We start from the raw sequence: 56,808 nt of genomic DNA, 5'->3' as shown, positions 1-56,808 counted from the left end.
GCGGCGCCCATCGACGAACCAGTCGATGCGATCCTCGCGCCATTCGAAGGCGTAGTCATGCATCCCTTCCGAGGCGTCGAAGCCGAGGTCGATGCGGTGGTCGGTCAGCGCCCCGTCGACGAACCAGGCGATGTTGAGCTGCGTGGTGTCCCGCCCGAGGATCTCGATGTCGATCTCGTCGTGGCGCGTTCCGTAAGACTCGCCGGTATAGGTGAAGAAGCCAGTGATCACGCCCTCGCCGCGGGCCGCCTGGAACCGCGCCTCGTAGCGGCCGTAATGCGTCGGCTCGTCGCGCTTGATCGAGGCGCCGGCATAGGCGTTTGGGCACCTGGGATGCGGATCGAGGCTAAGCGTCAGGCCGTCGTCGATCGACACCTGCCAGGACCGCCAGTCGGTGGCGAAAGTGGTGGAGTTGAAGTCGTAGTTGCTGACCGACCAGCCCCGCATGTGCATGGATTCGAAAGACGTTTCGAAGGCCTCGCTCGCGGCGGCGGCGGACGGAATCGCAAAGGGCAGCGCGGCCAGTGCCGCAATGATCCCCAAGGGTTTCATGTCAATCTCTCCTGCCGCCCGGCATAGGCGGCACTGCTAGAAGCCAATCGTGGTTTTCAGGGCAGCCCAGGCGGCTGCCGCGACGCACCTAGCATCGAGGAGGAATGGATCGGTGTTTTAACTGCATTTATGGTAATGCCCCCGTTAACGGGGGCATCCATCCTGGCGGGGCATGGCGCGGCGACGCAGGTCGCCTGTCTCCTCCGCGAGAGGGCCGTCAGGCCAGGCTGCCCAGCGCCAGCCAGCCGATGTAGAGGCCGTAGGCCGCCAGAAGCACCGCCCCCTCGCCCCGCGTCGCGCGCCAGCCGCTCACGCAGACCGCCACCAGCGCCACTGTCGCCGCCAGCATCACCCAGATGTCGAGGGCCGCGATCTGCGGCGGCACCGGGATCGGCCGGACGAGAGCCGTGATCCCGAGGATGCCGAGGATGTTGTAGAGGTTCGATCCGACGACGTTGCCGAAGGCGATCTCGCCCTGGCGGCGCAGGGCGGCGACGACAGTGGTCACCAGCTCCGGCAGGGAGGTGCCGATGGCGACCACGGTCAGCCCGATCACCTCGTCCGGTACGCCCCAGAGCGCGGCCAGCGTGATCGAGGCATCGACCAGCAGGCGCGCGCCCAGCACGGTCAGCGCGATCCCTCCGACAGCCCAGAGCGCGGCGATGGACAGCCGCATGGCCGGTTGCTCGGGCGCCGCCTCGGCCGCAGAAAGACCCCGCTCCGAGCGGTAGGCATAGAGAAGGTAGAGGATCAGCCCTACCACCAGCACCGCGCCCGCGGGCCGCGACAACGCCCCCCAGAGCACCACCCCGAGGCAGGCCAGCGTGGCCAGGGCCAGCGCCGGCCCGTCGCGCAGGAAGGCGCGCCGTTCGACCGCGAAGGGGCTGAGCAGCGCCGCAAGCCCCAGGATCAGCAGGATGTTGGCGGTGTTGGAGCCGATGACATTGCCGAAGGCGATGCCGGGGCTACCCGACAGGGCGGCCTGCAGCGAGGTGACGAGTTCGGGGGTCGAGGTGCCGAAGCCGACGACGGTCAGCCCGACGAGCAGCGGCGAGACGCCGAGGCGCGAAGCGAGCGCGGAGGCACCGCGCACGAGGGCCTCGCCCCCCGCGACGAGCAGGACGAGGCCTGCCGCAAGAGCGATCCAGAGCATGAAAAGGGGTCCAGGGCCGACGAATGGAGACAGAGACGCCGACATCGCGAGGCGGTCGGCGCGCTCGCCAGAGGGGCCCGGAGCCGGATTGCAAATAGGCGCCCGGGCCGGCGCCGCAAGAGCTGCCCGGCACCGGATGGCAAAGTTTTCGCAGGCAAAAGATCCGCGTCAGTGCGCGGCGGCGTAAATCCCGTCGATCACCCGCGCCAGCACCGTCAGCCGCTCGGTGTCGGGGTCGAAACCCTCGCCTTCGGCCAGCCGCCGCGCCCAGTCCACCGCCGCGCGACCGCCCCAGTCGTCGGGCGGCGAGACGAGCGGGCGTGCCGCCGTCCCCTCGAACCGCGAGGCGGAGAAGTTGTAGAAGGACCCCGCCTCGTTGCGCACCTCGGCGCCGGCCTTCGTGCCGTAAAGTTGCGCCTCGATCACCGCCTCGCGCCCGGCGGGCAACGTCCAGGAGCAGGCGATGCGGATCGCCGTGCCGGACGGCGCGCGCAGGCTGGCGACGCAGTAATCCTCGACGCCATCGGGCCCGACAGGTCCGCCGCCGGAGAACAGGCTTGCCGAGGTGCAGGTCAGGTCGTCCGCGCCCAGCAGCCAGAGCGCCTGATCGACGAGGTGAACGCCCAGATCGATCAGGCAGCCGCCGCCCGACTGCGCCTTGTCGTAGAACCACGGCTTGTCCGGGCCATAGGCGTTGTGGAAGGTGAAGTCGGCGGCGAAGACATCGCCCAGCGCGCCCTCCTCCACCTGCGCCATGAGTGCGCCAAAGGCGGCGGTGTGGCGGTAGGACAGGTCAGCCGCCAGCAGGAGGTCCGCCCGGCGCGCGGCCTCGACCGCCTGCGCCGCCTCGGCGGCATTGCGGCCCAGCGGCTTCTGGCAGAAGACCGCCGCCCCCGCCTCCAGCGCCTGAAGCACCTGCGGCACGTGCAGGGCCGAGGGGGTGGCGATCACCACGCCATCGGGGCGGGCGGCAAGCACATCCTCCATCGTCGCGCCCCGCGCGGCATCGGGCGCAAGCTCCGCCGCCGTCTCCACCGCCTCGGGCGAGGGGTCGGCAAGGGCGACGATCTCGGCATGGCCGCTCTCGGCGATGGCCTGCATCCGGTGCCGGCCGATCCAGCCGAGCCCGAGGAAACCGATGCGCGGGCGGGTCATCGGGCCTCTCCTTCAACGCCGCCAAAGCGGATCAGCGCCTTGACGAAGCCCTCGGGCTTGTCGCGGGTGGCATCGAGCGCCGCGTCCAGCTGCTCGGGCGCGAAATCGTGGGTGAAGAGCGGCGCGGGGTCGATCCGCCCCTCGGCCCAGGCCGTCACGGCATCCTCCATGCCCTGCCGCACCACCGCCGGGTCGCGCTCATGCGCGTTGACCGCGTCGAAGCCGCGCCAGTTCCACAGCTGCATGTTCACCTGCCGCGGGCCGTCCTGGTGGTAGCCGGCGATCACCAGCCGCCCGCCTTCCGCCGTCAGCTCTGCCGCGAGATCGAGCGGCCACTGCTTGCCCACCGCCTCGATCACCACATCGGCAAAGCGGCCATCCGTCAGGCCGCGCAGCGCCTCGATGATCTCCCAGTGGTCGTGCATCGGCACGGTCTCGGCGGCGCCCATCCGGCGGGCGAGGGCAAGGCTTTCCTCGCGGCGCGATATGGCGATCACCCGCGCCCCGGCCTGCGCGCAAAGCTGCGTCAGCAGCGCGCCGAGAAAGCCGATGCCGATGATCACGACGGTCTGGCCCGGCCGCACCTGCGCCCGGCGGAAGATGTTCATCGCGCAGCCCAGCGGCTCTGCCGGCACCGGCTGCCCGGCCAGTGCCTCGGGCAGGGCCACCGTCAGCGCCGGATCGGCGATGTCGTGACTGGCGAAGCTATGCATGCCCTGAAAGGCGACGCGGCTGCCGACGGGGAAACCCTCTGCCCCCTCGCCCAGCGCCTCGACGATACCCCAGCCCTCATGGCCCAGCGCGCCCGGCTCCAGCGGGAACTGCTGCCATTCGGGCCCCGACCATGGCCCGAGGTTCGAGGCGCAGACGCCGCAGCCCTCAAGGCGCACGCGCATCTGGCCGGGGCCGGGCCGCGGCAGATCAGCCTCGATCAGCCGCACCGCTCCGGGCGCGGTGACCTCCACGGCGGTCATGGCGCCTTGGGGCGCAGTCGCATCGGGTCCGGGCATCGCGGCTTCCTTCTGTTCCGTCTGTCGACGCGGCGGAAGATGAAGCACGCGCCGCCGGCTGCAAGCCCCGCAAGCCGCGCACCCCGGCCCGCCCCGACGGAAAGCGGCCATACATCCGGAGGAAGCGGACGAATACGTACCCTCGCCCGGAGCGGGATCAGCAGCGGGAACCTATTGCAACTTCAACCTGTTCGACCTGTGGATGATCCTGACAGATTGGAAGACGGCGTTCATGCCGACGACACTCATCACAGGCGGCGCGGGCTTCATTGGCCGCTACGTGGCGGAAGAGCTTTTGGCCGCTGGACACAACGTTCGCATTCTCGACAGTCTCATCGACCAGGTCCACGGCGGCCATGAGCCTGCTCTGCCCGAGGGGGCGGTGCTGGTGCGCGGCGACATCTGCGACAAGGATGCCGTGGCAGAGGCCCTTGAGGGCTGCGACGGCGTCGTCCATCTGGCCGCCGAGGTCGGGGTCGGGCAATCGATGTACGAGATCGCCCGCTACGTCGGCACCAACGATCTGGGCACCGCCGTCCTTCTGGAGGCGATCGCGCAGCACCCCGTGAAGCGCATCGTCGTCGCCAGCTCCATGAGCGTCTATGGCGAGGGGCTGTACCGCGCCGCCGACGGCAGCTTGCGGGAAAAGGTGCGCCGCAGTCCCGCCGCGATCCGCGCCGCCGACTGGCAACCCAAGGATGCGCAGGGCACCCCGCTGGAGCCCATCGCGACGACCGAGGACAAGCGCGTCGACCTCGCCTCGATCTACGCGTTGACCAAGTACCAGCAGGAGCAGGCCGTCCTGATCTTCGGCGAGGCCTATGACATCCCCGCCGTCGCGCTGCGGTTGTGGAACGTCTACGGCGCGGGGCAAGCCCTTTCGAACCCCTATACCGGGGTTCTGGCGAACTTCGCCTCGCGCATCGCGAACGACCAGCGGCCGACGATCTTCGAGGACGGTGAGCAGAAGCGGGACTTCGTCCATGTGCGCGACGTCGCCGCCGCCTTCCGCCTTGCGATGGAGTCGGATCGCGCTGCCGGATCGGTCATCAACATCGGCTCGGGCCACGTCTATACCGTCACGCAGGTCGCGACGCTGCTGACCGAAGCCATGGGCCGCCCGGACCTGACGCCCGAGATCCTGAACAAGGCGCGGACCGGCGACATCCGCAACAACTTCCCCGATATCAGCCGCGCGCGCGATCTGCTGGGCTACGCCCCGCAGCACCGGCTGGAGGACTCGCTCGGCCCCTTCGTCGCCTGGGTCGCGGGGCAGGCCCATACCGACAAGGGCGACGAGATGCGCCGCCAGCTAGAGGCACGGGGACTGGTATCGTGACCACCCCCTTCGGCTTCGTCGAATGGTTCCGCCCCGGCGAATACGAGCGGGTCAAGCGCGAAATCCCGAAGCTCAAGGCCAGCGGCGCCGCATGGGTCCGCACGCACCTGAGCTGGGCCGAATACCTCGCCCCCGGCGGTCCGGAGTGGAACGACTGGCTGTTTCCGAAGCTGGCCGAGCATTTCGAGGTCCTACCTTGCGTGCACTACACGCCGCCCTCGCTATCGCGGACGGGCCGGACCTCCGGCGCGCCGAAGGTCCTCAAGGACTACGCCGATTTTATCGATCTCGTGCTGACCCGGCACGGCGAACATTTCAAATTCGTCGAGCTTTGGAACGAACCCAACAACCTGCTGGACTGGGACTGGCGCGAGGACACCGGCTTCGAGCTGTTCTGCGAGATGATCACCAATGCTGCGCATTGGGCAGACCAGCGCGGCTGGCGCCCGGTGCTGGGCGGCCCCGCGCCCTTCGACGCCTACTGGCTGAACCTGATGGGCGAGCGCGGGCTGCTTCAACTTATGCATGCCGTGGGGTTTCACGGCTTTCCCGGCACATGGGACAGCGAAGAAGGCAGCTGGAAGGGCTGGGACGCCCATCTGGCCGAGATGCGCGAGATCCTGGATCGCCACGCGCCGAAGGCCGAGATCTGGATCACCGAGACCGGCTATTCCACCTGGCGCCACGACGGGATCGAGCAGGCGCGACGCTTTGCCCAGGCGCTCGATGCGTCGGCGGAGCGGATGTACTGGTACGGCTGGCAGGACCTGACGCAGGACACCGCCGTGCAGGAAGGCCCGCTCTTTGACCTCCGGCACTATCACCTTGGCGCCACGACGGCGGAGGGCCAGCCCAAGCTGCTGGCCCGGCTTCTGGCGGACGGCGGGCCCGAGCGGGTGCGCGAGGTCACGGGTCTTGCCGCGCCCCGGATCGGCGACGCGACCAAGCCCGTCGCGATCACCGGCGGCGCGGGCTTCATCGGCTCCAACCTTGCCGAGAGCTTTCTTGCCGAGGGGCGCGAGGTCGTGATCATCGACAACCTCTCGCGCTCGGGCGTGGAAGAAAACCTCGAATGGCTGATCGAGCGGCATGGCAGCCGCGTCCATCCCGCGCCCGTGGACATGCGGGACGCCTCGACACTCTCGGCCGCTGTCGCCGATGCCGAGGCGGTGGTGCATCTTGCCGCGCAGACCGCCGTGACCACCAGCCTGACCGCGCCCCTAGAGGATTTCGAGGTCAACGCCCGCGGCACGCTCAACCTGCTCGAGGCGCTGCGCGCCACTGGGCGGCAGGTGCCGCTGATCTTCGCCAGCACGAACAAGGTCTATGGCAGCCTCGCCGACCTGACGGTCGAGGACACCGCCGAGGGCTGCGCCCCGCATGACAATGCATTGGCCGCGCATGGCGTCGACGAAAGCCGCCCGCTGGATTTCGCCACGCCCTACGGATGCTCCAAGGGTGTCGCGGATCAATACGTGCTGGATTACGCGAAAAGCTACGGCCTGCCGACGGCGGTGCTGCGCATGTCCTGCATCTACGGCCCCCGCCAGTTCGGGACCGAGGATCAGGGCTGGGTCGCGCATTTCCTGATCCGCGCGCTGAAGGGCGAGGCGATCACCCTCTACGGCAGCGGCCATCAGGTGCGCGACGTGCTCGAGGTTTCGGACGCCGTCGCCGCCTATCGCGCGGTGCTGGGCGACATCGACCGGCTGAAGGGCCGCGCCTTCAACCTTGGCGGCGGCCCGGCCAATGCCGTCAGCCTGCGCGGCGTCCTGAAAGAGATCGGGCGCGTCACGTACCGCGAGGTGGACGTGCGCTACGACACCTGGCGGCAGGGCGATCAGCCTTGGTTTGTCGCCGATACCCGCCTTCTGCAGGCCGAGACCGGCTGGCAGCCGCAGGTCGGCTGGAAGGACGGGCTGCACCGGCTGGCGGCATGGCTGGCGGAGCACCGGGTCCCGCAGGCCCACGGCGCAAGGCTTTCGGCATGACACGGGTACTGATGACCCTCGACGCCGTGGGCGGCGTCTGGCGCTACGCGCTGGACCTTGCGCAGGGCCTGCGGGCCGAGGGGCTGGAGATCGCCTTCGCCGGTCTCGGCCCCGCGCCGTCGCCCGCGCAGGCCGAGGCGGCGCGGCGGATCGGCACGCTCGACTGGGGCGAGGCGCCGCTGGACTGGCTGGCCAAGGGCCCCGAGGCGCTGGCGCCCGTCGGGCCCTGGCTTTCGGCGCTGGCGGAGCGTCGCGGCGCGGATCTCGTGCATCTGAACTACCCCAGCCAGGGCGCGGAGCTGGAGGTCGCGATGCCGGTCGTCGCCGCCTCGCACTCCTGCCTCGCCACATGGTTCGCCGCCGTGCGCGGCAGCGCCGTGCCGGATGACATGGCCTGGCAGGCCGAGTTGACGGGCGCCGGGCTGCGCGCCGCCGATGCCGCACTCGTCCCCTCTGCCGCCCATGCAAAGGCGATGGGCGCGGTGTACGAGGGCCTGCCGCGCATAGCCGTCGTGCATAACGCCAGCCTTGCGCCTGAGGGCGGCGGAACGGGCGAGGATTACGTCTTTGCCGCCGCGCGCTGGTGGGATGCGGGCAAGAATGCCGCCGTCCTCGATGCCGCCGCCGAGGACAGCCTCTGGCCGGTGACCATGGCGGGCGCAACGGAAGGCCCCGACGGCAGCCATGCCGCGATCCATTACGCCGGTGCCCCCGGCCCGCTGGAACACGGGCAGGCGATGGGGCTGCTGCGGCAGGCGGGCCTTTTCGTCTCTCCCTCGCTCTACGAGCCCTTCGGTCTTGCCGCGCTCGAGGCGGCGCGGGCGCAGCGGCCGCTCCTGCTGGCGGACATCCCGACCTACCGGGAACTTTGGGACGGCGCCGCCGCCTTCTTCGATCCCGTCGATCCCCCGGCCCTGCGCGGGGCGATCAACGCGCTGGCCGCCGATGCCCCGCGCCGCGCCGCCCTTGGCCGCGCCGCGCGCGAGCGGGCGCGACGCTATTCGTTGCAGGCGCAGGTGGCGGCGGTGCTCGATCTGTACCGGACCCTCGGGGTCAGGGCGGGACAGGCCGCGGCATGATAATCGTCTTCTACACCCATTCGCTGGTCTCAGACTGGAACCACGGCAACGCGCATTTCCTGCGCGGCGTGATGCGCGATCTGGTGCGGCGCGGGCACGAGGTGCTGGCGCTGGAGCCCGCGCAAAGCTGGAGCCGTGAGAACCTGATCGCGGATCGCGGCCCGCAGGCGATCGACGCCTTCGCCGCCGTCTATCCCGAGCTGCGCTGGCAGATTTACCCCGAGGATTTCGACCACGAGGCGGCGCTCGACGATGCGGATCTCGTGGTGGTTCACGAATGGACCGACCCCGCCCTCGTCGCGCGCCTTGGCCGGGCGCGGGCGCGGGGCGCGCCCTTCCAGCTGCTGTTCCACGACACCCATCACCGCGCCGTCAGCGCCAGCGACGAGATCGCCGGTTTCGATCTGTCGGGCTACGACGGTGTTCTGGCCTTCGGCGAGGCGCTGCGCGAACGCTACCTCGACGCCGGCTGGGCGGGTCAGGTCTTTACCTGGCACGAGGCCGCGGACGAGACGGTGTTCCACCCCCTGCCCGATGTCGCGACGACCGGCGATCTGGTCTGGATCGGCAACTGGGGCGACGGCGAGCGCAGCGAGGAGCTGATGCAGTTCCTCGTGGAGCCGGTGCAGCACCTTGGCCTGACGGCCGAGATCCACGGCGTGCGCTACCCCGATCACGCCCTGGATCGCCTCGCCCGCGCGGGCATCGCCTACCGCGGCTCCATCGCCAATACGGACGCGCCCGCCGCCTTCGCCCGGCACCGGGTGACGGTGCATGTCCCGCGCCGGCCCTACGTCGAGGCGCTGCCCGGCATCCCCACCATCCGCCCCTTCGAGGCGCTGGCCTGCGGCATCCCGCTGGTCTCCGCCCCCTGGGACGATGCCGAGGGGCTGTTCCGGCCCGGCGTGGATTTCCTCTTTGCCCGCGACGGGGCCGAGATGGAGCAGCGCCTGCGCGATGTGCTGTCGGACGAGGGGCTGCGCGGCAGCCTGATCGCCCATGGCCGCGAGACGATCCTGGCGCGGCACACCTGCCGGCACCGGGTCGACGAGCTTCTGGCAATCAGCGCCGCCCTGCGCGGCGAGACGAGAGAGGCCGCCGAATGACCAGTATCGCCTTTTACGGATCGAGCCTGCTGTCCTCCTACTGGAACGGCGCGGCGACCTATTACCGGGGCATGCTGCGCGCGCTCGCCGGGCATGGCTACGACATCACCTTCTACGAGCCCGACGTGCACGACCGCGGCGCCAACCGCGACATGGAGGTGCCCGACTGGGCCCGCGTCGTGGTCTGGGAGGGCACGCATGACGCCCTGCGCTGTGTCGCGGCAGAGGCCGGAAAGGCCGACATCGTCGTCAAGGCCAGCGGCGTCGGCTACGAGGACGACATGATCCTCGACGAGGTGATGAAGGCCGCGCGCCCCGGTGCGCTGCGCCTGTTCTGGGACGTCGATGCCCCCGCCACGCTGGCCGAGATGCAGGCCGATCCCGACAGCCCCCTGCGCGCCGCCTTGCCCGATCTCGACATGGTGCTGACCTACGGCGGCGGCGATCCTGTGGTGCAGGCCTATACCGCCCTCGGCGCGCGGACCTGCGTTCCGATCTACAACGCCTGTGATCCCGACACGCATCACCCCGTCCCCGCCGAAGCCCGCTTCGCCGGGGATCTGGGGTTCCTCGGCAATCGCTTGCCAGACCGCGAGGCGCGGGTGGAGGAGTTCTTCTTCGGCCCCGCCCGGATGCTGCCTGACATGCGCTTTTTGATCGGCGGCTCGGGCTGGGATCACGTGCCCAGGAACGTCACCCGCCTGGGCCATGTCGGCACGCGCGACCACAACGCCTTCAACCGCAGCCCGCGCATGGTGCTGAACATCGCCCGCGACAGCATGGCGGCGACCGGCTTTTCCCCCGCCACCCGCGTCTTCGAGGCGGCGGGCGCCGGCGCCTGCCTGATCACCGACTACTGGGAGGGGATCGAGCAGTTCCTCGAGCCGGGGGAGGAAGTGCTGGTCGCCCGCAGCGGCGCCGAGGTGGCGCAGCTTCTGCGCGAAATTCGGCCCGAGCAGGCCGAGGCCATCGGCCAGGCCGCCCGCAAGCGCATTCTCGCCGGGCATACCTACGACAAGCGGGCCGAGCAGGTAGATGCCCTCTTCCGCGCGCATATGGCGAAGGAAACGGCATGAGCGGCGAGATCGTCATCCTCGGCCTCTCGCTCTCCTCCTCCTGGGGAAACGGCCATGCCACGACTTTCCGCGCGCTGATCCGCGGGCTGGCGGCAGAGGGGCAGCGGGTGCTGTTCCTGGAACGCGACGTGCCCTGGTATGCCAGCCAGCGCGACCTGCCCGATCCCGACTTCTGCGAGCTGCGGCTGTACCACAGCCTCGACGAGGTCTTCGGGACCTACGGCGAGAGGCTTCGCGACGCGGCGGCGGTGATCGTCGGCAGCTACGTCCCCGAGGGGCAGGCGCTGATCGACCGGCTGCACGAGGCGGCGCAGGCGGGCCGCATCGCCCAGCCCTTCTGCTTTTACGACATCGACACGCCCGTCACGCTCGAGCATCTGCGCGCGGGGCGCGAGGATCACCTCGCGCGGCGGCAGGTGCCCTTCTTCGACACCTATTTCTCCTTTTCCGGCGGGCGCGTGCTGGATGTGCTGCGGCGCGACTTCGGCGCCCGCGATCCGCGCCCGCTTTACTGCGCCGTGGACGAGGCGCGCTATGCGCCGATGGACCTGCCCGCGACATGGGACCTCGGTTACCTCGGCACCTATTCGCCCGACCGCCAGCCGCCGCTGGAGCAGCTGCTGATCGAGCCTGCGCGACGCCTGCCGCAGATGCGCTTCGTCGTCGCCGGGCCGCAGTACCCCGATGACATCGACTGGCCCGAGAATGTCGAGCGGATCGACCACCTGCCGCCCAGCGAGCACGCGGCCTTCTACGGCGCCCAGCGCTTCACGCTCAACGTCACCCGCTCCGCGATGAAGGCGCTCGGCTGGTCGCCCTCCGTCCGCCTGTTCGAGGCCGCGGCCTGCGGCACGCCCATCGTCTCGGACCGCTGGGAGGGGCTGGGCGAGGTGCTGCCCGAGGGCGAGGCCATCCTCGTGGCGGACAGCACCGAGGATGTCGTCACCGCCCTGACCACGATGACGCCCCCGCAGCGGCAGCGGCAGGCCGATGCCGCCCGCGCCCGCGTGCAGGCGGCTCATACGGGCCGCGCCCGCGCGCGGCAGCTGATCGCCGATCTCGCCGAAGCGCCGGCGCACCGGCTGCAAGGAACAGGCTCATGACCCCCACCCTCCCCCTGCGGACCGTGCTCGTCGCGGGCGGCGCCGGCTTCATCGGCAGCCACCTCTGCGAGGCGCTTCTGGCCGGCGGGGCGCGGGTGATCTGCCTCGACAGCTTCCTGACCGGACGGCGCGAGACGGTGCAGCCCCTGCTCAACAACCGCGGCTTCTCGGTGGTGCAGGCCGAGGTGACAGAGCCTCTTCCCGACCTCGGGCGGCTCGACGAGATCTACAACCTCGCGAGCCCCGCCAGCCCGCCGCGCTACCAGGCCGATCCGGTGCATACGATGATGACCAATGTGATCGGCACCCGGAACCTGCTGGCGCTGGCCCGCGCGCAGGGCGCGCGTTACCTGCAGGCCTCGACCAGCGAGGTCTACGGCGACCCCGAGCAGCACCCACAGCCCGAGGACTACTGGGGCCACGTCAACTGCACCGGCCCCCGCGCCTGCTACGACGAGGGCAAGCGCGCCGCCGAGGCCCTGTGCTGGGATCATGCCCGCATGGGCACCGATGTCCGCGTCGCGCGCATCTTCAACACCTATGGCCCGCAGATGGACCCCGAGGACGGGCGCATCGTGTCGAACCTGATCGTCCAGGCGCTGACGGGGCGTCCGCTGACGATCTATGGCAGCGGCACGCAGACCCGCAGCTTCTGCTACGTCACCGACATGGTGGCGGGGCTGATGGCGCTGATGGCCGTGGATCCGCGCCCCGAGGGGCCGGTGAACCTCGGCAATCCCTTCGAGTTCACGATCCTCGAGCTGGCCGAGCAGGTGCAGGCCCTGATCCCCGGCGCCCTGCCGCACCAGACGCTGCCCCTGCCGCAGGACGATCCCAAGATGCGGCGCCCCGACATCGCCCGGGCGCAGGCGCTGCTGGGCTGGTCGCCCGAGGTGCCGCTGGCCCAAGGCCTCAAGGCGACCGCGGACTGGTTCGCCCGGCATCTCGGCATCGAGCCCGCCGAGGCGGCGAAAGGACGGATATGACTTCGGATAACGACACCCTTGCCCGCCGCATCGCGGATCTGGGCCCCTGGTTTCACAACCTGCGCATCGGCGGGCAGCAGACCGCGCCGGAGCACTTCCTCGGCGACTACCCGCAGTTCAAGTGGGAGGGCTTCGCCCACGTCGTGCCTGCGGATCTGTCCGGCAAGACGGTCCTCGACATCGGCTGCAACGCCGGCTTCTACGCGATGGAGATGGCGCGCCGCGGCGCCGCCCGCGTGGTCGGCATCGACAGCGACCCGCATTACCTCGCGCAGGCGCGTTTCGCCGCCCAGACCGAGGGGCTCGAGATCGAGTTCCGCGAGCTCGACGTCTACCATGTCGCCGAACTGGGCGAGCGCTTCGATCTCGTGATCTTCATGGGGGTGCTCTACCACCTGCGCCACCCGCTTCTGGCGCTCGACCTGCTGCACGAGCATGTCGTGGGCGAGCATCTGCTGTTCCAGTCGATGCAGCGCGGCTCGGCCGAGGATTACGAGACGCGGGCCGATTACGACTTCGACGATCAGGCGATCTTCGACGATGCCGCCTGGCCCCGGCTGCATTTCATCGAAAAGCGCTACTCCAAGGATCCGACGAACTGGTTCGTGCCGAACCGCGCGGCCATGGACGCGATGCTGCGCAGCGCCGGCTTCGTGATCGAGGCGCATCCAGAGCGCGAGGTCTACCTCTGCCGCCGCGGCCCCCGCGGCGAGGCCGTGTCGCCGCCGCCCCGCATCGCGCGCTAAGCACCCCCCGGCAGGAAGGCGCCCGCTCCCGCGAGATGCCGCCGAGCGCGCGAAGGCCCCGGGAACAGCGCCGGGCCGACACTCGTTATAGGTGCAATGGCCGCGGGGCGCCGCGCGGGACCGTTAGGCGGCCCGCAGCCCCCCTCCATCTCACGTCGCACAAGGAAAGGAGACGCCGCATGGCCCTCTTCACCAAAGACATCCAGACGATGGACGACCTCTATACCCACGCGCTGCAGGACATCTACTACGCCGAGCAGCAGATCGTGAAAGCGCTGCCGAAGATGATCGGCAAGACCACCAGCCCGGCGCTTAAGACGGCCTTCGAAAGCCACCTCGAGGAATCGAAGACCCATGTCAGCCGGCTCGAGCAGGCCTTCGAGCTGCTGGGCCAGAAAGCGAAGGGCGCAACCTGCCCCGCGATCGACGGCATCATCAAGGAAGCGAACGAGGTCGCGGGCGATATCGGCGATCCCAAGGTCCTCGACGCCGCTCTCGCCTTCGCCGCCCAGGGCGTAGAGCACTACGAGATCACCCGCTACGGCAGCCTGATCGCCTGGAGTCGCGAGCTGAACCATCCCGAGGTCGCCGCCCTCCTCCAGCAGACCCTGGCCGAAGAGAAGGCCGCGGATCAGAAGCTGACCGACCTCGCCGAGAACGGCCTCAACAAGGCCGCCTGATCTCTCGACCCGCACTACAAAAAGGGCCCGGCGCTGCGCCGGGCCCTTTCCCTAGTCCCCCGAGATGCGCCGCACCGCCTCGGCCAGCAGGCGCCGTTCCTCTGCTGCGGCGCCCTCGATGGCGAAAGCCGGGCCGGGGTCCAGCCCCGGATCCTCGGCGCCCGTCTGCACCGGCACCTCCAGCCGCTCGAGGATGGCCTCGCGCCCCTCTCCGGCGATGACCAGCGCGAGGGCCTGGCGCAGCGCGATCAGCCGGCCTTCCACCGTCTCGTCCATGATGCGCCCCCTCCTGCTTCTTCTCTTTGAAAATATCCCCGCCGGAGGCCCCCGCTTGTCCCGCGCGGGCCGCCCGGCGGAAGGCGCCTATTGGTCCATGTAGACGTGGCGCTCGGCGGTGGCGCCCGGGTGGGTCACCGCGCCCTTGCGGGCCGAGCCCACCAGCTGGCTGTACTTCCACAGCGCGCCGGACTGGTACTCGGTCTCGCGCGGGCCGGGCCATGCGGCGCGGCGGGCGTCCATCTCCTCGGGGGTGACATCGACGCTGATCTCGCCCTTCACCGCGTCGATGGTGATGACGTCGCCCGTCTTCACCAGCGCGATCGGCCCGCCATGCGCGGCCTCGGGGCCGACATGGCCGACGCAGAAGCCGCGGGTGGCGCCGGAGAAGCGGCCGTCGGTGATCAGCGCGACCTTCTTGCCCATGCCCTGCCCCGACAGGGCGGCGGTGGTCGAGAGCATCTCGCGCATGCCGGGGCCGCCGGCGGGACCCTCGTTGCGGATCACGATGACCTCGCCTTCCTCGTAGCCGCGCTTCTGCACCGCCTCGAAGGCCTCTTCCTCGCATTCGAAGACGCGGGCGGGGCCGGTGAAGACACGCTCTTCCTCGGCCATGCCGGCGACCTTCACGATGGCGCCGTCGGGGGCGAGGTTGCCCTGCAGGCCGACGACGCCGCCGGTGGCGGAGATCGGGTTGGCGACGGTGTGGATCACGCGGCCATCGGCCTCGCGCTCGATGCGGTCCAGCTCCTCGCCCAGGCTCATGCTGCTGGCGGTCATGCAGTTCTCGTGCAGCAGGCCCGCCTTGCGCAGTTCCTTCATCACGACGGGCACGCCGCCGGCCTCGTGCAGGTCCTTGGCGACATATTCGCCGCCCGGACGCAGGTTCACGAAATAGGGCGTGTCGTGGAAGATCGCGCAGACGTCGAGCAGGTCGAAATCGATCCCCGCCTCATGCGCGATGGCCGGCAGGTGCAGGCCGGCATTGGTCGATCCGCCGGTGCAGGCCACGACCCGCGCCGCGTTCTCGAGGCTTTGCCGCGTGACGACGTCGCGGGCGCGGATGTTCTTCTCGATCAGCGTCATCACGGCCTGCCCCGAGAAATCGCCGTACTGGTCGCGGCTCTCGTAGGGCGCCGGCGCGCCGGAGGAGTTCAGCAGCGCCAGACCGATCGCCTCGGAGACGCAGGCCATGGTGTTCGCGGTGTACTGGCCGCCGCAGGCGCCCGCCGACGGGCAGGCGACGCGCTCGAGAATCGCGAGCTCGGCGTCGGACATGTTGCCGGCGGCATGCTGGCCCACCGCCTCGAAGACGTCCTGCACGACGACGTCCCTGCCGTTCAGCTTGCCCGGCAGGATCGAGCCGCCGTAGATGAAGACGGAAGGCACGTTCAGCCGCACCATCGCCATCATCATGCCCGGCAGCGACTTGTCGCAGCCGGCAAGGCCGACGAGCGCATCGTAGCAATGCCCGCGCATCGTCAGCTCGACCGTGTCGGCGATGGCATCGCGGCTGGCGAGAGAAGAGCGCATGCCCTCGTGGCCCATCGCGATGCCGTCGGTGACGGTGATGGTCGTGAACTCGCGCGGGGTGCCGCCGCCCTTCTTGACGCCCATCTTCGCCGATTGCGCCTGACGGCTCAGGGCGATGTTGCAGGGCGCGGCCTCGTTCCAGCAGGTGGCGACGCCGACGAAGGGCTGGTGGATCTCCTCCTCCGAGATGCCCATCGCGTAGTAGTAGCTGCGGTGCGGCGCCCGCGACGGCCCTTCGGTGACGTGGCGGCTGGGCAGTTTTGTCTTGTCGAAGCGGGTGTTCTGCACGGGCTGGCTCTCCTCGGGGTCTTGGCTGATCCGTCCTAGGCCCGCGCTGCCGCATGGGCAAGAGCGGCGGGCGGTGCCCCATTGCGTTGCGTTTCGCACGCGCGCAGCCTATCTCGGGGGCTGTCTCGCGACCCCATAGATCGGAACGGCCGCCGCCATGAACTGGATCACGAATTACGTCCGCCCGCGCATCACCTCGATGTTCGCCCGCCGCGACGTGCCCGAGAACCTGTGGACCAAGTGCGACGAGTGCGGAACCATGCTGTTCCACCGCGAGCTGGCCGAGAACCTGAACGTCTGCTCGAACTGCGGGCATCACATGTATATCGCGCCGCGCGCGCGCTTCACCTCGCTCTTCGACGGCGGCACCTTCACAGAGGTCAAGGTGCCCGAGCCGGTGGTCGATCCGCTGAGCTTCCGCGACACGAAGAAATACTCCGACCGCATCCGCGACGCCCGCAAGAAGACCGGCGAGAAGGAGGCGATGCTCGTCGCCACCGGAGAGCTGGGGCGCATGCCGCTGGTCGCCGCCGCGCAGGACTTCAACTTCATGGCCGGCTCGATGGGCATGTACGTCGGCAATGCCATCGTCGCCGCCGCGGAGACGGCGGTAAAGCGCAAGGCGCCGCTGGTGCTGTTTTCCGCCGCGGGCGGCGCGCGCATGCAGGAAGGCATCCTGAGCCTGATGCAGATGCCGCGCACCACCGTCGCGGTCGAGATGCTGCGCGAGGCGGGCCTGCCCTATATCGTCGTGCTGACGCATCCGACGACGGGCGGCGTCACCGCCTCCTACGCGATGCTGGGCGACGTGCAGATCGCCGAGCCGAACGCCCTGATCTGCTTTGCCGGGCCGCGCGTGATCGAGCAGACCATCCACGAAAAGCTACCCGAGGGGTTCCAGCGCGCCGAGTACCTGCTGGATCACGGCATGCTCGACCGGGTGACGCCGCGCGGCAAGCAGCGGGACGAGCTGATCGACATCCTGCGGATGCTCATGGGCCTGCCGCCGGCGATCAAGGCCGACCTGCCGCCCCCCGCCACGCCCGAGCCGCAGGGCGATCCGGTGACGTTGAGCGAGCCCGCCGCCGAGGAAACCGCCGGCCTGCCCGCCGAGGCGCCGAAGCCCGCCGAACCGGCCCCTGCCGAAGCCCCGGCCAAGGCGGCGGAGACGCCTGCCAAGCCCGCCGCCAAGGAGGCTGACAAGGACGCCGGCAAGACCAGGGCACCGTCCAAGAAATGACGGCCCCGGCGCCCGCAGCGCCCGCCTCCTCGGACAGGCTCTCGTCGGACAGGGTCCTGACGCGCCTGATGGGCCTGCACCCCAAGGTCATCGACCTCGTGCTGGACCGCGTCTGGCACCTGCTGGACCGTCTGGACCACCCCGAGCGGCGGCTGCCGCCGGTGATCCACATCGCCGGCACCAACGGCAAGGGCAGCACGCAGGCGATGATCCGCGCCGGGCTCGAGGCGCAGGGCGGTCGGGTCCATGCCTATACCTCGCCGCACCTCGCGCGGTTTCACGAACGCATCCGCCTTGCCGGTCGCCTGATCGACGAGGGCGCGCTCTCGGCACTGCTGGAGCGCTGCGAGGCCGCGAATGGCGGCGCGCCGATCACCTATTTCGAGATCACGACCTGCGCCGCCCTTCTCGCCTTTGCCGAGACGCCGGCAGACTGGTGCCTGCTCGAGGTGGGGCTGGGCGGGCGGCTCGACGCGACCAACGTGGTAGAGAGGCCGGCGCTGACGGTGATCACGCCCGTCGACCTCGACCACCAGCAGTACCTTGGCGAGACGCTGGCCGAGATCGCGGGCGAGAAGGCCGGCATCCTCAAGCGCGGGGTGCCCTGCGTCGTCGGCCCGCAGCACGAGGACGCGCTCGCCGTGATCGAGGCGCGGGCCGAACGGCTGGGCGCGCCGCTTCTGGCCCGTGGCCAGCACTGGCACGCCTGGGAAGAGCGCGGGCGCCTTGTCTTTCAAGACGAGCGCGGGCTGCTGGATCTGCCGCTGCCCGTGCTGCCCGGACCGCACCAGATCCTGAACGCCGGGGCCGCGCTGGCCGCGCTGCGCCACCTCGGGGCGGGGGAAGAGGCCTGCGAGGCCGCGGTCACCCGCGCCGAATGGCCCGCCCGGATGCAGCGCCTGCGCTTGGGCCCGCTGGCCGAGGCCGCGCCGCGCGCCGAGCTCTGGCTCGACGGTGGGCACAATCCGGCGGCGGGCGCGGCGCTGGCCCGCACGCTCGAGGCCCTGCCCCCGCGCGAGACGCATCTTGTCTGCGGCATGCTGAACACCAAGGATATCGCCGGCTACCTGCGCCCGCTCGCGAGCCAGGCGCACAGCCTGACCGCGGTGTCGATCCCCGGCGAGGCCAATACCATCCCCGCCGCCGAAACCGCCGGGGCCGCCCGCGGCGTCGGGCTGCCAGCGCAGGAGGCCGAGACCGTGGCAGAAGCCGTCGAGAGCATCGTCCGCCAGACGCCCGAGGCGCGCATCCTGATCTGTGGATCGCTCTACCTTGCGGGCGCCATCCTGCGGGAGGGCAACGCATGAGGGCCCTGATCGCCGCCCTCACGCTCGCCGCCGCGCCCGCGCAGGCCGAGAGGCTGCATTTCTGCTGGGTGGGCGAGGCCGGCTTCACGATGACCGGCAGCATGGTGGTGCCGGACGATCGCCTTGATGGCGGCATCGTCACCGAAGAGGACGTCACCGCCTTCGCCATCGTCGGCTACCGGGACGGACGGCAGGTCGGCAAGTGGAGCCTGCGGGAGATGGAGCCTGAGACCAGCTGGGTGCTGACCTTCGACAGCGAGGCCATGGAGTTCGTCATGCCGGGCACCAGCGAATCGCAGGCCTGGAACGCCAACGGCGCGGTGAACGACTGCGGCAATCCCGGCTTCGGCTTCAACGCCGGCAACGGCGGGCAGGATGTCTGCGTCGACGGGGTCTTCGAATACGACAGCACGATCGAGCCGACCACGCCGCTCCCGGCCTCGCGCGCGGCGGTCGATCCGCTGTGCTGCGGGCGCGAGTTGATCGGCTAGCCGCCCCAGCCTTCGCCCTGCATCTCGCGCAGGCGCGAGGCGGTGCGGGCGAACTCGAAGGCACCCTCGCCCTCCTTGTAGAGCGAATCGGGCACATCGGCGGCCGAGAGGATCAGCCGCGTCTTCGCCTCGTAAAGCGTGTCGATCAGCGTCACGAAGCGCTTCGCCTCGTTGAAGTTGTCGCGGCTGAGGCGCGGCACGTTCTCGAGGATCAGCACCCGCACCGCCTCGGCCAGCGCGAGGTAATCCGCGGCCCCCAAGGGCCGGCCGCAGAGATCCCAGAAATCCGCCCGCGCCACCCCGGCGGCCAGACCGGGCAAGGGAACGGCGCGGGTGCCGACCTTGAGCACCGCGGGCTCCATCGCCGCGCCGCCCGTCAGCTCGTCCCAGAGCTTCGCGATGGCGGCGCGCGCCTCGGCATTGGCGGGGGTGAAGTAGCGGCCCGACTGCGCCAGCACGCCGCTGCGCCAATCCTCGTCCGAGGCAAGCTCCAGCACCTGAAGCCGCTCCTCGATCCTGGCGATGAAGGGGGTGAAGAGCTGCCGGTTCAGACCGTCCTCGTAGAGATCCTGCGGCGGCCGGTTCGAGGTGGTGACAACGGTCACGCCCAGATCGTGCAGCTTGTCGAAGAGGCGGCCCAGAATCATCGCATCCGCGATATCGGTCACCTGCATCTCGTCGAAGGCCAGAAGGCGCAGCCCCTCGCCCATCTCTTCGGCCACCGGGGTCAGCGCATCGTCGAGGCCCTTCTCGCGCGCCGCCGTCAGGCCTTTCTGCACCGCCTGCATGAAGGCGTGGAAATGCCAGCGCTGCTTCGGCGCCTCGACCGAGGCGACGAGCATGTCCATCAGCATCGACTTGCCGCGCCCGACCCCGCCCCAAAGGTAAAGACCCTGCGCGGCCTCGGGCTTGCGCCGGCCCAGAAACCCGCGCCTCACCGGCTGCTCCAGCGCCGCGCGCACCCGCTCGAGCGCCGGCAGCACCGATTCCTGCGCCGGATCGCGCGTCAGCCGGCCATCGGCCACCCGCGCCTCGTAGTCTTGCTGTATCGTCATCCGCCCGGCTTAGCCGCGCCGGGACGTGGCGCCAAGCGGCTAGCCGTGGTCCCGCGCGCCGAAGATGGCAGAGCCGACGCGGACATGGGTGGCGCCGTGCGCCACTGCCGTCTCGAAGTCCCCGCTCATGCCCATCGACAGGCCATCCAGCCCGTTGCGCGCGGCAATCTCGGCCAGCATGGCGAAATGCGGCGCCGGGTCTTCCTCTGCCGGGGGGATGCACATGAGGCCGACGACGGGCAGGTCCATGCCGCGACAGTCGCCGATGAATGCGTCGGTATCCTCCGGCAGCACGCCGGCCTTCTGCGGCTCTGCCCCGGTGTTGACCTGCACGAAGAGGTCGGGCGACTGCCCCCGCTCCTGAGCCAGCCGGGCCAGTGCCGTGGCCAGCTTCGGCCGGTCGAGCGAATGGATGGCCGCGGCCATCTCGACCGCGGCGCGGGCCTTGTTGGTCTGCAGCGGGCCGATCAGGTGAAGCGCCACGTCCGGATAGCGCGGCAGGAGGGGGGACCAGCGATCCTGCGCCTCCTGAACCCGATTCTCGCCAAAGAGGCGATGCCCCTGCTCCAGCACGCCCAGGACCCGCTCCTCTGGTTGCACCTTGGAGACCGCGATCAGGGCGACGGCATCCTCGGGGCGTCCGGCAGCCCGTGTCGCGGCAGCCAGACGTTCACTTATGTCGTTCAAGGGCATTGGATTTTTTCCAAATGGACAATGGATCGGGGCGCCGAGGGGGCTGTGTGTCCATGCTGCATCATTTCATCGCGGCTCCGGTTCCACGGGGCCAAATAACTTGTGCGTGCGTACCTCGGCAGGCGATGAACCTGCCAATGCTAGCGCGCCTGGCATACGTGGGAATGCAAACACGAGGGAACCAACATGAAACGCATCCTCCTCGCTTCGGCTTCGATCGTCGCCTTCGCCGGCGCCGCCGCTGCTGAAGTCGACATCTCCGGTTCGGCCGCCATCGGCTGGAACGACGATTTCAAAGAAATCGACACCGGCGAAGAAGGGTTCTACAACGACTTCGACTTCGACTTCAACTTCACCCAGGAGCTGGACAACGGCCTGACCGCCGCCGTCCGCATCGGCTTCGAGTACGTCGACTCCGACACCGGCACGATCGACAACGGCCACGACGACTTCGGCTCGTTCACCGACGACAACTTCCTGCTGTCGCTGACCGCCGACATGGGCGCCATGTACTTCGGCGACACCTCCTTCGCCGCCGAGACCTACTGGAACGGCGTCACCAACATGGCCGCCGATGACTTCTCCGAAGCGGACGGCGAAGTCGTTCTGCGCGGTGAGTTCACCTGGAACGACATCACCTTCGGCACCAGCTGGCTGATCCACAACGACCAGGTTGCCGGCGAGAGCGCCACCGGCGTTGGCCTCGGCACCGGCAACATCGACCAGGGCTCCATCGGTGCCCAGGGCGAATTCGGTGGCTTCACCTTCTCGGCCGCCTACCAGGAAGAAGCTGACGAGAGCTACGGCGCCGGCTACAACGGCGACTTCGTCGAAGACGAAGTCTTCGGTCTGGCCGTCGGCACCACCTTCCGCGGCTTCGACGTGACCCTGGCCTATGCCGATCACGACGGCGAAGGCTCCTCCACCGGCCTCGAGGCGACCTTCCCGGTCGGCCCCGTGTCGCTGACCGCCTTCTACGTCCTGAACGACGAAGACGGCGCCGCTGACTACGACGACAACTACGGTCTCGAAGTTGCCTACGCCTCCGGTCCGTTCGCTCTCTCCGCTCGCTACCACGACGGTGCCGACGAAGAGATGGGCGTCGAGGGTTCCTACACCATCGGCAACGGCCTGATGGCCTACGCCGGCTACGTCGACGAAGGCGATGCCGCCGACGGCAGCGACCAGTCGTCCTACTACTACGTCGCCGGTGAGCTGGACCTCGGCAACGGCGCCTCGCTGCTGCTGTCCTACGCCGACGTCGACGACGTCGCGACCGCCGACACCGACCTCGACGAGATCGGCGTCAACGACTACCTGCTCGGCACCACCCTGCAGGTCTCCTTCGACTTCTAAGTCGAGGCGGATTGCACGATCCATGCGAGGGGGCGGCCATTGGCCGCCCCCTTTGCTTTGCGGCAGGGGCACCTTGTGACGCGCCCGCCCCTTCGCTACAGATCGGGCGCGATTTCACGCCGAAAGGGGCCTACATGCCGTCGATGCCGCGCAGCCTGCGCCTGACCGCCATCCTTGCGCTGTGCCTAGGTCTTGCCGCCTGCGGCGGGCGCAATCCGGCAGGCGGCCCCTCTGCCGAAGCCGTCGCCGTTAACCGCTACCTCTGGACGGCCTCGCTGGATGTGCTGGACTTCCTGCCGGTGCAAAACGTCGATCCCTTCACCGGGGTGATCACCACCGGCTACGGCACCCCGCCGGGCGGCAGCCAGCCCTACCGCGCCGTGATCCACGTCAGCGACCCGGCGCTCGATGCCCGCGCGCTCAGCGTCGCGCTGGCCACGCCCGCGGGCCCCGTCGCCCGCGACACGCAGATCGCGGTCGAGAACGCGATCCTGTCGCGCGCGCGGCAGCTTCGCATCGCCGACGGCTACTGAACCGCCGGGCCGGGCCACCTGCCGGTGGCCCTTGCCTCACCTGTGAAGTAGGACCCCATCCGGGCCGCCCCGCCAGGCCGGTCGGCCCGCAGCCGCAGCCGGGAGACCCACGCATGTCGCGTTACGACGCCGCCACCATCGAAGCGAAATGGCAGACCGCCTGGGACGAGGCCGGGCTGTTCCGCGCCGCCCGCGGCGAGAGCAAGCCGAAGTACTACGTCCTCGAGATGTTTCCCTACCCCTCGGGGCGCATCCACATGGGCCACGTGCGCAACTACACGATGGGCGACGTCATCGCCCGGCACAAGCTGGCCACAGGCCATGCCGTGCTGCACCCGATGGGCTGGGACGCCTTCGGGATGCCGGCCGAGAATGCGGCCATGGCCAATGGTGGCCACCCCAAGGACTGGACCTATTCCAACATCGACCAGATGCGCGCGCAGATGAAGCCGCTGGGCTGGTCGCTGGACTGGAGCCGCGAATTCGCGACCTGCGATCCCGAGTACTACGGCCAGCAGCAGGCGCTGTTCCTCGACATGCTCGAGAAGGGCCTGGTCTACCGCAAGAACGCGGTGGTGAACTGGGATCCCGTCGACATGACCGTCCTCGCCAACGAGCAGGTCGAGAACGGGCGCGGCTGGCGCTCCGGCGCGGAGGTCGAGCGGCGGGAGCTGACGCAGTGGTTCTTCCGCATCAGCGCCATGGCCGAGGACCTGCTGGAGTCGCTGGACGGCCTCGACGACTGGCCGGCCAAGGTCAAGCTTATGCAGGCGAACTGGATCGGCCGGTCGCGCGGGCTCGAGATGGCCTTCGAGGTCATCGACCCGCCCGCGGGGCACGAGCGGATCGAGGTCTATACCACCCGGCCCGACACGCTGATGGGCGCCAGCTTCGTCGCCATCTCGCCCGATCACCCGCTGGCCCGCCAGCTTGAGGCGGGCAATGCGGAGGTGGCCGCCTTCTGCGCCGAGGCGCGGCGCGGCGGCACCACCGAAGAGGCGCTGGAGACCGGCGAGAAGCTGGGCTTCGATACCGGGCTGACGGTCAAGCACCCGCTAGACGCGGGCTGGGACCTGCCGGTCTGGATCGCGAACTTCGTCTTGATGGACTACGGCACCGGCGCCATCTTCGGCTGCCCGGCGCATGACCCGCGCGATCTGGAGTTCGCGCGCAAGTACGAGCTGCCCGTCACCTCGACCTTCGCGCCCGCCCATGCCGAAGAGCATCAGCCCCCCGAGGAGGGCGGGCCCGCCTACGTCCCGCCCAAGACCGAGGAGGTGCGCTACCTGCGCGCCTATGCGGGCGCCGAGGCGCAGACCGGCGCCGACGCCATCGACGCCGCCATCGCCTATTGCGAGAGCCACGGCATCGGCACCGGCGTCACCCGCTTTCGCCTGCGGGACTGGGGCCTGTCGCGGCAGCGCTACTGGGGCTGCCCGATCCCCGTCGTCCATTGCGAGGCCTGCGGCACGGTCCCGGAAAAGAAAGAGAACCTGCCCGTCCGCCTGCCGGACGACGTCTCCTTCGACGTGCCGGGCAACCCGCTGGACCGGCACCCGACCTGGCGCGACGTGCCCTGCCCCGCCTGCGGCAAGCCCGCCAAGCGCGAGACGGACACGATGGACACCTTCGTCGATTCGTCTTGGTACTTCGCCCGCTTCACCGCGCCGCGCGCCACGACCCCGACCGAGGCGGAGGACATCGATTACTGGATGAACGTCGATCAATACATCGGCGGCATCGAGCATGCGATCCTGCACCTGCTCTACTCGCGCTACTTCATGCGGGCGATGAACGAGACCGGCCATGTCCCCGCCAGCGCGCGCGAGCCCTTCGATGCGCTCTTCACGCAGGGCATGGTGACGCATGCGATCTACCAGACCCGGCGGACGCAGGATGGCCGGATCCAGTACCACTATCCCGAGGAGGTGGAGCTGCGCGAGGGCCGGGCCTTCCTCAAGGACGGCGGGCAAGAGATCGAGATCGTCCCCTCGGCCAAGATGTCAAAGTCGAAGAACAACGTCGTCGATCCCAATGCCATCGTGCAGCAGTTCGGCGCCGATGCCGCGCGCTGGTTCGTGCTGTCCGACAGCCCGCCCGAGCGTGACGTGGAATGGACCGCCGCGGGCGCCGAGGCCGCGGCCCGTCACCTCGCCCGCGTCTGGCGCATTGCCGAAGAGGCCGCCGAGGCCACCGGCGAGGGCAGCAAGGACGAGGACGAGGCGCTGATGCGCGCCCTGCACCGCACCATCCGCGACGTGACGCTGGGCGTGGAAAGCTTCGGCTTCAACGCGGCCATCGCCCGGCTCTATGCCTTTACCGGCCAGCTGCAGAAGTCCGGCGCGGGCGCCGAGGCGCGGCGCGAGGCCGCGCGCGTGCTGGCGCAGCTCATGGCGCCGATGACGCCGCACCTGTCGGAAGAGATCTGGCATATGCTGGACGGCAAGGGCTTTGTCACCACCGCCGCCTGGCCGGTGGCGCAGGAGGAATGGCTGGTCGAGGACAGCGTGACCCTGCCGATCCAGATCAACGGCAAGCGCAAGTCCGAGATCACCGTGCCCAAGGACATGGCGAAGGACGCGATCGAGGCGCTGGTTCTGGAAGAGCCCGCCGTGCAGAAGGCGCTGGACGGCGGCAGCCCGAAGAAGCTGATCGTCGTGCCCGGCCGTATCGTCAATGTCGTCGTCTAGGGCGCTGATCCTCGCCGCGGCGCTGGTCGCGGGCTGCGGCTTTCAGCCGGTGCTGGCCCCCGGCGGGGCCGGCGCCGCGCTGCGCGGGCAGACCACGGTCGAAGTGCCGGCGGATGTGCTCGGCTACCGGCTGCGGCAGCACATGCTGGACCGGCTGGGCCGGGGCGAGGCGGCGCGTTTCGCACTGTCCATCGACAGCCGCAGCACGATCGAAAGCGGCGCCGTGACAGGGGACAACGCAACCACGCGCTACCGCCTTGTCGGCACCGCCGACTATGTCCTGCGCGATGCCGCCGGCGCGGTGCTGGCGCAGGGCAACGTGGAAAGCTTCACCGGCTATTCCGCCACCGGCAGCACGGTGGCCTCTGCCGCCGCCCGCACGGATGCCGAATCGCGGCTGGCGGTGGCGCTGGCGGACCTGATCCTCGCCCGCCTCTATGCAGCGGCGCCCGCGTCATGAAGCTGTCGACCCGCGATGCCGCCGCCTGGATCAAGCGGCCCGATGCCAAGGCCGCCGGCGCGCTGCTGTACGGCGGCGACGCGATGCGCGTCTCGGACAAGCGGCGCGCGCTCGTGCTGGCGATGACCGGCCCCGAGGCCGAGGCCGAGATGCGGCTGACCCGGCTGACGGCGGCGGACCTGCGCAGCGATCCCTCGCAACTCGAGGATGCGATGCGGGCGCAGGGCTTCTTCCCCGGCCCGCGCGCCGTCACGGTCGACGGTGCGACGGACGGTCTCGCCGATCTGATCGGCAGCGCGCTTTCGGGCTGGCAGCCCGGCGACGCGCAGCTGGTGGTGACCGCCGGCAGCCTTCCCGCCCGCTCGGCCCTGCGCAAGCTGTTCGAGGGGCAGCGCGCCGCTGTCGCCATCGCGCTTTACGACGACCCGCCCAGCGGCGAGGAGATCGGCGAGATGCTTCAGGCCGCGGGGCTGAACAGCATCGCCTCCGAGGCGCGGGCGGCCCTGGGCGGGCTGTCGAAGTCGCTCGATCCGGGGGATTTCCGGCAGACCATCGAGAAGCTGGGCCTCTACATGCATGGCGAGGCCGCGCCCGTCACGCCAGAGGACATCGCCGCCGTCGCCCCCCGCTCGGCCGAGGCCGAGATGGACGACCTTTTGACCACGGTGGCCGATTCGCAGGTCGACGGCATCGCACCGCTGCTGGCCCGCCTTTACGCGCAGGGCGTGCAGCCGGTGACGTTGTGCATCATGGCGCTGCGCCACTTCCGCGCGCTGCATGCCGCGGCCAGCGATCCCGGCGGCGCTGCCTCGGGCGTGGCCAAGCTGCGGCCGCCGGTCTTCGGGCCAAGGCGCGACGTGATGATTCGGCAGGCCGGGCGCTGGCGGCGCGAGCGGCTGGAGCAGGCCATCGCCGTGCTGCTGGACACCGACCTGTCGCTGCGCATGGCGCGCCCGGTGCCGCCGCAGGCGCTGGTTGAACGCGCCCTGATCCGCCTCGCGATGCTGCAGCGCGGCCCCGCCCGCTAAGGCAGCCGGCCTCCCCACAGGTCCGATCGAACGAGATCCTGCCAGCAGGCGCAGGCGCCGCGTCATGCTCGCCGAGCACGGCCCGCGGGACGCAAACCGCTGGCCGGAAACGAAAAAGGGCGACCCCGAGGGGCCGCCCTTTCCGCGTCAAAGACGCCGAGAGACTTACGCGTCGTCTTCTTCGGTGTCGGTGTCGTCGTCGTTGTCGTCCGACGAAGCGGCCAGAGCGACCAGACCGGCAACGGCGACGAGCGGAACGATGTAGCTCCAGCTGGAACGCTGCACGGGGGCGGCGGGCTCGGCCACGACGACCGGGGGCTCGACGACTTCAACGGCCAGGCCGCCGGCCATGGCGGAGGTGCCGATGAGCGAGGTGGCCAGAGCGGCCGAAATCAGAGTCTTCGTGAGGCGCATGTCTCTACTCCAGTTGATAACAAAGCGTTACAGGGGTCATAGCGCGGGTCCCAAGGGCAGACAAGCCGCATGGTTGACCGCCCCCCCGGCTTGGGCACTTCACGGCCGGGTGCTACGCAAATATGCAACAGTCGGCGTGACGTACTGGCGCGATGTCAGGATGGTTCCGTCCTGATCCAGCCAATAGAGGTTCTGGAAGGCGACGCTCTCGCCCTCGCAGCTTTCGCTGAACTTGCGCGCGGTGACCGTCCGGCCCAGCAATTCCACCGCCTCGTTGCCAGCAGGGGCGATGACGCAGTCGAACTCGGCCCGGATGATCTGGTCCAGATCGCTCAGCCGGTCGTGCACGCGCAGCGCGCGTCCGCCGCCGGCGTTCAGCGCGGCGCGCACCTGCCCGGTATCGGCGCCCATCAGATCATCCAGAAGGCCGCGCGTCGCGACGAGGATCCCGTCCTCGTATGCGAGGGAATAGCCCGACTGGCCGATGAATGTTTCCCGGTCGCCGTTGTCCTGCACCTTCACGGCCGCCTCGACGATGCCGAGCGTCCGCGCCTCGACCGCGAGAAGCGATTCGGGATCGGGAGCCTGCCCCTCGGGCACGCCCGGAAGGGTGGCGGCCGCCTCGCCGGAGGCGACCTCGAGCGGGCCTCGCCCGACGAGCAGCGGGCCGACCCGCCCGGCGATCTGTCCGAACAGGCCCGGCGCTTCGCCCTGGCCGCAGGCCGCGAGGGTGGTCAGGGCCAGCAGGGCGGGAATCGTGATACGCGTCATCATCATCTCCAGAACCGGCCCATGCCGTCGTTCAGATCGGACAGGTGCCCGTCGCGGACCTCGTCGTAGAGACGCCCGTCGATTCGCACACGAGAGCCGCCGTCCCGCGTCAGCGAGGCGAAGCTGGTGTCCACTTCGCGCCGGCTCGGCGTGCCGATGACCCAGTCGAGCGGGATCGTCAGGCGCAGGCCCTTGTCGAAGGAGCCTTCGCCGAACTGCTCGGCCGAGATGTCGGTGCGGGTGACATAGCCGCCCAGGCGCCAGCCGTTCTCGAACTCGCGCTCGACGGTGAAGGTCGCGCCCCAGTCCCCGGCGAGGTAGCGGCCCGCATCGACCTGCGTGTAGAAGCCATTGCCGATGTCGTAGTAGGCCGAGGCATGGCCGGTCACGACGTCGTAGTCGCGGAAGGCAAGGCCGCCGTCGAATTCTCGCTGGCGGGCGTAGTTCACCTCGAGCCCGAGGCCGAGCCGGCTGTCGACCGGCTTCCACAGGATCTCGCCCGAGACGCCGCCGTACATCCGCTCGAAGTAGCCGATCGTCGCGCGGCTGTAGAGGTTGCGGCCGGGGCGGCCGTAATGGGCCAGCGTCAGCTCGGTGATCGCGGTGGTGCCGCGGTCGGAATAGACAGCCGTATCGGTGCGCACCGGGTAGACCGGGGCGCTGTCGACATCGACCCCGCCGACCTCACCGTCGCTGTCGTTGCTGGTGTAAAGGCGCTGGCGCAGTTCGAAGGAGGCGAAGAGATTGGGCGTGAACTCGTAGCTTGCCGTCAGCTTCAGGCCCGCCGACAGCTTCACCGGGTTCGTCGCGTCGAAGAAGCTGAGGCCGGTGTAGGGGCTGATCCCCCAGTCGAAGCGGTCGTCGGTGCGCGGCAGCTGCGTCAGCCCGGCGGCAGTCCCCGCGTCCCGCAGGTGGAGCCGCTCTGCGATCGCCTGCGTCGCGCCGGCCTCGTTCTCCAGCGCCTCGATGTCGCTGCGGCTGAGGGTGACGGCGGAGAGCGGGATGCCAAGGCGCATCGGCTCGAGCGTGAAGGTCTCGACCGACGGCGGCAGGCCCTGCGTCAGCAGCCGGGCGATGCGGCCCATGGCCTGCGCTTCGGCCCGGTAGCGCTGGTTGGTGTAGCGTAGCCGCACGCTGCGCTCGGTCAGCTGGATGGAGTCGAGGTCGACGCCTTCGGTGCGCAGGGCACGCTGCAGCGTCTCGCCGATCTCGACCTCGCTGATGGTCGCGCCGGACCAGCTGCGCGCGGCATCGGCATCGGCGCCGCGCACCGCGACCGGCGTCGGCGCCGGGTCGAGGCCGCCGTCGAAGGGGCGGTTGGTCGGGTTCAGCGTCACCGCGCCGCGCAGCGCCAGCTCACTGCCGTAAAGGTAGGAGGCGCTGAGGTGGATGGTCGGCACCGGGCGATAGGTCACGCCGAAGTTGAAGGGAGAGGATCGGTCGATCAGCCCCAGCGCCGTCTCCTGCTCGTAGGCGTCCGAGGAATACTCCAACTTGAACACCAGCTTCTCGGTCGGAACGTATTCCACCCCGCCGAAGAGAGCCGCATCGCCGTGGAAGTACTGGTCGAAGTCCAGGCTGCCACCCTCGCCGAAGTCGATGATGTCGCGCTCGTCGAAGTCGTCGCTGATCAGGCCCAGCGGGTTGTCGAAGCCGCCGTCGCTGCCGAAGCGCCCCCAGCCCAGGCCCACCGTGGCGCGGATGGAATCGCCGAAGGTCTTGGTCGCCGTGACGTATTCCGCCCCGTAGGCGCCAGTGCCAAGGAAATCCTGCAGGCCGACGGCGATCGCCGGCATCACGTCGCCCTCGTCGGTGATCCGGTAGCGCAGGTCGAAACTGCGGTCGTAATAGGTGCCTGAGCCGGGCGCCGGCTGGCCCGGCAGGTTGTACCCCTCGAGCCGCGAGTAGCGGAAGGTCGCGGAGAAGCGCTCCGTCGCCTGGAAGGTCAGTTGGTTGCGTTGCTGACCGTCGAACCAGGACACGATCGCCGCGATCTCGCCCTCGTCGGCGCTGATCGCGCTGGGCATCTCGATCAGGCCGGGCGTGCCGTACTGGCTATAGGTCACGGCGCGGTCCTGCGCCGCCAGCGGCGCGCCGCACGACAGGGCAAGACATGCTGTACAGCTCAGCAGGCGCGGTCTGAGGGACATCGGTTCCGGAGGCTCCTTTAAATCTCGGGCCACCCTAGTCGGAAGGAGGGCCCGAAGGAAAGCAGGTCTGCCGGTCTGCAGCGGCATCCGGCTGCCCCCGCAGCAGCCAGTCCGCCGCCGCCCTGCCCGCCAGAAGCCCGGTCGCCATGCAGGCGGTCAGAAGGTAGCCGCCGGTCGGCGCCTCCCAGTCCAGCATCTCGCCCGCGGCGAAGGTGCCGGGCCGCGCCTTCAGCATCAGCGCCTCGTCCAGCGCCGCGAAGCGCAGGCCCCCGGCGGTCGAGATCGCCTCGTCCAGCGGGCGCGGCCCCTCCAGCGGCACCGGCAATGCCTTGATCAGGGAGGCCAGTGCCGGCGCCTCGGGCGGCAGCGGGCGCGCCAGTTCCTGCAGCAGGGCGATGGCGGCGGGCGGCAGGCCGGCCTTGCGCAGCCGCTGGCCCGTGCTGTCGCCGCGGCGCCCGGCCTCCAGCCGCCGGGCCAGCGCCTCGGGCGCGAGATCGGGCGCCAGGTCGATACGCAGCGGCGCCCCCTCCCGCAGCGCGGCGGAGACGGCGTAGATGGCGCCCCCTTCCAGCCCGCTGCGCGAAATCACCAGCTCGCCCCGCGCCTGCACGGTGCCCGCCTGCAGCACGACGTTCTTCAGGGGCGCGCCGAAGTGCCGCGCCATATGGGCCGACCAGGGCCGCAGGAAGCCCATGTTGGCCGGCTTGAACGGCGCCGCATCCGCCCCGAAGCGCGCCGCCCAGGCGCCGTCCGATCCCAGCCTGCGCCAGCTTGCCCCGCCCAGCGCCAGCACGGTGACGGCGGGGCGCAGCGCCAGCGCCCCCTCGGGCGTGTCGAAAAGCACCGCCTCCCCGTCCCAGCCGGTCCAGCGCCAACGCGTGTGCAGCGTGACCCCGGCGCCCCGCAGCCGCGCCATCCAGGCCCGCAGGAGGGGCGAGGCCTTCATCGCGCGCGGAAAGACCCGGCCGGAGGTGCCGGTGAAGACTGGCTGTCCCAGCGCCTCGGCCCAGGCCATGGCCTGAACGGGGCCGAAACGGTCCAGCGCCGCCCGCAGTGCCTCGGGCGCATCGCCATAGGCGCCGAGGAAGCGTACCGCATCCTCCTCCTTGGTCAGGTTCAGGCCGGATTTGCCGGCCATCAGCAGCTTGCGCCCGAAGGTCGGCATCGCCTCGGCCACCGTGACCGCCAGCCCCTGCTCCGCCAGCGCCTCAGCGGCCATGAGCCCCGCCGGCCCGCCGCCAATCACCAGCGCCTCGCGGGCCGCGTTTTCTGCCTGCTGTGCCACTACACGCTCTTTCCGCGGGCCCCATATCGCGGGGCATGTCAGTCGATGAACACGGGGCCGAGGAAATCCCGGCCTGCGCGCTCTGCGGCCGGCCGATCCCGCCCGGCGTGCCGCAGAGTCTGCACCATCTGGTGCCCAAGCTGAAGGGCGGCACCCATGGGCCGACCGTCCTGCTGCATGCGATCTGCCACCGCGAGATCCACGCCACCCTGACCGAGGCAGAGCTGGCGCGCGCCTATGCCACGCCAGAGGCGCTGCGTGCGCACCCTCGCCTCGCGAAATTCGCCGCCTGGGTGGCGAAGCGCCCGCCCGAGTTCAACAGCAAGGTCCCCGGCGCCCGCCGCACCCGCGGCAAGCGCCGCTAGGCGCCGGGCGGGACGGCCGCCCCTGCGGCCCCGGCGACGGGGGGCTCGATGCCCCCCGCCGCCGGTCCCCCTCGGGCCGGGCAAGGGAACCGCCCTTCGCAGCGCCGGTTGACGTGGCTGAACCGCAGCATCCGGAGCCACCCCATGTCCAGAACCACAGCCTTCGTCCTTGGCGGCAGCGCCGGCGTCGGTCGCGCCGTCACCGAGGCGCTGGTGCGCGCCGGCTACCACGTCGGCGTCATCGCCCGCGGGCAGGAGCGTCTCGACGCGCTCGAGGCCGAGTTTCCCGGGCGGGTGGCGACCGCCGCCGCCGATGTCGCCGATGCCGAGGCGCTGGGTCTTGCCGTCGAAGGCCTCGTGAACCGCATCGGGCGTCCCGGGGTCTGGGTGAACTCCGCGATGATCACCAGCTTCTCTCCCTTCGAGGAGATGGCCGTCGAGGAATTCGACCGCATCGTCTCCGTTACCTTCCTGGGGCAGGTCAACGGCACCCGCCTCGCGCTGCGCTGGATGGGCGAGGGGCGGATCGTCTCGGTCGGCTCCGGCCTGACGCAGCGCTCCGTGCCGCTGCAATCGGCCTATTGCGCCTCAAAGCACGCCATCGACGGCTTCCTCTCGGCGGTGCGCTCCGAGCTGATCCATGAGGGCCGGCCGATCACCATCAGCCAGGTGCTGCTGCCGGCGGTGAACACGCCGCAATTCGACTGGGCGCTGAACCGGCTGACGGAGAAGCCGCAGCCCGCCCCGCCGATCTACCAGCCCGAGGTCGCGGCCCGCGGCGTGATGCGCGCCATCCGCACCGGCGCGCGCGAGATCTGGGTCGGCACTTCGGTGCTCAAGCTGATGCTGGGCCAGGCGGTCGCGCCGGGCTGGATGGATCGCAAGATGGCCCGCATGGGCTGGTCGATGCAGTACTCCGGCCGGCCCGAGCCGGGCGGGCGGCCCAACAACCTCGATGCGCCGGTCGATTTCCCCGAACGCGGGCCGGGCAGCTTCTACCCTGCCCGCGCCCATGGCAGCTTCGACCATCGCGCCAAGGCGCGCGGCCCCATCGTCAACGGCGACAGCCTGCGCAGCGCCGCCGTCGCCGCGGTGCCGCTGGTGGGTCTGGCCGCCGGCCTTCTGGCCTTCACAGCCGCCAAATCGCTCCGGTCAGAGGGGGGAGCCCCCCATCGACCGCTCCGCTCGCGTATTCCGGGGCGCCGGAAGCCGCTTCAGGCGCCCTATGTGGCGCGTCCTCCGAGAAGTTGAAGACGGCGCGCCAGCGCCCTGCCCCGGTGGTGATCGTCAGCCGCAGCACCTGATCCGTAGCCTCGACCTCGAGCGCATCTGGCACCTCCCATCCATGCGCGCGCCGCGCCGCCAGCGCGGCGCGCGTCGCGTGCAGGACGCTGTCCTCGTCCCCCTCCTGCGCGGCCCGGCTATGGCCGGCCTGCCAGCGCATCGGCAGCCATGACGTTCCGGTGGTAAAGCCCCAGCCGCCGCTGCCATCATCCTCGAGCCAGGGGATCGGCACCCGCGCCCCCTCGCGCCCCGGCCCGTCGGGCCAGTAGAGCCTGTCGTAGTAATCCCCGTTCTCGCTCTTTTCGAGGTGCGGCTGCGGCAGGCCCAGCTCCTCGCCCTGGTAGAGGATCAGCGCCCCGGGCAGCACCGCCCGCAGAAGGGCGAGGAACTTCGCCCCGCGTGGCCCGCCATCGCCCAGCGAAGAGGCCGAGCGCGGCTGATCATGGCTTGAGAACCACCAGGGCAGGCGGAACTGCCCCTGCATCGCGTCGATCAGCGCGGCCAGCGCCTGCGGATCGCGCCCCTTCTCGACCGGATCGGTGGTATAGCAGGCATTCAGGCGGTGCGGCTCGGAAAACGACAGCGCCAGCTCGACAGAGTTGTTGCCGGCGGTGCTCTCGCCCATCAGCCACAGGTGCTCTCCGGCCCAGTCGCGCAGGTTCTCGGCATAGGCGGCGCCGTCGCCGGGCAGGATGTCGTAGACGTGGTCCTGGTAGGTATAGGGGTTGAAGGCATCGCCCGAGACGCGGGCCTTCACCTCGGGGCTGGCGGGGGGATTGTCCTCCATCCCGTCGAAGAGGAAGGAGGTCACGGCATCGAAGCGAAAGCCGTCGACGCCCCGGTCCACCCAAAATTTCAGTGTCTTGCGATGCTCTTCCTTCACCCGCGGGTGGCGCAGGTCCAGCGAGGGCTGGCAGGCGAGGAACTGGTGGAAGTAGTACTGCCGCCGCTTGTGGTTCCACATCCAGCCGGGCTCTCCGAACTGCGAAAGCCAGTTGTTGGGCGCCGTGCCATCAGGCTTCGGATCGCGCCAGACGTAGTATTCGGCGCAATCCTCGTCGCCCGCGATCGCACGCTCGAACCAGGGATGCTCGCAGCTGGTGTGGTTCAGCACCTGATCGATCAGCACCTTGAGGCCCAGCTCATGCGCCCGCGCCAGCAGCCGGTCGAAATCCTCGAGCGTGCCGAGCCTTTCATCGACGGCGCGGTAATCGGTGATGTCGTAGCCCCCGTCGTCCCAGGGCGAGGGGTAGAAGGGTCCGATCCAGATCGCGTCGACGCCCAGCGCCGCGATCGCCTCCAGCCCCTCGGTCACGCCGTTCAGATCGCCGATCCCGCTGCCCGTCGTGTCGCGAAAGGAGCGCGGGTAGATCTGGTAGATCGTCGGCGCGGGGGCCAGCGGGCATCCTGTCATGAATCGTCCAATTCTCTTGCATCACCGCCGGGGCTACGAAGCACGGCCCGCATCGGATCGCCGCCTCACGCCGAGGTGCGCGGCACCCGCCGCCCCTCGTCCCCGCCTCCGGCTGCTCTACCTGTCCTGCCATGCTGCTTACAGTCCGCGACCTGAAGAAAACCTATCCCGGCGCCGAGGGGCCCGCCCCCGTCCTGCGGGGCGTCGATCTCGATCTCGCCGCGGGCGAAAGCCTCGCCCTGACCGGAGAGTCGGGCAGCGGGAAATCGACGCTGCTGCACCTCGTCGGCGGGCTGGACCGGCCCGATGGCGGGCAGATCGCGCTGGACGGGGAGGAGCTTTCAGTGCTCGACGATGCAGGACGCGCGCGGCTGCGGCGCGGGACGGTCGGCGTGATCTTCCAGCAGTTCAACCTCATCCCCTCGCTCGACGTGGCGGCGAACATCGCCTTCCAGGCCCGCCTCGCCGGGCGGCACGATGCCGCCCGCGACGCCCAGTTGGCCGAGGCGCTGGGCCTTGCGCCGCATCTGGCGAAGTACCCCGAGCAGCTGTCGGGCGGGCAGCAGCAGCGCGTGGCCATCGCCCGTACGCTTTCGGCGGCGCCGCGCCTCGTGCTGGCGGACGAGCCGACCGGCAACCTCGACGAGGCGACGGCGGCCCATGTGCTGGAGGCGATGCTCGCGCTGGTCACGGGCAGCGGCGCCGCGCTGCTGATGGTGACCCACAGCCAGGCGCTGGCGGCGCGGCTGGACCGGCGGCTGCACCTGACGGGCGGACGGCTGGCGTGAACCGCGCCGTCCTCTCTGCCCTTCTGTCGCATTGGCGCCGCGCGCCGCTGCAATTGCTGACGCTGGTGCTGGGTCTCGCGCTGGCCACCGGCCTCTGGACCGGGGTGCAGGCGATCAACACCGAGGCGCGGTCAAGCTACGATGCCGCCGCCGCCACGCTTGGCGAAGGCGCCTACGATCAGCTCGTGCCCGAAGATGGCGGCAGCATCGCGCAGGAGACCTACGTCGCGCTGCGCCGCGCCGGCTGGCAGGTCAGCCCTGTCGTCGAGGGGCGGCTGGCCGGCCAGCGGCTCGTCGGGATCGACCCGCTGACGGCCCCCGGCGCTCTGGCACCCGTGCAGGTGGACGGCGCGGATATCGCCGCCTTCCTAGGCGCCGGAGAGATCTTCGGCCGCCCCGAGGTGCTGGAGGCGCTGCCCGAGACGGGTGCCCGGCTGGTCCCCGATCCGGGTGCGGCGCCGGGCACCGCGCTGACCGACATCGGTCTTGCCCAGCGCCTGCTGGACCGCGATGGGCAGATCGACCGCCTTGTCGTCGCGCCGGGCCAGCCGCTGGGCCGGCCGCCGCTGGCCGAGGTGGCGCCCGCCCTCGTCCTGCGCCCGGCGCAGGACGGATCGGACATCGGGCGCCTGACCGACAGTTTTCACCTGAACCTGACGGCCTTCGGGCTGCTCGCCTTCGCCGTGGGCATCTTCATCGTGCACGGCGCCGTGGGCCTGTCCTTCGAGCAGCGGCGCCCGATGCTGCGCACCCTGCGCGCGCTGGGGGTGCCGCTGCGGCGGCTGCTGGCGCTGATGGGGGCCGAGCTTCTGGGCCTCGCGCTGGTCGCGGGCATCCTGGGCGTGGGGCTGGGCTGGCTGATGGCGGCGCTGCTTCTGCCGAATGTGGCGGCGACGCTGCGCGGGCTTTACGGGGCCGAGGTGGCGGGCACGCTGGCGCTGCGGCCCGGCTGGCTGCTGTCGGGGCTGGCGGTGGCGCTGATCGGCACGGCGCTTGCCTCGGCCTCGGCTTTTGCGCGGCTGGCGCGGATGCCGCTTCTGTCCGGCGGGCAGCCGCGGGCCTGGGCCATGGGCGCGGCGGGCGGGCGGACCGTGCAGACGCTGGCGGCGCTGGCGCTGTTGGGCGCGGCGGGGGCGCTGGCGCTTTGGGGAAAGGGGCTGATCGCTGGCTTTGCTTGCCTTGCCGCGCTGCTGCTGGGCGGCGCGCTGGCGCTGCCGCTGCTGCTGGGCCTCGTGCTGGGCGCCGGGGAGCGGGCGGCGAAGGGCCCGCTGGCGCAGTGGTTCTGGGCCGACAGCCGCCAGCAACTGCCGGGCCTCAGCCTTGCGCTGATGGCGCTGCTGCTGGCGATGGCGGCGAATGTGGGCGTCTCGACCATGGTCTCGTCGTTTCGGCTGACCTTCACCGCCTTTCTCGACCAGCGCCTCGCGGCGGAGCTCTACGTTCAGGCCGCAGACCCCGCGCAGGCCGAAAGGATCGAGGCGATCGCCGCCCCCGCCACGCGGGAGATCCTGCCGCTGGCCAGCGTCGACAGAGAGCTTGAGGGTGCGCCGGGCCAGGTCCAGATGGCGCGCGATGCGCAGACCTACCGCGACAACTGGCAGTTCCTGCGCGCGGTCCCCGGCGTCTGGGACAGGCTCGCGGCGGGCCAAGGCCTGCTGGTGAACGAGCAGCTGTTCCGCCGCGCGGATCTGGACCTGGGCGATGCGCTGGAGGTCGCGCCGGGGCGGGCGCTGCCGGTCATCGGCGTCTACGGCGATTACGGCAACCCCTCGGGCGAGGCGATCCTCGGCGAAGAGGCCTTCCGCCGCCTCTACCCCGACGCCCTGCCGCTGCGCTTCGGCCTGCGCCTGCCCCCCGATCAGGTGCCGGCGCTGCGCGCGGCGCTCGAGGAGGCCGGGGTGCCGCAGGCGGCGATGACCGACCAGGCCGCGCTCAAGGCCTTTTCGCTGGGCGTCTTCGAGCGGACCTTCTCCGTCACCGCGGCGCTGAACGTGCTGACGCTGGGGGTCGCGGGATTTGCCATCCTGATGAGCCTGCTGACGCTCGCCGCGATGCGGCTGCCGCAGCTTGCCCCCGTCTGGGCACTGGGGCTGACGCGGGCGCGGCTGGGCCGGCTCGAGTTGATCCGCGCCGTCCTTCTGGCGGCGCTGACGGCGCTGGCCGCCCTGCCGCTGGGGCTGGCGCTGGCCTGGATCCTGCTTGCGGTCGTCAACGTGGAGGCCTTCGGCTGGCGGCTGCCGATGACGCTGTTCCCTTGGGACTACGCGCGGCTGGGCTTGCTGGCGCTGCTGGCGGCGCTGCTGGCGGCCGCCTGGCCCGCCTGGCGGCTGGCACGGACCCCGCCGGCGGCCCTGCTGAAGGTCTTTGCCGGTGAACGCTAGATACGAAAATGGCGGCCCCGAGGGGCCGCCATTCCTGTTCCGATACGGGCGGGCCCAGAGGCCCGCGCGATCAGAAGCGGTAGGCCGCGCGGACCTGAACCATGTCGGTATCGAGGTCGATGTCGGTGTTCTCGACTTCGTCGAACTGGTTGCGGGTGTATTCCGCGCCGACCGAGAAGCGGTCGGTGACGAGGTAGTCGGCGCCGATGCCGTAGGTGACGCCGGTTTCCGAGATGTCACCGATCGCGGTGTTATCCAGCGAGACCTGAGCCGCACCAACGGTCAGGTAGGGCAGGAAGCGGCCGGCGTCGTAGCCCATCTTGGCGCGCAGGCGCGTCAGGTCGGCATCTTCGTCGAGACCGTCGACGTCGACGGTGTTGTAGTCCAGCTCGCCGCCGAGGACGAAGCGGCCGAAGTCGCGCTGGTAGCCGGCGAAGGCGCCGTAGGCGTCGAAGTCGGCGTCGAGGTCAGCGACGGCGCCATCGGTTTCGGCATTGCCCTGGCCGTACTGCAGACCGGCGTAGAAGCCGGACCAGTCGGCGACGGTTGCGACGGGCGCCGGGGTGGCGACGACGGTCGGCTCGGGCTGGACGGTGGGGGTGGCCATGCCGCCGGCGAAGGCTGCGGTGGCGGTCAGCGGCAGAGCGATAAGTGCTGCGACAGATTTCATCGTTTCTTCTCCTTTTGGATCGACAAGGAGGCATTTATGAAACCAGGCGGAAGGTTAAAGAGGCCGGCGGTTCCGGGGGCTGTTGATGTTGCATGAAAGCCTCCACGCAGGCCGCGGATCAGGCGTGACGCAGGGGCAGATCCTGCTGCACGCCGGAAAATGTCTTGCCGCAGTCTTGACCCTGGCCGGCCCTGCCTCGGCGCAGGGATTCGCCGGCCTGGGCACCGAGGCCGAGGGCTTTGCCCTGCCCGATCCCGCCGTGCCGCCCGCCTTTCCCGCCGATCACGGGGCGCATCCGGCCTTTCGCATCGAATGGTGGTACCTCACCGCCAACCTCGAGGGTCCGGATGGCAGGCCCTACGGGCTGCAATGGACACTGTTCCGCTCTGCCCTCGCGCCAGAGGCGGGCTCGGGCTGGTCGGCGCCGCAGGTCTGGCTGGGTCATGCCGCCGTCACGACACCCGAGGCGCAGCACGTCGCCCAGCGCCTCGCGCGCGGCGGGATCGGACAGGCCGGGGTGCAGGCCGATCCCTTCGAGGCCTGGATCGACGACTGGCAGATGGCCGGCGACAGCTTCGACGCCCTGACCCTCTCGGCCTCGGGGGAGGCGTTCTCCTACGCCATGACGCTCGAGGCGGAGGGACCGCTGGTGCTGCACGGGCAGGAGGGCCTCTCGGTCAAATCGCCCTCGGGGCAGTCGAGCTACTACTACTCGCAGCCCTTTTTCGAGATCGAGGGCACCCTGGAGCTGCCCGAGGGGACGGTGCCCGTGACCGGGGAGGCCTGGTTCGACCACGAATGGTCGAGCCAGCCGCTGGCCGAGGACCAGCAGGGCTGGGACTGGTTCTCGCTGAGCTTCGAGGGCGGCGCGCGGCTGATGGGCTTTCGCCTGCGCGGCGCGGAGGATTACACCTCGGCCACCTGGATCGCGGCGGACGGCACGCCGACGGCCTATGCCGGCGAGAGCTTCGCCGCGGAGCCGCTGGCGCAGGAGGGGGCCGAGCCGCCGGTGCGCTGGCGCGTGACCCTGCCCGAGCAGGGCGTCGACGTGACGGTCGAGGCACTGAACCCAGGGGCCTGGATGGCCGTCACCCCGCCCTACTGGGAGGGGCCGGTGACGGTGAGCGGCAGCATGGCGGGGCGCGGGTACCTCGAGATGACGGGCTACGAGGCCCCCTGATGCCGGGCAAGGGGGCGCTGCCCCCTGAGGCCTGCGGCCTCACCCCCGGGATATTTCGGAAGAGAAGACGGCAGTGGCCCCGCGTGGGCCGCGCAGGGCGCGCTTGTAATCCGAGGGGGTGGTGCCGGCGAGCTTGCGGAAGCACTTGTTGAAGGCCGAGACGGAGCCGAAGCCGCTGTCCATCGCCACCTCGAGCACGGAATGGCCGTCCTCCATCAGGAGCGCCTGCGCATAGGAGACGCGCAGCAGGCTGACGTAATCGTTCAGCGTCATGCCAGTCGACTTGCGGAACACGCTCATCGCGTACTTGGGATGGATATCGGCCGAGAGGGCGATGTCCTGGGAATGGATGTCCTCGCGGAAATTCTCGGCGATGTAGTCGCAGATGCGGCGCACCGAATCGAAGCTGGCCGTCTCGGCCTGGTGGGCCGCCTCCGCTTCGGGGCGGGCCTGGTGCAGGCTGTGCGGCTGGTAGGCGATCCGCTCGAGCCGGAGCAACAGCTCCTCGATGGCATGGCCGGTCAGCTCTGGCCTGTCGCCGGAAAGCCAGGCGCCGAGGCGGGTGAAGAGCGGATCGTCCTCGGGCGCGGGCGCGGCGGTGCACAGGGTCGCGCCCTGCATCAGCTGGCGCTGCAGCGGCGCGGCGAAGCGCAGGCGGAAGAACCAGACGAGCGGCAGGTGGATCGCGTGGTAGTAGGTATCCTCGGCGGTATCGACGACCCGGTGCGGCAGGCCGCCCCAGAACAGGGCCAGCGCGCCGGGGCCCAGCGTCACCTCGTAGCCCTTCATGCTGTAGCTGAGGCTGCCGCGGAAGACGTAGTTCACCTCGACCTGGGCATGCCAATGCGCGCTGGCCATGATGCCGGGCTGCTCGCAGCTGACGACGAGCGCATTGGGCAGCTTCTCGACCGTGCTGAGATCGGGGTTCCAGTAGCGCTTCGTGCCCATCTTACCTTTCGCGCGATCCGCCCGCCCATCGGCAGAGACGGGCGCGGGGTGCCGGCTAGAGTAGGCAGAGCCCGAAAACCGGGCAACATGAAAACGGGAGGAGACGGATCATGAGGATCACGCGGATGGCCCTTGCGGCCGGTGTGACGGCCCTTTCGGGCGCGGCAACAGCGCAGGAGGACCTGTCGGGAGAGGTCACGATCTGGAGCTGGAACGTCGCGGCCTCGGCCCTCGAGGCGGTGGTGCCCGGCTTCAACGAAGAGTACCCGGACGTCACCGTCACGGTGCAGGATCTGGGCAATGGCCAGGTCTTCGACCGGATGCTGGCCGGCTGCGCCGCCGGGGGATCGGGGCTGCCGGACATCGTCACCGTCGAGAACCACGAGAGCGAGATCTTCTGGGCGCAGTTCCCGGATTGCTTCACCGACCTCGCGGCGCTGGGCTACGACGACGAGACCGCGAACGAATTTCCGGACTTCAAGCGCACCGAGCTCGAGGTGGACGGCACCCGCTACGCGATGCCCTGGGACAGCGGCCCGGTCGCGATGTTCTACCGCCGCGACTACTACGAGGCCGCCGGCGTCGATCCCGAGAGCATCGAGACCTGGGACGATTTCATCGAGGCCGGCCGCGCGGTGCAGGAGGCCAACGAGGGCGTCATCATGGCGCAGGCCGACCTGAACGGCGATACCGAGTGGTTCCGCATGATCGCCAACGAGCAGGGCTGCGGCTACTTCTCGGACGACGCGCAGGAGATCACCGTGGCGCAGCCGGGCTGCGTGGCGGCGCTCGACGCGATGAAGGCGATCTACGACGCGGACCTGATGACGGCGGCGAACTGGGACGAGAAGATCCAGGCCAACAACGCCGGCACCGTCGCGACGCAGATGTACGGCGGCTGGTACGAGGGCTCGATCCGCACCAATGTCCCCGAGGACCAGTCCGGCGAATGGGGCGTCTACCGCATGCCGGGCGTCGAGGCGGATGGCGCGCGCGCCGCGAACCTCGGCGGCTCGGCCCTCGCGATCTCGGAAACCTCCGAGGACAAGGAGGCGGCCTTCGCCTTTGTCGACTACGCCCTGGGCACCGCCGAGGGGCAGGTGACGATGCTGCGGGAATACGGCCTCGTGCCCTCGCTGCTGTCGGCCGAGGACGATCCCTACGTGCAGGAGCCGCTGGCCTTCTGGGGTGACGAGCCGGTCTGGGAAGTGATCCTCGCGACGCTGCCGGACATCGCCCCCTCGCGCGGGACCTCCTTCTTCGGCGATGCCGACCAGATCGTGCAGCAGGCACAGACCCAGTACCTGAACGGCGGCTTCGGGACCGCGCAGGAGGCGCTGGACTATGCCGCGAACCAGATCGAGCTGGTGACCGGGCTGCCCGTCGCCCAGTGACGACGGCGGGTGCCGGGCCAGAGGGGCCGGCACCCACACCGACGCGGCGCAGGCCGCGGCCCGAGGGGAGGCGGGCGAGACGCGATGAAACAAAGAACCGGCACGGCCTACGGCTTTCTGTCGCCCTACCTGATCGTCTTCGCGGCGTTCTGGATATGGCCGATCCTCTATTCCTTCTACCTGTCGTTCCTCTTCACGCGGCGCCAGCCTTGGACCTGGAACCCCCGCGTGACCTGGGGCCGGCTGGTGCAGGATCCCGAATTCTTCAACGCCCTGAAGAACACGCTGCTGATCCTCGTCGTGCAGGTGCCGGTGATGATCGCGCTGGCGGTGCTTCTGGCGGTGCTGCTGAACAGCACGCTGCTGAAGGCGCGCGGGATCATGCGCTTTGCCTTCTTCGCCCCCGTCGTCGTCGGCGAGGTCGCCTATGCCGCCGTCTTCCGGCTGATGTTCAACGCGGATTTCGGCGTCATCAACAAGCTGATCGAAGGCGTCGGTCTGCCCGCCGTGTCGTGGTTCTCGGACCCGACGGCGGCGATGGCGCTGATCATCATGGCGGTGACCTGGCGCTGGGCCGGCTACAACGCGATCATCATCCTCTCGGGCCTGCAGTCGATCCCCGACGACGTCTACGAGGCGGCGACGCTGGACCGCGTGTCACCCGTGAAACAATTCTTCTACATCACGCTGCCGCTGCTGCGCCCGATCATCGTCTTTTGCGTGGTGCTGTCGGTGATCGGCACGATGCAGCTTTTCGCCGAGCCCTTCCTGATCACCAACCGCGGCGGCCCCGGCGGCGCGACCGAAACGCTGGGCCTGTTCCTGTATCGGCAGGGCTTCACCGTGCTGAACTTCGGCTATGCCTCGGCGGTGGCCTATACGATCGCGGCGCTGGCCGTTGTGATCTCTTTGCTCAACCTCTGGCTCGGGAGGGACGCGACATGACCGCAGGGACCGGATCGCGCACCGCGACGCGGCGCCGGCGGATGACCCTGCTGCACCTCGTGATGGTGCCGCTGGCGATCGTCTGGCTTTTTCCGCTGTGGATGATGGTCGTCTTCTCGACCATGCCCGACAGCGGCATCTTCAGCCCCGAGATCCAGCTGATCCCCTCGACCCACTTCATCGAGAACTTCCGCGCGCTCGAGGCCGACACGGGCTTTCTGCGGACGCTCTTCAACTCGGTCTTCGTGGCGGTGATCTATACCGTGCTGTCGGTGATGCTGACCTCGATGGCCGGCTGGGCGCTGGTGCGCTACCGCTTCCGCGGGCGGGGCGTGGTGCTGGGGGTGATCCTTGCGACGCTGACGCTGCCCTACTTCGTGGTCGTCATCCCGCAGTTCATCATGGTCGCCCGCGACTTCGGCCTGTCGAACACCTGGATCGCGCTGATCGTGCCGCCGCTGTTCAACAGCCTGGGCGTCCTTTTCATGCGGCAGAGCTTCTCGCTGATGCCGCAGGATCTCTTCGATGCGGCGCAGGTCGAGGGCGTGAGCGAGTGGAAGATCTTCACCCGCGTCGCGATGCCGATGGCGCGGCCGACCATCGCGGCGCTGTCGATCATCCTCTTCCTGGCCTCCTGGAACAACTACCTCTGGCCGCTTCTGGTCGCCTCGGACCCGTCGATGATGACGGCGCCGGTGGCCCTTGGCAGCCTGATCGGCTTCACCCGCGTCAGCTGGGGCGGGATCATGACCGGCGCCGTGCTGCTGACCGTGCCGATGCTGGTCGTCTTCGTGGCGCTGCAGCGTCACTTCATGTCCGGCATCACCGCCGGCGCCGTCAAATAAGGGAAAGGGGCCGAGCATGGCTGGCGTCAGCTTGAGCGACGTGAAGAAACGATTCGGCGCGGCGGAGGTGATCCACGGCGTCGACCTGACGGTAGAGGACGGCGAGTTCGTCGTCTTCGTCGGCCCCTCGGGCTGCGGGAAATCGACGCTGCTGCGGATGATCGCGGGGCTCGAGGATATCTCGGGCGGCGAGGTGCGCATCGGCGAGCGCGTCGTGAACGATGTCGAGGCCTCGGACAGGGGCACGGCGATGGTCTTCCAGACCTACGCGCTCTACCCGCACATGACGGTCGCGCAGAACATGTCCTTCGGGCTGCGGATGACCGGCAACGACAAGGCCGACACCGAGGCGCGGGTAAGCCGCGCCGCCGAGGTCCTGCAGATCGAGCCGCTGATGGACCGCCGGCCCAAGGCGCTGTCCGGCGGGCAGCGCCAGCGTGTCGCCATCGGCCGCGCCATCGTGCGCGATCCCTCCGTCTTCCTCTTCGATGAGCCGCTGTCGAACCTCGACGCAGAGCTGCGGGTGCAGATGCGGGTCGAGATCGCCCGCCTGCACGGCGAGCTTGGCACCACGATGATCTACGTCACCCACGACCAGACCGAGGCGATGACGCTGGCCGACCGCATCGTCGTGCTGCGCGCTGGCCGGGTGGAACAAGTGGGCCGCCCGCTGGAGCTCTACCACGACCCGGCGAACCAGTTCGTCGCCGGCTTCATCGGCTCGCCCCGGATGAACTTCCTGCCAGGCACAGTCGTCTCGCGCGGCGATGGGCGGGTGCGCCTGCGGCTGGAGCGGGGCGGCGAGATCGAGCTGCCCCTCGAAACGCTACCGCGCGAGGGCGCGGCGGTCACCCTCGGCATCCGGCCCGAGCATTTCGTCCCCGCCGGTCAGGGCGATTGCGACATCACCCTCGAGGTCGAGGTGATCGAGCATCTCGGCGCCACCAGCTTCGTCTATTCCGGCACCCGCTCGGGCGCGCAGATCATCGCCCAGCGCCCCGAGACGCCCGAAAGTGCCGAGGCCTCCGAACACGCGGGCGAGAGGCTGACCGTCGCCATTCCCGCCGCCCGCGCCTTTCTCTTCGACGACAGCGGCGCGCGCCTGCGCTGACCGCCCCCCTACCACAGGACCCCCAATGCGCCTTCGCTCCCTGAACACCGCCGATTGGACATTCGTCCCCGGTTTCGATCCCGCCCGCACCACCGAGCCGCTGGAGGGCACATCGGTCGAGCTGCCGCATAGCGCGGTCGAGCTGCCGCTAAGCTACTTCGACGAGACCGCCTACCAGCAGCCCTTCACCTACCAGATCAACCTGCCCTGGGAGGATCGCTTCGAGGGGCAGGAGGTCGCGCTGCAGTTCGACGGCGCCATGGCCGATGCCGAGGTCTGGGTGAACGGCGAGAAGATCGCCGCGCATCGTGACGGCTACACCCCCTTCGAGGCGCGGCTGACCCCGCATCTGTCGAAGGAGGGCACCCGCGTCACGGTAAAGATCGACGGCAGCGAGAACCCCGAGATCCCGCCCTTCGGCGGGCGCATCGACTACCTGACCTATGCCGGGATCTACCGCGACGTCTGGCTGAAGGTGGTGCCCAAGGTCGCGATCCAGCGGGTCGCCATCCGCACGCCCGATGCGCTGGCCGAAGCCAAGTCCCTGCGCGCCACCGTGCACCTCTCGGCCCCCGATGCCGCGCCCGAGGGCACCCTGACCGCCCGCCTTGTGGACGCCGAGGGCCGCACCCTGGCCGAGGCCGAGACCCCCGTGACCGGCGAGACCGCCGAGATCGCGATGGAGGGGCTGACCGGCATCACCCTCTGGTCCTGCGAGACGCCGGCGCTCTACACCCTCGAGCTGTCGCTGGGCGAGGACAGCCTCTCCACCCGCTTCGGCTTTCGCACGGTGGAGTTCACGCCCCACGGGTTCGAGCTGAACGGCAAGCCGCTGAAGCTGACCGGCCTGAACCGGCACCAGGCCTTCCCCTACTCGGGCTACGCGCAGGGGCGGAAAAGCCAGGAACGGGACGCGGAGCTGCTGCAGGAGCTGGGCTGCAACCTCGCCCGCACCTCGCATTACCCGCAGTCCTCCTACTTCCTCGACCGGTGCGACGAGATCGGCCTGCTGGTTTTCGAGGAGATCCCCGGCTGGCAGCACATCGGCGGCGAGGGCTGGAAGGCCGAGAGCGTGGAAAACGTGCGCCGGATGATCCGCCGCGATTTCAACCACCCCTCGATCATCATCTGGGGCGTCAGGATCAACGAAAGCCTCGACGATCACGACTTCTACACCGCGACCAATGCCGCCGCCCATGAAGAGGACGACACCCGCCAGACCGGCGGCGTCCGCTTCCGCGCGGAATCGGAGTTCCTCGAAGACGTCTACACGATGAACGATTTCATCCTGGGCGATTTCGAGAACCCGATGTCGAACCGCCCGCGCACCGCGCTGCGCCCGGTCCCGGAGACGACGGGCCTGAAAGAGCCGGTCCCCTACATCGTGACCGAATACAACGGCCACATGTTCCCGACCAAGTCGGGCGATCCGGAGCAGCGGCAGGTCGAACACGTGACCCGGCACCTCGACGTGCTGAACGCAATGCACGGCGATCCGCAGATCTCGGGCTGCATCGGCTGGTGCTTCTACGACTACAACACGCACAAGGACTTCGGCTCGGGCGACCGCATCTGCCACCACGGCGTCGCCACCATGTGGCGAGAGCCGAAGTTCGCCGCCCATGCCTATGCCAGCCAGCAAGACCCCGAGACCCGCGTGGTGATGGAGCCGGTGACTTACTGGACCCGCGGCGACCGCAACATCGGGGATTTCCTGCCCCTCATGGTGCTGACCAACTGCGACGAGGTCGAGTTCCGCTATGGCAGCCTGTCCAAGCGCGTCGGTCCCGATCACGCGCGCTATCCGCATCTGCCGCATCCCCCCGTCATCATCGACCACCGCCACTTCACCCCCGAAGAGCTGGGGCGCTGGGGCGCCGCCTGGTCCGAGGGCGAGGTGATCGGCTACCGCGGCGGGGCCGAGGTGGCGCGCCGCCGCTTCGCCGCCGATCCGCTGCCGACGACGCTGGAGGTCGCGCCCGACGCGGCGGTGCTGGAGGCCGAAGCCCGCGACGAGGTGCGGGTGATCGTCCGGGCGCTGGACCAGCAGGGCAACCGCCTGCCCTTCCTCAACGATGTCGCGCGGTTCGAAGTCAGCGGCCCCGCGCAGATCATCGGCCCGGACTGGGCCGCCTTCGAGGGAGGGACGACCGGCCTCTGGCTGCGCGCCACGGGTGGCACCGGGCCGGTCACGCTGACGGTGCAGTCGCAGCGCTTCGCGCCCGTGACAGTGGAGGTTCAGGCACAATGACCGGTCCGATCAGATGGGGCATCATCGGCCCCGGCGCCATCGCCCAGAACTTCGCCGACGGGGTGGCCGAGGCGCCTGATGCCACGCTGCAGGCCATCGCCAGCCGCAGCGCCGAGCGGCGGGCCGAGTTCGGGAATCGCAACGCCGTACCCACCCGCCACGACAGCTACGAGGCGCTGGTCGCGGACGCTGAGGTTGACGCCGTCTACATCGCGACGCCCCATCCCTTCCACGCCGAGCAGGGGCTGCTCGCGATCCGCGCCGGCAAGCCGCTGGTGATCGAGAAGCCGCTGGGCCTGAACGCCGCCGAGGCCGTGGCCCTGGTCGAGGCGGCCCAGCAGGAGGGCGTGCTGCTGATGGAGGGGTTCATGTACCTCCTGCATCCGCAGATCGCCCGGATGATCGAGATGATCGAGGGTGGCGCCATCGGCACGGTCCGGCACATCCGCGCCAGCTTCGGCTTCGCCGCGACGCGCGATCCCGAAAGCCGGCTCTTCAGCCGCGCCCTCGCCGGGGGCGGCATCCTCGACGTCGGCGGCTACCCCGTCTCCGCCGCGCGGCTGATCGCCGGCATCGGCACCGGCGGCTTCGCCGATCCGCTGGTGGTGAAGGGGGCCGGCGTCCTTGGGCCCACCGGGGTCGACGAGGTCGCGCATGGCCTGCTGACCTTCCAAGGCGGCATCACCGCCGAGATCGCCTGCGCCGTCACCCGGACCATGGAGAATTCGATCACCGTGGAGGGGACGGAGGGCAGCCTGACCCTGCCCGACCCCTGGGTGCCGGGCCGCAATGCCGGCCCCTCGGACGCCGTGATCCGGCTGGTGAAGAACGGCGAGACGACGGAGGAGTGGGTGAAACACCCCGCCCATCTCTTCATGCACGAAGCGCAGGCCGTCAGCCGCGCGCTTCTGGGGGGCCTAAGCGAGGTGCCCTACCCCGCGATGTCGCCGAAGGGCTCGATCGGCAATGCCGCCGTGCTGGACCAATGGCGGGCCGAGCTGGGCTATGCCACCTTCGCCGAAGAGCCGGGCGCCCTCCGCCGCCTGCCCCGTACCCTGCCCGCCGGGCTGCCACAGGTGCCGCAGGTCACGCTGCCGGGCCTGGACCGGCCCATGAGCCAGCTGGTCATGGGCTGCGACAACCGCGACACCCCGGCCGAAGGGGCGGTGGTCTGGGATGCCTGGATGGAGGCCGGCGGCAATGCCTTCGACAGTGCCTTCGTCTACGGCGGCGGGCGGCACGAGGCCGTGCTGGGGCAATGGATCGCCTCGCGCGGCGTGGCGGAGGAGATCACCGTGATCTCCAAGGGCGCCCATTCCCCCTATTGCACGCCGCGCGCGCTGCTGGCGCAGTTCGAGATCTCGATGGGCCGGCTGCAGCTGAACCATGTGCCGATCTACATCCTGCACCGCGACAACCCGGAGGTGCCGGTCGGCGAATTCGTCGAGGCGGTGAACGGGCTGATCGCCCAGGGCCGCGTCGGCATCTGGGGCGGCAGCAACTGGACCCCGGCCCGGCTGGCCGAGGCGCAGGACTACGCCGAGGCTAAGGGCCTGCAGGGCCCGAGCATCCTGAACAACAACCTCAGCCTCGCGGTGATGGAACGGCCGGTCTGGCCGGGCTGCGTCACCTCGAACGACGCGCGGACACTGGCCTTCCTCAAGGAGCGGCAGGTCGTGCACCTGAGCTGGTCCAGCCAGGCGCGCGGCTATTTCCTGCCCGAGGCGCTGCGGGATCGCCTGCCAGAGGATACCCGCCCCGAAGCCTGCTTCGGCAGCGCGGCCAATGCCGAGCGCCGCCGCAGGGCCGAGGCGCTGGCAGGTGCGCGCGGCGTCAGCGCCCACAACATCGCCACGGCCTGGGTCCTGAGCCAGCCTTTCCCCTCGCTGGCGCTGATCGGCCCGCGCAGCGCGGGCGAGATCGCCTCGACCCTGCCGGGCGTGGGGCTGACACTCGATCCCGGCACGGTGGCCTGGCTCAACCTCGAAACGGATGCGGCGCCGGCCGAGCTGGCCTGAGGCTGCGCCAGCAGCCTCCGTAAGAACACAGCAGGGCGCGCCAATGGCGCGCCCTTCCGCTTGGTCCCCCGGCTCAGGTGGCGGCGGCGCGATCCGCCTCGGTCACCGCCTCGGGCAGATCGTCGAAACTGCCGTAGTTCATGTCGTAGAGGCGGGAATAGAGGCCGCCCAACGCCATGAGCTGGTCGTGGTTGCCCTCTTCGATCTTCACGCCGTTCTGCAGCACGATGATGCGGTCGGCGTTGCGGATCGTCGCCAGACGGTGCGCGATGACAAGGCCCGTGCGCCCCTTGAGCAGGGTCTGCAGCGCCTTCTGGATCTGCATCTCGGTATAGCTGTCGATATTGGCCGTCGCCTCGTCCAGCACGAGGATCTTGGCATCCGCCACCAGCGCCCGCGCAAAGCTGAGAAGTTGCCGCTGCCCGAGGCTCAGGTTGCTGCCCCGCTCGTCCAGCATGGACTGGTAGCCCTGCGGCAGCGCCATGACGAAGTCATGCGCGCCGACCGCCTTCGTCGCCTCGATCACCGCCTCGTCGCTGGCGCCATGGGTCGAATAACGGATGTTCTCCATCACCGTGCCGGTGAAGAGATAGGGCTCTTGCAGCACCATCGCGATGTGCTGGCCAAGGCTGTCCTGCGTCACATCGCGCACGTCGCGCCCGCCGACGAGGACCGCCCCCTCCTGCACGTCGTAGAAACGGTGGATCAGCGACATGGAGCTCGACTTGCCCGAGCCCGTCGGCCCGACCAGCGCGACCGTCTCGCCCGAGTTCACGCGGAAGCTGACGTTCTTGAGGACGGGATGCGCGGGGTTGTAGCCGAAGCTGACGTCCCTGAATTCGACGCTGCCGTCGTCCGCGTCCGTCAGCGGCGTCGCGTCCGGCGCGTCCTCGACATCCACGTCGACGTCCAGCACCTCGGTCAGCCGGTGGCCCGAGGCCATGGCCCGCTGCATCACCGAATACTGCATCGTCAGCGAGCGGATCGGGTCGAAGAACCGCTGGATGTAGAAGAGGAAAGCGACCATCACGCCGACGTCCAGCGTGCCGCCCAGTACCCTTTGCCCGCCGGCCACGATCACCAGCGCCATGGCAATGCCGGTCAGGGTGTCGACGATCGGCACCATGACCTGCGCCAGCCGCGAGGCGCGGATATGGGCGGTGTAGTTCGCATCCGCCAGCTCCTTGTAGAGCGTCGCGTTCAGCGGGCCGCGGTCCATGCCCTGCACCGCGCGCACGCCGTGGATCGCCTCGGCCAGCGCGCCATTGGTGACGGAGTTCGCCTCATGCGCGGCCATGAAGGCGGCGCGCGCCTTCGACAGCCAGAGCACCCGGACGAAGAACAGCACCGGCAGCACGCAGAGCACCAGCAGGCCAAGCTGCCAGTCCAGCGCCAGCATGACGACGACGATGCCGACAAGCAGCAGCATGTCCCCGACCGACAGGACGGAGGTCTCGAGAAACTCCTGCATGGAGTTCACGTCGCCCTGCAGGCGGGACATCAGGCGCCCGACCTCGGTCTTGTCCATGAAGGACAGGGACACGCGCTGCAGGTGGCTGAACATCCGGCGGCGGATGTCGAAAAGCACGTTCTCGGCCATGCGGCCGGTCACCGCCTCCTGCAGGTAGGAGGCACCGTAGTTCACCGCGACGACCAGGGCGAAGCCCGCGCAGGCAAGGCCCAGCACGCCCATGTCGATGCCGGTGCCGACATCGCCGCCGGCACCGCCCATGCCGTGGTCGATCGCCCAGCGGATGATCAGCGGGATCACCAGCTGGCACAGGGTGAACACGACGACCGAGGCGACCGAGATGACAAGCTGCCGCCGGTAGGGCGAGACGAAGTCCCAGATGCGGCGGATCACCTTGCCGTCGAAGGCGCGGCCGAAGATCTCTTCCTCGATCCGGTCGCTGCCGACGACGGCGCGCAGGCGCGGGCGCCCGTCGAGGTGCGGATCGCGGGGTTCGCCGGTGCGGGTCGGGCTCATCGCGCGGTCTCCATCTCGTCCAGGACATCGCCCTCGGGGCGCATCTGCAGGTCGTGCAGCGCGCGGTAGCGCCCGCCCTTGGCCAGCAGCTCATCGTGGGTGCCCTCTTCGACGATGCGACCGTCCTCGAGGAAGAGGATCCGGTCGGCATGCATCAGGCTGTTCAGGCGGTGCGCCACGATCAGGGTCACCCGCTCGGCCGAGTACTGGCGCAGGGCGCTGCGGATGCGGCTTTCGGTGCCGGCGTCGATGGCCGCGGTGCTGTCGTCGAAGATCATCACCGCCGGCTCCATCATCAGCGTGCGCGCGATGGACAGGCGCTGGCGCTGCCCGCCCGAAAGCGAGACGCCGCGTTCGCCCACGACCGTGTCGTAGCCCTGCGGCAGGCCGAGGACGTAGTCGTGCAGCTGCGCGCTTTCCGCGACGCCGCGGATGCGCCGGTCATGCGCCTCTGGATCGCCGTAGACGATGTTGTTCTCGATCGATGTGGTGAAGAGGAAGCTGTCCTGCTGCACCACCGCCACCGCGTGCCGCACCGACGACAGCGAGACGTCGCGAATGTCCTGCCCGTCGATGCGGATGCTGCCCTCGGTCGTGTCGTAATAGCGCGGGATCAGGTGCATCAGCGTCGACTTGCCGCTGCCCGGCGGGCCGACGATGCCGATGGTCTCGCCCTTATGCGCGGTGAAGCTGACGCCGCTGATCGCCCTGTGCCCCTCGGCGCCTTGGTATTCGAAGCCGACGCCCTCCAGCGTCAGGGTGCCCTCCGTTACCTTGAGGTCGGGGGCATCCGGCGCCTCATCGACCTCGAGCGGCATGTCCAGCAGCGCGAAGAGACGCGCGCCGCAGGTCGAGGCGCGGGCGTAGCTGTTCACCATCAGGCCCAGCTGGCGCACCGGCATCTGCAGGATGGTCATGAAGGTCAGGAAGGTCGCCAGCGTGCCGACCGTGATCTCGCCCGCCGCGACCTGGCGGCCGCCGAAGTAGAGCACGAGACCCATCGCGAGGAAGAAGGCGAAGGTCATCGCGCTGGTATCGCGCACCCGCACCGTCACCCGCTGGTGGCTGAGGTGCAGCGCCTCGGTCGAGGCCTCGTCGAACTTCGTCAGCTCGTGATCGGCGGCGGAAAAGGCGCGCACGACGCGGATGCCGCCGAGGTTCTCTTCCATCACGCGGCTGAGCACGCCCAGCCGTTCCTGCAGGATCAGCCAGGTCTTGCGCAGGGTCAGCTGCATGACGGAGCTGCGCCAGGCCGCGAAGGGCACGAAGCTGAGCGCCAGCAGCCCCAGCACGATGTCGGTCGACAGCAGAAGCCAGGCGCCGATGCCGATCAGCAGCGTCAGCAGGATCGTGCGGATCACCCCGGTCGAGAAGAACATCCGCACCCCTTCGAGGTCGAGCATGCCGACGGTGATCAGGTCGCCCGAATGGGTCCGGTCGTGGAAGCTGAAGGGAAGGCGCTGGATCTTCGAGTAGATCTGCAGCCGCAGCTCATGGGCAAGGCCGTGCCCCACCGCCTCGGCGCTGTAGTTCTGCAGGAGGGTGAAGAGCCCGCGCGCAACGCTGACGGCAAAGAGCGCAAGGGCGATGCGCCAGAGCGTGCCCTGATCGCCGGTCTCGTTCGCGACGGCCTGCGTGGCATCGACGGCGCGGCCCAGAAGCACCGGGATCGACAGCTGCGCCGCGACGGCGGCCACGGTGGCCAGGACCGACAGCGTCACGAGGCCGGGGCTCGCCTTCGTCATCCGCAGGATCCGCTTGAGCGCGTCGATCCCCTGCTGCGTGTCGACCGCGCGGGTCCGCTGGAAGATGCGCGCCTGCTCGGCGGCTTGGTCCGTCTCGGCCATGGGAACTGTCGCCGCAGGCCCGCCGGGCTGCGGCCTCCGTTTGCTGCGGGCGGCGCCGTGGCGCGGGCCCGTGACGTTGCGTATGGCCCCGGACTTACCGAGGCTCGGCAGGAGGGACAAGCGCCGCACGCGGCTTTTTGCCGCGATCCGGGCGCCTCTGCCCGCGAAATGGGCCCGATTGCAGCGCTGCAAGGTGGACAGGGCGGCTTTCCGGCGGTTACCTCTGCAGGTCTGCAGGCCGGCGCATCTGGCACCCGGCCCTTGGCACCTGCTTGGGAGGATTACGATGGACAGACGCGCATTCTTGACGAAATCGGCGATTGCCGGCACCGGCCTCGCCGGGGCCTCGGCGCTGGCCGCACCGGCCGTGGCGCAGGGCAACCAGACCTGGCGCATGGTCACCACCTGGCCGAAGAACTTCCCCGGCCTCGGCGTCGGCGCGCAGCGCCTGGCCGACCGGATCACCGCCGCCTCCGGCGGGCGGCTGACGATCCAGGTCTATGCCGCGGGCGAGCTGGTGCCGGCGCTGCAGTCGCTGGACACGGTGATCGATGGCGGCGCCGAGATGTGCCACTCGGCGGCCTACTACTGGCAGAACAAGTCGACCGCGCTGTCCTTCTTCACCGGCGTTCCCTACGGCATGACCAGCACGGAGCTGTCGGCCTGGATGCGCCACATGGGCGGGCAGGAGCTGTGGGACGAGGTCTATGACCAGTTCGGCCTTCAGAGCTTCCTGTCGGGCAACACGGGCGTACAGGCGGGCGGCTGGTTCCGCGAGGAGCTGACCGGCCTGTCGGACGTGCAGGGCCTGCGCTTCCGCACCCCCGGCCTCGGCGGCCAGGTCTGGGAAAAGCTCGGCGCCACCGTCACCAACGTCGCCGCGGGCGAGATCTTCCAGGCGCTGCAGTCGGGCACGCTGGACGCGGCCGAATTCGTCGGCCCCTACAACGACCTCGCGCTCGGCTTCTACCAGGTGGCCAAGAACTACTACATGCCGTCCTTCATCGAGCCCGGCCTCGCGACCGAGCTGACGGTGGACAAGGCCAAGTACCAGGAGCTGCCCGAGGATCTGCAGGCGATCATCCGCGATTGCAGCCAAGCGGAATACGACATGGTCACCGCCGACTTCGCGGCGAACGATCCGCGCGCCCTGCGCACCCTGCAGGAGGAGCACGGCGTGACGGTGCGCCAGTTCCCGGACGAGATCCTCGAGGCCGGCGCAACCGCCGCGCAGGAGGTGATCACCGAGCTGCGCGAAGGCGGCGACGACCTGACCAAGCGCACGGTCGAAAGCTTCGTCGAGTCGCTGAACCTGATGCGCTCGCGCAGCCAGACGATGGACGATCCCTTTATGCGCGCGCGCGAGCAGTACTTCTCGCTCTGATCCCGGGGCGCCCGACAAGAGAAAGGCCCGGACCGCGATGGTCCGGGCCTTTTTTCATGCGCGGGGCGGGCAGGTCAGCCGCCCTGCGGCAGCCAGGTGACGATCTGCGGAAAGATGAAGAGGATCGCGATGGCCAGCGCCTGCAGGGCGACGAAGGGAATGATCCCGCGGTAGATCGCGGAGGTCGGCAGGCTCGCCGGGGCGACGCCGCGCAGGTAGAACAGCGCAAAGCCGAAAGGCGGCGTCAGGAAGCTGGTCTGCAGGTTCACCCCGACCAGCACGCCCAGCCAGACAGGATCGACATCCAGCGCCAGCAGGATCGGCGCAGTGATCGGGATCACGATGAAGATGATCTCGAAAGTGTCGAGGATGAAGCCCAGCACGAACATCAGCAGCATCACCGCCAGCACCGGCACCAGCGTCCCGCCCGGCAGGTTCGACAGCAGTCCGTGCACGAGGTTGTCGCCGCCCATCAGGCGGAAGACGATCGAGAACACCGAGGCGCCGAAGAGGATGATGAAGACCATCGAGGTGATCGTCGCCGTGGCCGTCACCACCTCCTGCAGAATGCGCGGCGAGAGGCGCCAGCGCAGCGCCGCGAGGATCAGCGCGCCGACCGCCCCGACCGAGGCCGCCTCTGTCGGCGTCGCGATGCCGCCGAGGATCGAGCCCAGGACCGCGAGGATCAGCGCCAGCGGCGGGATCAGCGCGACGACCACCTCGCGCAGCAGGTGCTTGCGCTCTTCGGGGGGAACGGGCGTCGCCGGGCAGCTTTCGGGATCGGTCACCGCCTTGAACACGATCCAGGCAGAGTAGAGGCCCACCAGCATGACGCCCGGCAGCAAAGCCCCGGCGAAGAGATCGCCGACAGAGACCGGCGTGGGGGCGAAATTGCCCTTCTCCATCTGCACCTGCGCATTAATCCCCGAGAGCATGTCGCCCATGAAGATCAGCACGGTCGAGGGCGGGATGATCTGCCCCAGCGTCCCCGAGGCGCAGATGACCCCCGTCGCCAGCTCCGGCTTGTAGCCGGCGCGCAGCATCGCGGGCAGAGAGATCAGGCCCATGGTCACCACGGTGGCGCCTACGACCCCCGTCGAGGCCGCGAGCATCGCGCCGACGATCACCACCGACAGGCCCAGTCCGCCGCGCAGGTTGCCGAAGAGCTTCGACATCGTCAGCAAGAGCTGCTCGGCGATCCGCGATCGCTCCAGCATGACGCCCATGAAGATGAAGAGCGGCACTGCGACCAGCACCTCGTTCGTCATGTAGCCGATATAGCGGTTCGGCAGGCTGCCGAAGTTCGAGAGGTCAAAGACCCCGAGGCTCCAGCCCACGAGGCCGAATAGCAGCGAGACGCCGGCCAGTGTAAAGGCGACGGGGAACCCCAGCATCAGGAAGCCGATGATGCCGAAGAACATCAGGCCCGACAGGACCTCTCCAAGCAGGACGGGATCCATCTCAGCGCGCCCCCTCGCCAAGGGGCTCCGTGACCACGCCGGGTCCCGGTGCCTCCTGCGGATACCGCAGGGCCAAAGGCAGGCGATGCTCCTCGCCCCGCAGCACGAGGATCGAACGGGCGATGATCGCCAGCCCCTGCAGCGCGAGCAGAACGCCAAAGCCGATGATGAAGCTCTTCAACACGAAAAGCCCGGGCAGTCCCCCGACATTGGCCGAGCCTTCCCAGTAACTCCAGGAGCGGCGCACGAAGGGCCATCCGTAGGACAGGACGATCCAGGCGAAGGGCAGCAGGAAGACCAGGGTGCCGATCATGTCGATGACGGCCTTCCGGCGCGGGCTGGCCGGGCGGTAGAAGATATCGACCCGCACGTGGTCGTCGCGCATCAGGGCGTAGCCCGCGACGGCGGTGAACATGGCGCCGTTGAGCCAGATGTAGAGATCCTGCATCCAGAGGTAGCTGACGGAGAAGACGTAGCGCTGCACCACGACCGTGAAGCAGATCACGACGATGGCGAGGGCGAACCACGAGGCAATGCGCCCGACGATGATATTGATCGCTGCGCTGCCCCTGACGATGGCGGCCAAAACGCCCATGCCTGCCTCTCCGTTCTGATTGTTGCGCGCAGATGCCATGAATGCGCAGGCCGGACAATCCCGGAGCGCTTGCGGAAGGCTGCGAAAACGATGAGCGGGTCGCGGCGAGGCCTGGATTGCGTCCGATCAAGGGTGAGAGCGAAGCCCTCATTCTCTCGGGCTGAGGTCAGGGCCGCTCGCCTCGACGCTCTACTCAGCGCATGAGGGGCTCAGGTGCTGTAAACCGCAACGGACGGTTCACGGCCACGACGCGCGAACGCCCCCGCTTATAGCGGGGTTAGTTTCGTTTGGTGATTTTGATGATTTGGTTGCGGGAGTAGGATTTGAACCTACGACCTTCAGGTTATGAGCCTGACGAGCTACCGGACTGCTCCATCCCGCGCCAGGGGTGTCAT

Annotated in this window: 47 protein-coding genes, 1 tRNA gene and 1 pseudogene (1 of these 49 only partly in view); 29 read left to right on the top strand and 20 right to left on the bottom strand. The window is 69.5% G+C overall.

The genetic code is table 11. The features are described from left to right. From DFP88_RS09510 to DFP88_RS09495, 4 genes are all read right to left on the bottom strand, one after another. Window positions 1-552: the 5' portion of a family 16 glycosylhydrolase gene (locus DFP88_RS09510; protein ID WP_110814266.1), read on the bottom strand. Its footprint begins 237 nt before the window's first position; only the first 552 of its 789 coding nucleotides appear in the window; its start codon is at window positions 550-552; its stop codon lies off the left edge, out of view. Window positions 553-769: 217 nt separating this feature from the next. After that, complete coding sequence (locus DFP88_RS09505; protein ID WP_110814265.1) at window positions 770-1,705, bottom strand: calcium/sodium antiporter; 936 nt, start codon at window positions 1,703-1,705, stop codon at window positions 770-772. Between the two features lie 168 nt (window positions 1,706-1,873). Further along, a complete protein-coding gene (locus DFP88_RS09500; protein ID WP_110814264.1) occupies window positions 1,874-2,860 on the bottom strand; it encodes a Gfo/Idh/MocA family protein in 987 nt (328 codons plus the stop codon). After that, window positions 2,857-3,870, bottom strand: a complete 1,014-nt coding sequence (locus DFP88_RS09495; RefSeq protein ID WP_110814263.1) for an MDR/zinc-dependent alcohol dehydrogenase-like family protein — start codon at window positions 3,868-3,870, stop codon at window positions 2,857-2,859. Before DFP88_RS09495 ends, DFP88_RS09500 begins: the two co-directional genes overlap by 4 nt. A 232-nt stretch (window positions 3,871-4,102) precedes the next feature. Here DFP88_RS09495 and DFP88_RS09490 point away from each other — a divergent pair, with 232 nt between their 5' ends. From DFP88_RS09490 to DFP88_RS09450, 9 genes are all read left to right on the top strand, one after another. Further along, on the top strand, window positions 4,103-5,209 hold the full coding sequence (locus tag DFP88_RS09490) for an NAD-dependent epimerase/dehydratase family protein (RefSeq protein ID WP_110814262.1): 1,107 nt from the start codon (window positions 4,103-4,105) through the stop codon (window positions 5,207-5,209). Further along, window positions 5,206-7,200 (top strand): NAD-dependent epimerase/dehydratase family protein, encoded by a 1,995-nt coding sequence (locus DFP88_RS09485; protein WP_110814261.1) that lies wholly within the window; start codon window positions 5,206-5,208, stop codon window positions 7,198-7,200. The genes DFP88_RS09490 and DFP88_RS09485 overlap by 4 nt, the downstream gene beginning before the upstream one ends. Further along, window positions 7,197-8,279 (top strand): glycosyltransferase family 4 protein, encoded by a 1,083-nt coding sequence (locus DFP88_RS09480; RefSeq protein ID WP_110814260.1) that lies wholly within the window; start codon window positions 7,197-7,199, stop codon window positions 8,277-8,279. Before DFP88_RS09485 ends, DFP88_RS09480 begins: the two co-directional genes overlap by 4 nt. Then, window positions 8,276-9,385, top strand: a complete 1,110-nt coding sequence (locus tag DFP88_RS09475; RefSeq protein WP_110814259.1) for a CgeB family protein — start codon at window positions 8,276-8,278, stop codon at window positions 9,383-9,385. Before DFP88_RS09480 ends, DFP88_RS09475 begins: the two co-directional genes overlap by 4 nt. Next, a complete protein-coding gene (locus DFP88_RS09470; RefSeq protein ID WP_110814258.1) occupies window positions 9,382-10,461 on the top strand; it encodes a CgeB family protein in 1,080 nt (359 codons plus the stop codon). The genes DFP88_RS09475 and DFP88_RS09470 overlap by 4 nt, the downstream gene beginning before the upstream one ends. After that, the gene (locus DFP88_RS09465) at window positions 10,458-11,564 is read left to right on the top strand and encodes a CgeB family protein (RefSeq protein WP_110814257.1); all 1,107 of its coding nucleotides are present in this window, start codon (window positions 10,458-10,460) and stop codon (window positions 11,562-11,564) included. Before DFP88_RS09470 ends, DFP88_RS09465 begins: the two co-directional genes overlap by 4 nt. Next, a complete protein-coding gene (locus tag DFP88_RS09460) occupies window positions 11,561-12,550 on the top strand; it encodes a UDP-glucuronic acid decarboxylase family protein (protein WP_110814256.1) in 990 nt (329 codons plus the stop codon). The genes DFP88_RS09465 and DFP88_RS09460 overlap by 4 nt, the downstream gene beginning before the upstream one ends. Then, window positions 12,547-13,296: a TIGR04290 family methyltransferase gene (locus DFP88_RS09455; RefSeq protein WP_110814255.1), complete on the top strand. Its 750-nt coding sequence runs from the start codon at window positions 12,547-12,549 to the stop codon at window positions 13,294-13,296. Before DFP88_RS09460 ends, DFP88_RS09455 begins: the two co-directional genes overlap by 4 nt. Window positions 13,297-13,475: 179 nt before the next feature. Continuing rightward, window positions 13,476-13,976 carry a YciE/YciF ferroxidase family protein gene (locus DFP88_RS09450; protein ID WP_110814254.1) on the top strand — a complete coding sequence of 167 codons (501 nt, stop codon included), beginning with the start codon at window positions 13,476-13,478 and terminating at the stop codon, window positions 13,974-13,976. A gap of 51 nt (window positions 13,977-14,027) precedes the next feature. Here DFP88_RS09450 and DFP88_RS09445 read toward each other — a convergent pair whose 3' ends face one another. Continuing rightward, on the bottom strand, window positions 14,028-14,252 hold the full coding sequence (locus tag DFP88_RS09445) for a hypothetical protein (RefSeq protein WP_110814253.1): 225 nt from the start codon (window positions 14,250-14,252) through the stop codon (window positions 14,028-14,030). An 87-nt stretch (window positions 14,253-14,339) separates the two neighbouring features. Beyond that, complete coding sequence (gene ilvD, locus DFP88_RS09440; protein WP_110814252.1) at window positions 14,340-16,073, bottom strand: dihydroxy-acid dehydratase; 1,734 nt, start codon at window positions 16,071-16,073, stop codon at window positions 14,340-14,342. 157 nt (window positions 16,074-16,230) lie between these two features. On the opposite strand from ilvD, the gene accD reads away from it, so the two are divergent. From accD to DFP88_RS09425, 3 genes are read left to right on the top strand one after another with little or no spacing between them, the layout of a single operon-like run. Continuing rightward, the gene (accD, locus tag DFP88_RS09435; RefSeq protein ID WP_110814251.1) at window positions 16,231-17,313 is read left to right on the top strand and encodes an acetyl-CoA carboxylase, carboxyltransferase subunit beta; all 1,083 of its coding nucleotides are present in this window, start codon (window positions 16,231-16,233) and stop codon (window positions 17,311-17,313) included. Continuing rightward, window positions 17,310-18,620 (top strand): bifunctional folylpolyglutamate synthase/dihydrofolate synthase, encoded by a 1,311-nt coding sequence (locus DFP88_RS09430; protein ID WP_110814250.1) that lies wholly within the window; start codon window positions 17,310-17,312, stop codon window positions 18,618-18,620. Before accD ends, DFP88_RS09430 begins: the two co-directional genes overlap by 4 nt. Continuing rightward, window positions 18,617-19,111 carry a hypothetical protein gene (locus DFP88_RS09425; RefSeq protein WP_110814249.1) on the top strand — a complete coding sequence of 165 codons (495 nt, stop codon included), beginning with the start codon at window positions 18,617-18,619 and terminating at the stop codon, window positions 19,109-19,111. The genes DFP88_RS09430 and DFP88_RS09425 overlap by 4 nt, the downstream gene beginning before the upstream one ends. Here DFP88_RS09425 and zapE read toward each other — a convergent pair. Together zapE and DFP88_RS09415 are read right to left on the bottom strand one after the other, a co-directional pair. Next, window positions 19,108-20,166: a cell division protein ZapE gene (gene zapE / locus DFP88_RS09420; protein ID WP_110814248.1), complete on the bottom strand. Its 1,059-nt coding sequence runs from the start codon at window positions 20,164-20,166 to the stop codon at window positions 19,108-19,110. The two genes, DFP88_RS09425 and zapE, sit on opposite strands and share 4 nt — an antisense overlap. Window positions 20,167-20,205: 39 nt before the next feature. Further along, on the bottom strand, window positions 20,206-20,859 hold the full coding sequence (locus tag DFP88_RS09415; protein ID WP_110814247.1) for a YggS family pyridoxal phosphate-dependent enzyme: 654 nt from the start codon (window positions 20,857-20,859) through the stop codon (window positions 20,206-20,208). A gap of 186 nt (window positions 20,860-21,045) precedes the next feature. Here DFP88_RS09415 and DFP88_RS09410 point away from each other — a divergent pair, with 186 nt between their 5' ends. The 5 genes from DFP88_RS09410 (at window position 21,046) to holA (ending at window position 26,926) form a co-directional block, all read left to right on the top strand. Continuing rightward, window positions 21,046-22,215, top strand: a complete 1,170-nt coding sequence (locus tag DFP88_RS09410) for a porin (RefSeq protein WP_110814246.1) — start codon at window positions 21,046-21,048, stop codon at window positions 22,213-22,215. Window positions 22,216-22,349: 134 nt separating this feature from the next. Next, window positions 22,350-22,748 carry a DUF3576 domain-containing protein gene (locus tag DFP88_RS09405; protein ID WP_110814245.1) on the top strand — a complete coding sequence of 133 codons (399 nt, stop codon included), beginning with the start codon at window positions 22,350-22,352 and terminating at the stop codon, window positions 22,746-22,748. 113 nt (window positions 22,749-22,861) lie between these two features. After that, window positions 22,862-25,438: a leucine--tRNA ligase gene (gene leuS / locus DFP88_RS09400; protein WP_110814244.1), complete on the top strand. Its 2,577-nt coding sequence runs from the start codon at window positions 22,862-22,864 to the stop codon at window positions 25,436-25,438. Then, a complete protein-coding gene (lptE, locus tag DFP88_RS09395; RefSeq protein WP_110814243.1) occupies window positions 25,425-25,898 on the top strand; it encodes an LPS assembly lipoprotein LptE in 474 nt (157 codons plus the stop codon). The genes leuS and lptE overlap by 14 nt, the downstream gene beginning before the upstream one ends. Further along, complete coding sequence (holA, locus tag DFP88_RS09390) at window positions 25,895-26,926, top strand: DNA polymerase III subunit delta (RefSeq protein ID WP_110814242.1); 1,032 nt, start codon at window positions 25,895-25,897, stop codon at window positions 26,924-26,926. Before lptE ends, holA begins: the two co-directional genes overlap by 4 nt. A gap of 165 nt (window positions 26,927-27,091) precedes the next feature. Here the strand turns inward: holA and DFP88_RS09385 are convergent, their stop codons facing one another. The 4 genes from DFP88_RS09385 to DFP88_RS09370 form a co-directional block, all read right to left on the bottom strand. Next, entirely contained in the window at window positions 27,092-27,340 is a 249-nt protein-coding gene (locus DFP88_RS09385) for a hypothetical protein (RefSeq protein WP_110814241.1), read from the bottom strand. Between the two features lie 99 nt (window positions 27,341-27,439). Beyond that, a complete protein-coding gene (locus tag DFP88_RS09380; protein ID WP_181418610.1) occupies window positions 27,440-28,111 on the bottom strand; it encodes a YjbF family lipoprotein in 672 nt (223 codons plus the stop codon). Between the two features lie 2 nt (window positions 28,112-28,113). Continuing rightward, window positions 28,114-30,261: a YjbH domain-containing protein gene (locus DFP88_RS09375; RefSeq protein ID WP_110814239.1), complete on the bottom strand. Its 2,148-nt coding sequence runs from the start codon at window positions 30,259-30,261 to the stop codon at window positions 28,114-28,116. A 34-nt stretch (window positions 30,262-30,295) separates the two neighbouring features. After that, the gene (locus tag DFP88_RS09370; RefSeq protein WP_110814238.1) at window positions 30,296-31,546 is read right to left on the bottom strand and encodes a TIGR03862 family flavoprotein; all 1,251 of its coding nucleotides are present in this window, start codon (window positions 31,544-31,546) and stop codon (window positions 30,296-30,298) included. A 35-nt stretch (window positions 31,547-31,581) separates the two neighbouring features. On the opposite strand from DFP88_RS09370, the gene DFP88_RS09365 reads away from it, so the two are divergent. Both DFP88_RS09365 and DFP88_RS09360 read left to right on the top strand, forming a co-directional pair. Then, the gene (locus tag DFP88_RS09365; RefSeq protein WP_110814237.1) at window positions 31,582-31,911 is read left to right on the top strand and encodes an HNH endonuclease; all 330 of its coding nucleotides are present in this window, start codon (window positions 31,582-31,584) and stop codon (window positions 31,909-31,911) included. A gap of 144 nt (window positions 31,912-32,055) precedes the next feature. After that, entirely contained in the window at window positions 32,056-33,162 is a 1,107-nt protein-coding gene (locus DFP88_RS09360) for an SDR family oxidoreductase (protein WP_110814236.1), read from the top strand. A 106-nt stretch (window positions 33,163-33,268) separates the two neighbouring features. Here the strand turns inward: DFP88_RS09360 and DFP88_RS17330 are convergent. Then, window positions 33,269-34,609: pseudogene (locus tag DFP88_RS17330) on the bottom strand (alpha-amylase family glycosyl hydrolase); the annotation flags it as partial. A gap of 131 nt (window positions 34,610-34,740) precedes the next feature. Here DFP88_RS17330 and DFP88_RS09350 point away from each other — a divergent pair. Beyond that, window positions 34,741-35,397, top strand: a complete 657-nt coding sequence (locus tag DFP88_RS09350) for an ABC transporter ATP-binding protein (protein WP_110814234.1) — start codon at window positions 34,741-34,743, stop codon at window positions 35,395-35,397. Then, window positions 35,394-37,778, top strand: a complete 2,385-nt coding sequence (locus DFP88_RS09345) for an ABC transporter permease (protein ID WP_110814233.1) — start codon at window positions 35,394-35,396, stop codon at window positions 37,776-37,778. Before DFP88_RS09350 ends, DFP88_RS09345 begins: the two co-directional genes overlap by 4 nt. Window positions 37,779-37,848: 70 nt before the next feature. Here DFP88_RS09345 and DFP88_RS09340 read toward each other — a convergent pair whose 3' ends face one another. Further along, window positions 37,849-38,448 (bottom strand): outer membrane protein, encoded by a 600-nt coding sequence (locus tag DFP88_RS09340; protein ID WP_110814232.1) that lies wholly within the window; start codon window positions 38,446-38,448, stop codon window positions 37,849-37,851. A gap of 175 nt (window positions 38,449-38,623) precedes the next feature. Between DFP88_RS09340 and DFP88_RS09335 the strand changes: the two genes are divergently transcribed. Beyond that, window positions 38,624-39,628 (top strand): lipocalin-like domain-containing protein, encoded by a 1,005-nt coding sequence (locus DFP88_RS09335; protein WP_342767709.1) that lies wholly within the window; start codon window positions 38,624-38,626, stop codon window positions 39,626-39,628. Between the two features lie 39 nt (window positions 39,629-39,667). On the opposite strand, the gene DFP88_RS09330 is transcribed toward DFP88_RS09335, so the two are convergent. Continuing rightward, window positions 39,668-40,576, bottom strand: coding sequence for a helix-turn-helix domain-containing protein (locus DFP88_RS09330; protein WP_110814230.1), 909 nt, complete (start codon window positions 40,574-40,576; stop codon window positions 39,668-39,670). A 110-nt stretch (window positions 40,577-40,686) separates the two neighbouring features. Between DFP88_RS09330 and DFP88_RS09325 the strand changes: the two genes are divergently transcribed. The 6 genes from DFP88_RS09325 (at window position 40,687) to DFP88_RS09300 (ending at window position 49,140) form a co-directional block, all read left to right on the top strand. Beyond that, on the top strand, window positions 40,687-41,970 hold the full coding sequence (locus DFP88_RS09325; protein WP_110814229.1) for an extracellular solute-binding protein: 1,284 nt from the start codon (window positions 40,687-40,689) through the stop codon (window positions 41,968-41,970). A gap of 84 nt (window positions 41,971-42,054) precedes the next feature. Beyond that, window positions 42,055-42,915, top strand: a complete 861-nt coding sequence (locus DFP88_RS09320) for a carbohydrate ABC transporter permease (protein ID WP_110814228.1) — start codon at window positions 42,055-42,057, stop codon at window positions 42,913-42,915. Beyond that, on the top strand, window positions 42,912-43,760 hold the full coding sequence (locus DFP88_RS09315; protein WP_220032314.1) for a carbohydrate ABC transporter permease: 849 nt from the start codon (window positions 42,912-42,914) through the stop codon (window positions 43,758-43,760). The genes DFP88_RS09320 and DFP88_RS09315 overlap by 4 nt, the downstream gene beginning before the upstream one ends. 16 nt (window positions 43,761-43,776) lie before the next feature. Further along, complete coding sequence (locus DFP88_RS09310; RefSeq protein WP_110814227.1) at window positions 43,777-44,871, top strand: ABC transporter ATP-binding protein; 1,095 nt, start codon at window positions 43,777-43,779, stop codon at window positions 44,869-44,871. A gap of 25 nt (window positions 44,872-44,896) precedes the next feature. Continuing rightward, complete coding sequence (locus DFP88_RS09305; protein ID WP_110814226.1) at window positions 44,897-47,122, top strand: glycoside hydrolase family 2 TIM barrel-domain containing protein; 2,226 nt, start codon at window positions 44,897-44,899, stop codon at window positions 47,120-47,122. Next, the gene (locus DFP88_RS09300) at window positions 47,119-49,140 is read left to right on the top strand and encodes an aldo/keto reductase (protein WP_110814225.1); all 2,022 of its coding nucleotides are present in this window, start codon (window positions 47,119-47,121) and stop codon (window positions 49,138-49,140) included. Before DFP88_RS09305 ends, DFP88_RS09300 begins: the two co-directional genes overlap by 4 nt. A gap of 73 nt (window positions 49,141-49,213) precedes the next feature. Here the strand turns inward: DFP88_RS09300 and DFP88_RS09295 are convergent, their stop codons facing one another. Then, complete coding sequence (locus DFP88_RS09295; protein WP_110814224.1) at window positions 49,214-51,127, bottom strand: ABC transporter ATP-binding protein; 1,914 nt, start codon at window positions 51,125-51,127, stop codon at window positions 49,214-49,216. Next, the gene (locus DFP88_RS09290; protein WP_110814223.1) at window positions 51,124-52,974 is read right to left on the bottom strand and encodes an ABC transporter ATP-binding protein; all 1,851 of its coding nucleotides are present in this window, start codon (window positions 52,972-52,974) and stop codon (window positions 51,124-51,126) included. The genes DFP88_RS09295 and DFP88_RS09290 overlap by 4 nt, the downstream gene beginning before the upstream one ends. A gap of 286 nt (window positions 52,975-53,260) precedes the next feature. Between DFP88_RS09290 and DFP88_RS09285 the strand changes: the two genes are divergently transcribed. Further along, the gene (locus DFP88_RS09285; RefSeq protein ID WP_110814222.1) at window positions 53,261-54,358 is read left to right on the top strand and encodes a TRAP transporter substrate-binding protein; all 1,098 of its coding nucleotides are present in this window, start codon (window positions 53,261-53,263) and stop codon (window positions 54,356-54,358) included. Window positions 54,359-54,432: 74 nt separating this feature from the next. Here the strand turns inward: DFP88_RS09285 and DFP88_RS09280 are convergent, their stop codons facing one another. The 3 genes from DFP88_RS09280 to DFP88_RS09270 form a co-directional block, all read right to left on the bottom strand. Then, window positions 54,433-55,818: a TRAP transporter large permease gene (locus DFP88_RS09280; RefSeq protein WP_110814221.1), complete on the bottom strand. Its 1,386-nt coding sequence runs from the start codon at window positions 55,816-55,818 to the stop codon at window positions 54,433-54,435. A 1-nt stretch (window position 55,819) separates the two neighbouring features. Next, on the bottom strand, window positions 55,820-56,413 hold the full coding sequence (locus DFP88_RS09275; RefSeq protein ID WP_110814220.1) for a TRAP transporter small permease subunit: 594 nt from the start codon (window positions 56,411-56,413) through the stop codon (window positions 55,820-55,822). Between the two features lie 305 nt (window positions 56,414-56,718). After that, a tRNA-Met gene (locus DFP88_RS09270) sits at window positions 56,719-56,795 on the bottom strand. Between the last annotated feature and the right edge of the window lie 13 nt (window positions 56,796-56,808).

The sequence above is a fragment of the Pseudoroseicyclus aestuarii genome (genome assembly GCF_003217255.1).
Taxonomy (GTDB): Bacteria; Pseudomonadota; Alphaproteobacteria; order Rhodobacterales; family Rhodobacteraceae; genus Pseudoroseicyclus; species Pseudoroseicyclus aestuarii.
This window is presented reverse-complemented; position numbering and strand designations above follow the sequence as displayed.

Coding starts and splice junctions, on each gene's coding strand:
- DFP88_RS09425 (WP_110814249.1), top strand. CDS start 18,617: ATGAGGGCCCTGATCGCCGCCCTCACGCTCGCCGCCGCGCCCGCGCAG.
- accD (WP_110814251.1), top strand. CDS start 16,231: ATGAACTGGATCACGAATTACGTCCGCCCGCGCATCACCTCGATGTTC.
- DFP88_RS09300 (WP_110814225.1), top strand. CDS start 47,119: ATGACCGGTCCGATCAGATGGGGCATCATCGGCCCCGGCGCCATCGCC.
- lptE (WP_110814243.1), top strand. CDS start 25,425: ATGTCGTCGTCTAGGGCGCTGATCCTCGCCGCGGCGCTGGTCGCGGGC.
- DFP88_RS09415 (WP_110814247.1), bottom strand. CDS start 20,859: ATGCCCTTGAACGACATAAGTGAACGTCTGGCTGCCGCGACACGGGCT.
- DFP88_RS09430 (WP_110814250.1), top strand. CDS start 17,310: ATGACGGCCCCGGCGCCCGCAGCGCCCGCCTCCTCGGACAGGCTCTCG.
- DFP88_RS09385 (WP_110814241.1), bottom strand. CDS start 27,340: ATGCGCCTCACGAAGACTCTGATTTCGGCCGCTCTGGCCACCTCGCTC.
- holA (WP_110814242.1), top strand. CDS start 25,895: ATGAAGCTGTCGACCCGCGATGCCGCCGCCTGGATCAAGCGGCCCGAT.
- DFP88_RS09380 (WP_181418610.1), bottom strand. CDS start 28,111: ATGACGCGTATCACGATTCCCGCCCTGCTGGCCCTGACCACCCTCGCG.
- DFP88_RS09475 (WP_110814259.1), top strand. CDS start 8,276: ATGATAATCGTCTTCTACACCCATTCGCTGGTCTCAGACTGGAACCAC.
- DFP88_RS09325 (WP_110814229.1), top strand. CDS start 40,687: ATGAGGATCACGCGGATGGCCCTTGCGGCCGGTGTGACGGCCCTTTCG.
- DFP88_RS09285 (WP_110814222.1), top strand. CDS start 53,261: ATGGACAGACGCGCATTCTTGACGAAATCGGCGATTGCCGGCACCGGC.
- DFP88_RS09290 (WP_110814223.1), bottom strand. CDS start 52,974: ATGGCCGAGACGGACCAAGCCGCCGAGCAGGCGCGCATCTTCCAGCGG.
- DFP88_RS09330 (WP_110814230.1), bottom strand. CDS start 40,576: ATGGGCACGAAGCGCTACTGGAACCCCGATCTCAGCACGGTCGAGAAG.
- DFP88_RS09505 (WP_110814265.1), bottom strand. CDS start 1,705: ATGCTCTGGATCGCTCTTGCGGCAGGCCTCGTCCTGCTCGTCGCGGGG.
- DFP88_RS09375 (WP_110814239.1), bottom strand. CDS start 30,261: ATGTCCCTCAGACCGCGCCTGCTGAGCTGTACAGCATGTCTTGCCCTG.
- DFP88_RS09480 (WP_110814260.1), top strand. CDS start 7,197: ATGACACGGGTACTGATGACCCTCGACGCCGTGGGCGGCGTCTGGCGC.
- DFP88_RS09315 (WP_220032314.1), top strand. CDS start 42,912: ATGACCGCAGGGACCGGATCGCGCACCGCGACGCGGCGCCGGCGGATG.
- DFP88_RS09340 (WP_110814232.1), bottom strand. CDS start 38,448: ATGAAATCTGTCGCAGCACTTATCGCTCTGCCGCTGACCGCCACCGCA.
- DFP88_RS09500 (WP_110814264.1), bottom strand. CDS start 2,860: ATGACCCGCCCGCGCATCGGTTTCCTCGGGCTCGGCTGGATCGGCCGG.
- DFP88_RS09455 (WP_110814255.1), top strand. CDS start 12,547: ATGACTTCGGATAACGACACCCTTGCCCGCCGCATCGCGGATCTGGGC.
- DFP88_RS09465 (WP_110814257.1), top strand. CDS start 10,458: ATGAGCGGCGAGATCGTCATCCTCGGCCTCTCGCTCTCCTCCTCCTGG.
- DFP88_RS09310 (WP_110814227.1), top strand. CDS start 43,777: ATGGCTGGCGTCAGCTTGAGCGACGTGAAGAAACGATTCGGCGCGGCG.
- DFP88_RS09350 (WP_110814234.1), top strand. CDS start 34,741: ATGCTGCTTACAGTCCGCGACCTGAAGAAAACCTATCCCGGCGCCGAG.
- DFP88_RS09320 (WP_110814228.1), top strand. CDS start 42,055: ATGAAACAAAGAACCGGCACGGCCTACGGCTTTCTGTCGCCCTACCTG.
- DFP88_RS09410 (WP_110814246.1), top strand. CDS start 21,046: ATGAAACGCATCCTCCTCGCTTCGGCTTCGATCGTCGCCTTCGCCGGC.
- DFP88_RS09405 (WP_110814245.1), top strand. CDS start 22,350: ATGCCGTCGATGCCGCGCAGCCTGCGCCTGACCGCCATCCTTGCGCTG.
- DFP88_RS09305 (WP_110814226.1), top strand. CDS start 44,897: ATGCGCCTTCGCTCCCTGAACACCGCCGATTGGACATTCGTCCCCGGT.
- DFP88_RS09275 (WP_110814220.1), bottom strand. CDS start 56,413: ATGGGCGTTTTGGCCGCCATCGTCAGGGGCAGCGCAGCGATCAATATC.
- DFP88_RS09460 (WP_110814256.1), top strand. CDS start 11,561: ATGACCCCCACCCTCCCCCTGCGGACCGTGCTCGTCGCGGGCGGCGCC.
- DFP88_RS09445 (WP_110814253.1), bottom strand. CDS start 14,252: ATGGACGAGACGGTGGAAGGCCGGCTGATCGCGCTGCGCCAGGCCCTC.
- zapE (WP_110814248.1), bottom strand. CDS start 20,166: ATGACGATACAGCAAGACTACGAGGCGCGGGTGGCCGATGGCCGGCTG.
- DFP88_RS09295 (WP_110814224.1), bottom strand. CDS start 51,127: ATGAGCCCGACCCGCACCGGCGAACCCCGCGATCCGCACCTCGACGGG.
- DFP88_RS09450 (WP_110814254.1), top strand. CDS start 13,476: ATGGCCCTCTTCACCAAAGACATCCAGACGATGGACGACCTCTATACC.
- leuS (WP_110814244.1), top strand. CDS start 22,862: ATGTCGCGTTACGACGCCGCCACCATCGAAGCGAAATGGCAGACCGCC.
- DFP88_RS09490 (WP_110814262.1), top strand. CDS start 4,103: ATGCCGACGACACTCATCACAGGCGGCGCGGGCTTCATTGGCCGCTAC.
- DFP88_RS09470 (WP_110814258.1), top strand. CDS start 9,382: ATGACCAGTATCGCCTTTTACGGATCGAGCCTGCTGTCCTCCTACTGG.
- DFP88_RS09495 (WP_110814263.1), bottom strand. CDS start 3,870: ATGCCCGGACCCGATGCGACTGCGCCCCAAGGCGCCATGACCGCCGTG.
- DFP88_RS09365 (WP_110814237.1), top strand. CDS start 31,582: ATGTCAGTCGATGAACACGGGGCCGAGGAAATCCCGGCCTGCGCGCTC.
- DFP88_RS09360 (WP_110814236.1), top strand. CDS start 32,056: ATGTCCAGAACCACAGCCTTCGTCCTTGGCGGCAGCGCCGGCGTCGGT.
- DFP88_RS09280 (WP_110814221.1), bottom strand. CDS start 55,818: ATGGATCCCGTCCTGCTTGGAGAGGTCCTGTCGGGCCTGATGTTCTTC.